Below are 55,558 nucleotides of genomic sequence, written 5' to 3' on the forward strand. Positions count from 1 at the left end.
CGCGATGCGATCGAGATCGATCGGATCGCTGTACGGGTCTTCGTCGAGCGCGCCGGCATGCTCGAGCAGTTGCTGCCAATGCCGAAGGGTGTCGGCATAGGCGGCGTTCGGCATGCGCATCAACGTGCCGTCGGGTAGCCGCTCGACATCAGCGAGGCCCATCTTCAGCCATTCGCCGGTGTGCCAGTCGGTCATGTCGACGGCGGGAAACAGGCAGATGCCGTGCAGATCGACGCCGCGGCGGATGGCGGCGAGCCCTTCGGATGCAATGTCGTTGAGCCAGTGCGAGCGGCCGGCGCCGCGGCCGGAGGTCTCGGCGATGATGCAGGGCCGCTGGTATTTGGCCCAGGCTTCCTCGACCAGATCGCAGACGGAGCGGATGCGGCCGTCGCCCGGCTCCAGCGGCGCGTGCGGTCCGCCCTCCCGATACTCCATCTGCCCGAAGCTGTAATTGTTGAAGCCGAGGATATCGATGATCTCCAGACTGCCGCCATATTCCGGGTGCTTGAGGCCTGAGATGATGTCCCAGGCGATATAGGCGTCGTCATAGCTCTCCCGGCGCGCCGCCTCGGCGAGGTCCGGCCGGTCGCGGGGCGGCACGACCCAGATCAAGGGATCGATATGGACCATGCGCGCGTCCGGAAAATCGGCGCGGATCGCCTTGACGGCGGCGATGTCGGCGCGGGCGAGTTGGCAGGTGAAGCGGCGGCGATCCTCCGCCGTCCTGCCGAACGGCGCGCACCAGGCCCATTCCCCGCCCATATAGCCCCAGAAGGTAGGCTCATTAATCGGCGTGAAGAAGAGCGGGCCGTGATGCGCCCGCTCCGCCACATGGCGTGCCGCCGCCTGCGCATAAGCGGCAAAGCGATCCACGAACGCATCGGAGAACGGGTCAAGATCGTCGGGATAGCCATAGTGGCAGAGATCCCAGATCGGGATGATGCCATGCCGCCGCTGCGCCTCGATCAGCGGGTCGATACAGGAGAAGTCATAGTCTCCGTCGCGGTCGGCCAGCGGCCATGGAATGCCTTCGCGCGTCACTGCAATCCCGAGTGGCCGCAGCATCCGGTAATCGCCGTCCGCGTGCCCGTAATGCTGCAGTTCGGCACTCAGATCGCGCCGCCCGACATCCTTCCAGTCGAAGGTCGAGCATTCGAAGCCTGACAGGAAGAAGCTGGGAAAGAGGCTCGGCCGCACGCGCGCATTACGCGTGAACGGGCGCGAGGTTCATCGCCCACACAAGCGCGCCGCGCCCTGTAAGCGCCAAGGTGACTTGTTCTTTCAAAGCGGCTTTGCAAAGGCGTGGGCATCAGTGGAGGGGCGGCATTGAGACAGGCGGATGTTATCATCGTGGGCGGCGGCCATGGCGGTGCCCAGGCGGCGTTGGCGCTGCGACAGAACGGCTTCGACGGGTCGGTCCTGATCGTCGGGCGCGAGCCGGAGCTGCCCTATGAACGCCCGCCGCTCTCCAAGGAGTATCTGGCGCGCGAAAAGCCGTTCGAGCGGTTGCATATCCGCCCCGCAAATGTGTGGAAAGACAAGGGCGTGGACATGCTGCTCGGCAAGTCCGTGGTCACCCTCGATCCGGCCGCGAAGACGCTGCGCTGTGATGACGGAACGACCCTCGCCTACGGACACCTTATCTGGGCGGCGGGAGGCGATCCGCGGCGCCTGTCGTGCCAGGGCGGCGATCTGAGCGGCGTGCATTCCGTCCGCACCCGCGCCGATGTCGACACGCTCATGGCCGAGATCGATGCCGGCGCGCGGCGCGTCGTCGTGATCGGCGGCGGCTATATCGGCCTCGAAGCCGCCGCCGTGCTGACCAAGCTGGGCCTGCACGTCACTCTGCTTGAGGCGCTGCCGCGCGTGCTGGCACGGGTCGCCGGCGAAGCCCTGTCGGCCTTTTACGAGACCGACCACCGCGCGCACGGCGTCGACCTACGCACCGGCGTGGCCGTCGAGTGTATCGAGGGTCAGGGCCGCGTCACCGGGGTCCGGCTGACGGGAGGAGACGTGCTGCCTGCCGATATCGTGATCGTCGGCATTGGTATCGCGCCGGCCGTCGGACCTCTCATCGACGCCGGCGCAGCAGGCGGCAATGGCGTCACGGTGGATGAATTCTGCCGCACCTCCCTGCCCGACGTCTACGCGATCGGCGACTGCGCGGCCCATGCCAGCGAGTTCGCGGATGGTGCGACGATCCGCCTCGAATCGGTGCAGAACGCGAACGACATGGCGAACACCGCCGCAAAGGCGATCTGTGGCAACCTCCAGCCCTACCGCGCCACGCCCTGGTTCTGGTCCAACCAGTACGACCTGCGCCTGCAGACGGTCGGCCTGTCGATCGGCCACGACGCGACCGTCATGCGCGGCGATCCGGCGCAGCGGAGCTTTTCCGTAATCTATCTGAGGGGCGGCACCGTCATCGCCCTCGATTGCGTCAACGCCGTCAAGGACTATGCCCAGGGCCGCAAGCTGGTTGAAGCCCACAGCACTCCCGAACCGGCGCGGCTGGCCGACACGGCCGTGCCGCTCAAGGAGCTAATCTGACAACCAAGGAGAAAATGGCGCGCCCGGAACGATTCGAACGTCCGACCCTCAGATTCGTAGTCTGATGCTCTATCCAGCTGAGCTACGGGCGCGTGGGAAGCGGCGACATAGGCGGGTCCGCTGAGGGATGCAAGACCATTGCGGGCGCTTTCTGCGCAGCTTAGTCGGGCGCCCATGACCAGGCTCCTTGCTTTCGCTCCGCTCCTCCTTGCCGGCTGCGTACAACCGGACGATGCGCCGTCCCTTGCGCGCCGGCCGATCGAGAGCCGTGACCTGAACGCCCCGCCGGCCGAACCTGCGCCCGTCCAGGCGGCGGACCCCGCGCTCCGGTCCGAGATCGGGAGCTTGGTCGACAAGGCCGAGGCCGGGCAGCGCAGCTTTGCGGCCCTGCTGCCGCGGGCGGAGACGGCGGCGAGCAACGCCGGCGCGGAAGGTAGCGAGAGCTGGGTCGCCGCGCAGCAGCTGCTGAGCGCGCTGGAGGCGGCGCGCACCGACACGACCTCGGCGCTCGCCCGCATCGACGCCCTTGTCGTCGAGAAAGTGGCCGCGAAGTCCGATATCGGCCTCGCCGAGCTGCAACAGGCGTCGGAACGCGTCGGCGCCCTGGCCGACGCGCAGCAGGCGTCGATCGATGCGGTGAAGGCGCGGATCAGCCGCTAATCGCGGCGCGGTGCGCGCGCCCGTTTTCGACATAATGGGCGACGCCGATCTGATTGCCAGCGATCTCCGCGTCGCCGAGCATCCGCATCATCTTCGCCGGACGCCCTCCCCAGAGCTCGCGCGCGCCGATCCGCTTGCCCGGCGTCAGCATGGCGCCGGCGGCGAGCATGCCGTCGCTGTCGACCGCGCAGCCGTCCATCACGATCGCACCGAGGCCAACGAAGGCGCGGTCCGCCAGCACGCAGCCATGCACCATCGCGAGATGGCCGATCAGCACATCCTCGCCGATGATCAGCGGATGGCCCTCTGGCGCGCCGGGCCTGGGCGAATCGACATGGCACACGCTGCCATCCTGAATGTTGGTGCGCGCGCCGATCTTCATGAAGTTGACGTCCGCCCTCAGCACGCAGTTGTACCAGATGCTGACGTCCGGTCCGATCTCGATGTCGCCGATCAGCCGGCAACCGGGCGCGATGAAGGCGCTGTCGTGGATGCGCGGGCGCTTGCCGTGAATCTCGATGAGGCTCACGCCATCCATTGGTCTCTCCCGATGCGATAGGTGACGTGCCCGCCATAACGGGGCATGTCGAAATCAAGGTCCGGCCGCGGCATCATCCCAAGACGGCGCATGAGGCCCCAGGAGGCGGCGTTGCCTTCCAGCGTGATCGCATAGACTTGATCCATGCCGAAGCGCGTAAAGGCGAGATCGAGCGTGGCCTGTGCCGCCTCGCGCGCATAGCCCTGGCCCCAGGCGTCCTCCCGCAGCCGCCATCCGATCTCCGGCTGGTCGTGCATCACTTCAGGCGCGCCGTCGGCCGTCAGCTGCTTCAGGCCGCAAAAGCCGAGAAACCGCCCATCTTCGCGGCGCTCCAACGCCCAGAAGCAATAGCCCAGCTCGGCTTCCGTCGCGCGGATGCGGGCCACGGCGGCTGCAAGCTCTTCTCGGGTCTGCAGTCCGCCCGTCCAACGCGTCACCGCCGGAGTATTGCATGCCTCCTCGAACGCCGCGACGTCCGCGTCGCACCAGCTGCGCAGGATCAGCCGCTCAGTCTCGTGGCGAAAATCGTTCAAATCTCGACCGCGATCGTAGCGGTCGCCGGATCTCCGGTGTTCGGCATGTCCCTGGGGTCGATCAGCAGCAGCTGCACTTCACCGTGGCGTGCGCAGGGGCGATGCTCGGTCCCGCGCGGCACCACCAGCAGTTCGCCGGGGTTCAGCGTCTGGGTACGGTCCCGAAACTCAATGTCGAGAATGCCGCCCAGCACCAGGAACAGCTCGTCGGTGTCGTCATGCTGATGCCATGTGAACTCACCCTCTACCTTCACCAGCCGCACTTCATGGTCATTGTAGCGCGCGACGATGCGCGGCGCCCAATGATTGCTGAAGGTGCCGAGCTTTTCGGCAAGGTTGACCTTGGCAGGCATCAGTACACAACCACGCTACGGATGCTTTCGCCCTTGTGCATCAGGTCGAAGCCCTGGTTGATCTCGTCGAGGCTCAGCACATGGGTGATCATCGGGTCGATCGCGATCTTGCCGTCCATATACCAGTCGACGATCTTCGGAACGTCGGTGCGGCCCTTGGCGCCGCCAAACGCGGTGCCACGCCAGTTGCGGCCGGTGACGAGCTGGAACGGGCGCGTCGCGATCTCCTTGCCCGCTTCCGCGACGCCGATGATGATCGACGTACCCCAGCCGCGGTGGCAGCATTCGAGCGCGGTGCGCATCACTTCGGTGTTGCCGGTCGCGTCGAAGCTATAGTCGGCGCCGCCGTCGGTCAGCTCGACCACCTTGGCGACGACCTCCTCCCGGCTCATGCTTTTGGTGTTGAGGAAATGGGTCATGCCGAACTGCCGGCCCCATTCCTCGCGGTCGGGATTGATGTCGATGCCGACGATCTTGCCGGCACCCGCCAGGCGCGCGCCCTGGATGACGTTCAGGCCGATGCCGCCCAGTCCGAACACGACCACGCTGTCGCCGACCTGCACCTTGGCGGTGTTGACGACCGCGCCGACGCCCGTCGTCACGCCGCAGCCGACATAGCAGCTGGTCTTGAACGGCGCGTCCTCGCGGATCTTCGCGACCGCGATCTCCGGCAGCACGGTGAAGTTCGAAAAGGTCGAGCAGCCCATATAATGGAAGATGGTCTGCCCCTTGTATGAAAAGCGGCTGGTGCCGTCCGGCATCAGCCCCTTGCCCTGGGTCGCGCGGATCGCGGTGCAGAGATTGGTCTTGCCGGACAGGCACGACTTACATTGCCGGCATTCGGGCGTGTAGAGCGGGATGACGTGATCGCCCGGCTTCACGCTGGTGACGCCGGGGCCGACCTCGCGCACCACGCCCGCCCCTTCATGACCGAGAATGGAGGGGAAGATCCCCTCGCTGTCGAACCCGTCGAGCGTATAGGCATCGGTGTGGCAGATGCCCGTCGCCATGATCTCGACCAGCACTTCGCCGGCCTTGGGACCTTCCAGGTCCAGCTCGACGATCTCCAGCGGTTGTTTGGCTTCAAAGGCGACGGCGGCCCGGGTCTTCATATCATCCTCTCTGGCTTGGTTGCCGTTCTATCGCGTCCACCGCGCGCTTTGACAATCAGCCGGCAGCCTCGACGATCGGCACGAAATCGGCGGCCGTCAGGCTGGCGCCGCCGACCAGCGCGCCATCGACATTGGGGACCGCCATCAGCTCGGCGGCGTTGGAGGGCTTGACCGAACCGCCATAGAGGATGCGCACCTCCTCGGCCGCAGCCCCGATCAGGGTCGCCAGCCTGGCGCGGATCGCCGCATGCATCTGGGCGACATCGTCCGTCGTCGGTGTCCGGCCGGTGCCGATCGCCCAGACCGGCTCATAGGCGATGACCAGGCTCGCCGCGGCCGCACCGGAGGGAACAGACCCCGCCAGCTGTTCATCCACCACCTCGACCGCGCGCCCGGCGAGCCGCTGCTCCTCGGTTTCGCCGACGCACACGATTGCTATGAGGCCAGCGACAATCGCCGCCTCCGCCTTGGCGCGAACCAACGCGCTCGTCTCGCCATGATCGGCGCGGCGCTCGCTATGCCCGACGATAACGACGCGCGCCCCGGCTTCCTTGAGCATTCCGGCGGAAACGTCCCCGGTATGCGCGCCCTTTTCGTTTGGGTGCACGTCCTGCGCGCCGATCGGCACCTTCCCCAGTTGCACGGCCGCCGCGATCAGCGTGAAAGGCGGGCAGATGGCCACATCGACAGCCGGATGCGCCTCTGCGGCCGCAGCGATGGCGTCCAGCTCCGCCAGCTGGGCGAGACTGCCGTTCATCTTCCAATTTCCAGCCACCAGCTTGCGTCGCGCCATCTTCATCGTCCTCGGTTTACAAGTCTCGCCGGTTAGGGGACCGGCACGGGCTCGCGCAAGCACCCGGCTTGTCCGTCACCCAAGCTCGCCCTAAAGCACGGCTTTCCCGTTCAGCCTGGACTCTCGATGCTCGATCTTTTCCGCCGCCTGTCGAAATCAAAGATCGGCGGCCTTGTCTTCATCCTGTTCATCGCGGCGCTGGCGCTCGGCTTCGTGGCCGCGGACATCAAGAGCCTCGGCGTCACGGGCGGCAGCGCGACCGGCGACACGGTCGCGAAGATCGGATCGGCCAAGATCGGCTATGCCGAGCTGCAGCAGCGCGTGCAGCGCGCCTTCGACAATGCGCGTCAGGAAAAGCCCGAACTGACCATCCAGCAATTCGTGCAGCAGGGCGGCGTCGACCAGGTGCTCGCGCAGCTGACCGACAGCATCGCGATCGAGCAATTCGCCCGCGAGCAGGGCATCGGCGTCAGCCGCAAGATGGAAGATGCGCAGATCGCCGCGGCTCCGGCATTCCGGAGCCTGAATGGCAGTTTCGACCAGAGCGCCTATGAAGCATTTCTTGCCCGCCAGCGCGTGTCAGAGAAGCAGCTGCGTGCCGATCTCGCCCGCGATCTCTATCTGAGCCAAGTGCTGGTGCCGACCACCGGCGCGGCGCTGGCACCGACGACGCTGGCGCTGCCCTATGCCTCGATGCTACTGGAACAGCGCACGGGACGGGCCCAGTTCGTCCCCATCGCGGCCTTTAGGGGCGCGGCGCCGAGCGATGCGGAACTGACCGACTTCTACCGTCGCAACGCTGCCCGCTATACCATTCCGGAGCGGCGGGTCGCCCGTTATGCACTGATCGACCGGACGACCTATGAAGCGTCTGCGCAACCGTCCGAGCAGGAAATCGCCGAGGCGTACAAGGCGAACCAGGCGCAATTTGCGGGCAAGGAAACGCGCACGATCAGCCAGGTGATCGTGCAGACCGAGGAGGCGGCGCGCGCCATGGCCGCGAAACTCGCTGCCGGCACGCCGATCGCGGAGGCAGCGCGGGCGATCGGGCTTGAGTCCGTCACGCTCAACGATCAGTCGCGCGACGATTACACCAAGGCGAGTTCGCCCGCAGTCGCTGCTGCAGTCTTCGCGACGGCGGAGGGCAAGGTGGCCGCGCCCGCCCGTTCCGGGCTGGGATGGCACGTCGTGCGTGTCGACCGGGTATCGAACACGGCCACGCGCACGCTGGACCAGGTGCGCGGCGAGCTCGTCGCGCAGTTGAAGACGAAGAAGGCCGAACAGGGCTGGGCCGACGCCATCGCCAAGGTCGAGGATGCGGTGAACGACGGCGCGACCTTCGACGAAGTCGTTGCCGCGAACAAGCTGCAGCCGGTCACCACCGCGCCGCTGCTGCGGTCGGGACAGGCAGCGGATACCGCCACCCAAGCCAGCCCCGAGCTGGTGGGCGTGGCGAAGTCGGTCTTTTCGATGGAAGCGGGCGACGATCCGGTGGTCGAACAGCTGGTGCCGGACCGCGTCGCCGCACTCATCAAGACCGAGCAGGTGATCGCCCCTGCCCCGCGGCCGCTCGCGCAAATTCGTGAGCAGGTGGTTGCCGATTTCCTTGCCGAGCGTGGCCGGGCCGGAGCGCAGCGCGCGGCGGCGGCGATCGCCTCCCGCATCAACAATGGCGCGCCGCTTGCTCAGGCCGTGGCCGCAGCCGGTGCACCGCTGCCGAGCGCGGCTGCGGTTAGCGGCCGTCGCGGTGAGACGCTGCAGCAGTCGCGCCCGGCGCCGCCGCAGCTCGCTGCCCTGTTCGGCACCCGCCGCGGCAAGGCGCGCATCGTGGCCGCGCCCGATGGGAGCGGATGGTATGTGGTGACGGTCGAAACCGTCGTTCCGGGCGACGCACGCAGTCAGCCGCCGCTGATCGAATCCACGCGCGCGCAATTCGCGCCGGTGCTGGGCCAGGAATATGCGCAGCAGCTCGCTGCCGCCGCCCGCCGCGCGGTCGGCATCGACGTCAATGCCGCGGCCGTGGCGCGCTTGAAGAGCGAGTTGATCGGCGGCAACGCGCCCGCGCAGTGAGCCGCGACCGCAGCGACGATGCGGCCTGCATCGCCGCACTGACAGCGGGCAAGCCATGCTTCGTCTGGCGCCGGCAGATCGCCGACACCGACACGCCCGTCTCCGCCGCGCTCGCCCTGATCGAGTCCGGCCGGGGCGATTTCCTTCTCGAATCCGTCGAAGGCGGACAGACGCGGGGACGACACAGCCTGATCGGCCTGGCGCCCGACCTCGTCTTCACCGCTCGCGGCGACAAGGCTGAAGTGAATGGTCGCACCGCCGCGGAGGGCCCGGTCGAAGCGCTGCGCAAGCTCGTTGCGGAGTGCCGCGCCGAGGTGCCGCCCGAGTTGCCCCGCGCCCTCGCCTGTCTGGTGGGGTATTTCGCCTATGAGACGATCGGCCTGATCGAAGCGCTGGCGCGTCCGCCCGAAAATCCGCTCGACCTGCCGGACATGATCTTCGTGCGGCCGACGCTGATCCTGGTGTTCGACCGTCTCGCCGACGAACTGTTCCTGATCGCGCCGCTTTGGCCGGGCGCTGGCGATCCGGCGGCACGGGTGGCGGATGCCTGGGACCGGATCGATGCGGCAGCGGCCAGACTCACTCGTCCCGAACGAAGTCGAGGGGCGGTTTCGCAAGGTTCGGGAGGTGCGCCCCTCGACTTCGTTCGGGACGAGCGGGCGGTGTTGACGCCTGTCGTTGAAGCAGAAACGTACCGCCAGATGGTCGCCCGCGCGCAGGACTATATCCGCGCCGGCGACATCTTTCAGGTCGTGCTAGCCCAGCGGTTCACCGCGCCCTTCCCGCTTCCGGCCTTCGACCTCTACCGTGCGCTCAGGCGGATCAACCCATCGCCCTTCCTCTATTTCCTCGACCTGCCGGGCTTTGCCCTGATCGGGTCGAGCCCAGAGATCCTAGTGCGCGCGCGCGATGGCGAAGTGACCATCCGTCCGATTGCCGGCACCCGGCCGCGCGGCAAGACGGCCGCGGAGGATGAGGAAAACCGCACCAGCCTGCTCGCCGACCCCAAGGAGCGGGCCGAGCATCTGATGCTCCTCGACCTTGGCCGCAACGATGTGGGGCGGGTGGCCGAAGCCGGCAGCGTACGCGTGACCGACAGCTACACGGTCGAGCTCTACAGCCATGTGATGCACATCGTGTCGAATGTGGTCGGGCGTCTGCCAGCGGGCAAAGACGCGCTCGATGCGCTCTTCGCAGGCTTTCCGGCCGGCACGGTTTCGGGGGCGCCGAAGGTCCGTGCCTGCCAAATCATCGCGGAGCTGGAGCCGGAAACGCGCGGCGCCTATGCGGGCGGGGTCGGCTATTTCTCGCCAGACGGCTCGATGGACAGCTGCATCGTGTTGCGGACGGCGGTGGTGAAGGACGGCACGATGCACGTCCAGGCCGGCGCGGGCATCGTGGCCGACAGCGACCCCGCCTCCGAACAGCGCGAGTGCGAAGCCAAGGCGGGGGCGCTTTTCGCCGCAGCCGGCGAGGCGCTGCGTCGCGCGGCGGAGCCCGGCTTCGGCCAGTAACAAAAAGGCCCGGCGAGTTTCCCCGCCGGGCCCGATTTCTTACCTGAGTTCGCGCTTAGTCGCGGCGGCCGCCGAACAGCTGGAGCAGGAACATGAACATGTTCACAAAGTCCAGATAGAGGTTCAGCGCACCCATGATGACGGTCTTGCCCATCATGTCGGTGCCGGCGACGTACGAATACATGCTCTTGATACGCTGCGTGTCATAGGCCGTGAGGCCGGCGAACAGCAGCACGCCGAGCACGCTGATCACGAACTGCATCGCGGACGACTGCAAGAAGATGTTGATCAGCGACGCGATCAGGATGCCGAACACGCCCATGATCAGGAACGTGCCGAATGGCGCCAAATCGCGCTTGGTCGTGTAGCCCCACAGGCTCAGGCCGGCGAAGGCCGCTGCAGTCGCGAAGAAGGTCTGGGCGATCGACGTGCCGGTATAGGTCAGGAAGATCGTCGACATCGACAGGCCCATGACCACGGCAAAGGCCCAGAACAGCGCCTGCGCAGTGCCGGTCGACAGCCGCTGGATGCCGAAGCTCAGCACCATCACGAAGCCGAGCGGCGCGAGCGCCACCAGCCAGCCGAGCCCGGTCATGCCGGTGCCCTGCGCGTTGATCAGAACGTCGCGCGCATAGGGCGCAAACAGCAAGGCGACGATGCCGGTCAGCAGTACGCCCGATGCCATATAGTTGTACACGGACAGCATGTAGCTCCGCAGGCCGGCGTCATAGGCGGCCTGGCGAGTTCCGACCGACGAAGGCGCCGAAACGGTCGCCCGGGGGTCAGTCCAGTTTGCCATCGAAGTAACTCTCCTTTGCCCGGCACAGTGCCGGATGAGCGGAATATCGTTTCTCCCGCGCCCCGATTCAAGCGAAACCGGCGAGCATTACACTTTGTTACAAAGGATGAACCACTTAGGTTTCGCTGCATATTGAGGGATCCGATGCACCGCCTCTTCGTCGCCATCCGCCCGCCCCTGGCCATCCGCGCGCGGCTGCTCGACCTGATGGAGGGTGTCGCCGGCGCGCGCTGGCAGGACGACGAGCAGTTGCACATCACCTTGCGGTTCATCGGCGAAGTGGACGGGCATCAGGCGGAGGACGTCGCTGCGGCCCTCGCGGGCGTGCGGCAGCCGCCCTTCGAGATCGCACTGAACGCCCTCGGCAAGTTCGGCAGCCGCGGTCGCGTCAATACGCTTTGGGCAGGCGTCGCCCCACGCGAACCACTCGCTGCCCTGCACCGCAAGATCGACCATGCGCTGGTCCGCACCGGGCTGGAGCCCGAGCGCCGCGCCTATCTGCCGCACATCACCCTGGCGCGGTTCGGGCGCGAGGCCGGCGGGCTGGACGGCTTCATGGCACGCCATGCGGGCTTGGCGAGCCCGCCGTTCACCATCTCCGGCTTTGGCCTCTACGAGAGCCACCTGACGCAGGCGGGGGCGCATTATGAACTGATCTCGGCCTACCCTCTCCGCTCGTCCTGAGCGAAGCGCGTCAGCGCGCAGTCGAAGGGCGCCTGCTCGGTTCCAGCGCCCTTCGACTTCGGCCTTCGGCCTCCGCTCAGGACGAGCGCGAAGCTCAATTTGCAAAAGACGCCGCGTCGCCGCTTTGCTAGGCAATGTTCATGACCGTCAGCACCGCCTCTTCGGCCCGCGAGATCCTGACGCGGCTCCATGACGTGATGGCCTCCCGCGCCAATGCGCAGACCAAGCTCAACCAGGTCGTGAACATCATCGGCGAGGCGACGTCGAGCGAAGTCTGTTCCCTCTATCTGCTGCGCGACGGCGCGCTGGAGCTGTTCGCGACCCGCGGCCTCAGCCAGGAAGCGGTGCATGTCACCAAGCTGGCGCTGGGTGAAGGCCTGGTCGGATCGATCGCCGAGCGGGTCGAGATCCTGAACCTGGACGAGGCGGCGGCCCACCCGGATTTCGCCTATAAGCCGGAGACGGGGGAAGAGCGGTTCCACAGCTTTGCCGGTGTGCCGATCATCCGGCGCGAGCGCGCCGTCGGCGTCCTCTGCGTCCAGCACACCGAACCGCGCCGGTACGAGGATCTCGAAATCGAGGCTCTGCAGACGGTCGGCATGGTCGTCTCGGAACTGATCGCCAATGCTGGCTTGGTGGACGGGCCGGAGTCTGCCGCCAATCGCCCCGCCTCCACTGCGGCGCTCCGCCTGGCGGGCCAGAAACTGGTGGACGGCATGGCGCGCGGCTTCGCGGTATTTCACCAGCCCAGGATCAACATCGAGCACACGGTCGCGGAGGACATCGAGGCCGAGCGGCGGCGCGTCTATTCCGCCTTCGCCAAGATGCGCGAGCAGATCGACACGATGGCCGCGCAGGCCGAGTTCGGAGTCGGCGGCGAGCATGAAGAAGTGCTCGAGACCTACAAGATGTTCGCCTATGACGAGGGCTGGTCGCGGCGGATCAACGAAGCGATCGACAGTGGGCTGACCGCCGAGGCGGCGATCGAGCGCGTGCAGCAGCGCACGCGCATGCGGATGCGGCAGATCGACGACCCGCTGCTCGCCGATCGCATGCACGATCTGGAGGATCTGGCGAACCGCCTGCTGCGCATCGTCTCGGGCCAGCTCGGCACCGCCGCGCAAATGGGTCTGCGCCAGGATGCCATCCTGATCGCCCGCAATCTCGGCCCGGCAGAACTGCTCGAATATGACCGGCGCCGGCTGAAGGGCGTCATCCTGGAGGAAGGGTCGCTCACCGCCCATGTCACCATCGTGGCGCGGGCGATGGGCGTGCCGGTGCTCGGCCGGGTCAAGGATGTGCGCCGGCTGATCGGCGAAGGCGACCTGCTGCTGCTCGACGCGAACCAGAGCGCCGTTTTCGTCCGGCCCAGTGCGTCGATGGAGGAGGCGTTCGAGGCAAAGCTGGCGCTGAGCCAGAAGCGCCGCGCCTCTTATGCCGCGCTGCGCGGCCTGCCGCCGGTGACCAGGGACGGACAGCGCATCACCCTCATGGTCAATGCCGGCCTGCGCGACGACGCGGCCGCGCTCGACCTGACCGGCGCGGACGGCATCGGCCTGTTCCGCACCGAGTTCCAATTCCTCGTCTCCGCAACGCTGCCGCAGCGGGAACGGCAGCAGCGCCTCTATCGCGACATTCTCGACGCGGCGCGCGACCGGCCTGTCGTCTTCCGCACGGTTGATATCGGCGGCGACAAGGCCCTGCCCTATATGCGGCCGGACGACATGGGCGAGGAAAACCCGGCCATGGGCTGGCGGGCGCTGCGCGTGGCGCTCGAACGCGACGGGCTGATGAAGGCGCAGGCGCGCGCGCTGCTGGAGGCGTCCGCGGGCCGCCCACTCCACGTCATGTTTCCGATGGTCTCGGAGCCGTGGGAGTTCGAAGCGGCCAAGGCCATTTTCGAGGCGCAGCGGACATGGATCGCCTCCCGCAACCGGCCGCTGCCGACCCAGATCCGCTATGGTGCGATGCTCGAAGTTCCGGCGCTGGCGGAGTGCCTGGACCTGTTGCTGCCGGAGCTCGACTTCCTGTCGATCGGCACCAACGACCTGACCCAGTTCCTGTTCGCGGCCGACCGCGCGCACCCGAAGCTGGCGGAGCGCTATGACTGGCTCTCACCGGCGATATTGCGGTTCCTCCGGCGCATCATCGTCCCGGCGCGAGACCATGGCGTGCCGGTCACCGTCTGCGGCGAAATGGGCGGGCGGACGCTCGAGGCCATGGCCTTGCTCGGGCTCGGCATCGAACGGCTGTCGATCACGCCGATCGGCATCGGTCCGGTCAAGGCGATGGTCCGCTCGCTCGACCTGGCGGCGCTGCGCCCGGTCATGGAAGGCTGGCTCGCCAATCCCCCGCGCAACCTGCGCCAGGAACTGAGCCGCTGGGCGGAGGATCATGGCGTCGAACTGGCGTGAGTTGACAAGGCGGGCGCGCTCTTGTGACAAGCGCTCCTGGGCGCACCCCGCGGAGAGGGTCAATGGACGGATTTGACGCAAACGAAGCCGGCGCCCCCAGTGCAGGCGGGCAGCTTCGCGACGCCCGCGAGCGCGCCGGTCTCAGCGTCGCCGAGGTGGCCGCCCGCACCCGCATCCCGCAGCGTCACCTCGAGGCGATCGAGCGCGACGATTTCAATGCCCTGCCTTCGACCACCTATAGCGTCGGCTTTGCCCGGGCATATGCGCGGACGGTGAACGCCGACGAAGTCGCGATCGCCGCGGCCGTCCGTGCGCAGCTGGAGCGGACCGGGCGCGAGCGGCACGAATATCAGGCGTTCGAGCCGGCGGACCCAGCGCGGGTCCCGCCGCGCCCGCTCGCCTGGACGGCAGCGATCGTGGCAATCCTGATCCTTGTCGGCTACGGCATCTGGCGCGCAGCGTGGCAAGGCGGTGACACTGCGCCCGTGGCGGTGGCGTCACCGGCCGCATCCCCGACCCCGCAGCCAGTGCGCGGCCCCACCCCTGCGGCCGCGCCGACATCGGGGCCGGTCGTGCTCACCGCGACCGACGAGGTCTGGATCAAGATCACCGATGCAAGCGGCAAGGCGCTCGTGCAAAAGGCGCTGGCGGCTGGGGAAACCTATCAGGTGCCTGCCGATGTGCAGGAGCCCAAGCTCACCTTCAGCCGGCCGGAAGCGTTGAACGTGACCGTTGGCGGCGTCGCCGTCCCGCCGCTCGGCCCGCCGGCCAAGCTGGTCAAGAACGCCGTGCTGACCCCAGACGCCCTGCGCGCGCGAGCGGCCGGCTCCACGCCCGCTTCGGCGGCAACCCCGACGGCGGCGCCCACGCCCTGACCGCAACGTGCATGGCTGGATCATTCTCGACAAGCCGCTGGGACTTGGTTCAACCCAGGCGGTCAGCGCGGTCAAACGCGCGCTGCGGACCGGCGGCTATCCCAAGCTGAAGGTCGGCCATGGCGGCACGCTCGATCCGCTGGCGAGCGGCGTATTGCCCGTCGCAATCGGCGAAGCGACCAAGCTCGCCGGCCGCCTGCTCGACAGCGACAAGGTGTATGAATTTACCATCGGCTTCGGCGAGGAAACGGATACGCTCGACGCCGAGGGCAAGGTGATCGCGACCTCGGACGTGCGGCCCCCCATGGAGCAGGTCGAAGCGTTGCTGCCGCGCTTCACCGGAGAGATCGAGCAGGTGCCACCGGCCTATTCCGCGCTGAAGGTGAATGGCGAGCGTGCCTATGATCTCGCCCGCGCCGGAGCGGATGTCGCGCTCGGTTCGCGGTCGGTGATCGTGCATTCTCTCTCTCGTCATTCCCGCGAAAGCGGGAACCCAGAAGGAGCAGAGAAGGGGCTGGGCCCCTGCTTTCGCGGGGATGACGAAGAGAGTAGTGGAATTGGAGAGATCACCTTCACCGCGCACGTCTCCAAGGGCACTTATATCCGCTCGCTGGCGCGCGACATCGCGCACGCGCTTGGCACCGTGGGTCACGTCACCTATCTCAGGCGCATCAAGGCCGGCCCCTTCACCCTCGCCCACGCGATTTCGGTGGACAAACTGGACGAACTCGCTAAGGGGCACGCGCTTGAACAGGTTCTCCTGCCGTTGAGGGCGGGGCTGGACGACATCCCGGCTCTTTCCCTCACCCCCGACCAGGCAGGGCTGCTCCGCAAGGGTCAGCAATTGGTCGGGATCGCCGCTCCCGATGGCCAATGCTTTGCGATGCTGGACGATGTGCCGGTGGCGCTGGCGGAGGTCCAATCCGGCATCGTCCGGGTGGTGCGCGGCTTCAACCTCTGACGTGAAAGGAAGACGATGTCGATTACCGCAGAGCGCAAGCAGGCGCTGATCAACGACAATGCCCGCAACTCGGGCGACACCGGTTCCCCCGAAGTGCAGGTCGCCATCCTGACCGAGCGCATCCAGAACCTGACCGAACATTTCAAGACGCACGCGAAGGACAACCATTCCCGCCGCGGCCTGCTGATGCTCGTCAACAAGCGCCGTTCGCTGCTGGATTATCTCCGCAAGTCGGACGCGCAGCGTTATACTGATCTCATCGCGAAGCTCGGCCTTCGCAAATAACCCGGAGCGGCCGCCCTTCTGGCGGCCGTTTCTCTATCCGCGAGGCGCAATACGGCGTCTCCGGCCGAGCCGTATCGGCTCACCCAAAGGACCCAGGAAGGGTCCAACACAGGCCCCGGCCGCATCGGGCGGCCGGACGTAAGGAAAATACATGTTCGACGCAAAGAAAGTGACGATCGAGTGGGGCGGAAAGACCCTTTCACTCGAAACGGGCAAGGTTGCCCGCCAGGCCGACGGCGCGGTGATCGCGACCCTCGGCGAAACCGTGGTGCTGTGCGCGGTGACCGCCGCCAAGTCGGTCAAGGAAGGGCAGGACTTCTTCCCGCTGACCGTCCACTACCAGGAAAAATTCTCTTCGGCCGGCCGCATCCCGGGCGGCTTCTTCAAGCGCGAGCGGGGCGCCACCGAGCGCGAAACGCTGATTTCGCGCCTGATCGACCGCCCGGTCCGCCCGCTGTTCCCCGAAGGCTTCTACAACGAGATCAACTGCATCGCGCAGGTGATGTCCTATGATGGCGAGAACGAGCCGGACGTGCTGGCGATGATCGCGGCGTCGGCCGCGCTCACCCTCTCCGGCGTGCCGTTCATGGGCCCGATCGGCGCTGCCCGCGTCGGCTACCAGAATGGCGAGTACATCCTCAATCCGTCCGACGCGCAGGTGAAGGAAGGCGAGCTCGACCTCGTCGTCGCCGCAACTCAGGACGCGGTGATGATGGTCGAATCCGAAGCCAAGGAGCTGTCGGAAGACGTGATGCTGGGCGCGGTCATGTTCGCGCACAAGGCGTCGCAGCAGGTGATCGACGCGATCATCGACTTGGCCGAGCAGGGCGCCAAGGAGCCCTGGGACCTGACGCTTGCCGACGACACGGAGCTGAAGGCCAAGGTCAAGGAGCTGATCGGCGACGGCATCGCCAAGGCCTATAAGATCACCAAGAAGTCGGAGCGCCAGCAGGCGATCATCGACGCGAAGAAGGCGATGCACGAGCATTTCGCCGATGCCGAGCCGGAAGTCCGCCTGAAGGCGAACAAGCTCGGCAAGAAGGTCGAAGCCGACATCGTCCGCACCGCCATCCTGAAGGAAGGCCGCCGCATCGACGGCCGCGACACGAAGACCGTCCGCCCGATCGAGGCGGAAGTGCACTTCCTGCCCCGCGCCCACGGCTCGGCGCTGTTCACCCGCGGCGAGACCCAGACCATCGCCACCTGCACGCTCGGCACCAAGGACGCCGAGCAGATGATCGATGGGCTGAACGGGCTCTCCTACGAGCATTTCATGCTGCACTATAACTTCCCGCCCTATTCGGTCGGCGAAGTGGGCCGCTTCGGGGCGCCGTCGCGCCGCGACATCGGCCATGGCAAGCTCGCCTGGCGGGCGCTGCACGCGGTGCTGCCGACCAAGGACGAGTTCCCCTACACGATCCGCGTCACCTCCGACATCACCGAGTCCAACGGCTCGTCGTCGATGGCGACGGTGTGCGGCGGCAGCCTCGCGCTGATGGATGCCGGCGTGCCGATCAAGCGCCCGGTCTCTGGCATCGCGATGGGCCTAATCCTGGAAGGCAAGGACTTCGCGGTCCTGTCCGACATTCTAGGCGACGAAGACCATCTGGGCGACATGGACTTCAAGGTCGCCGGCACCAGCGAGGGCATCACCTCGCTGCAGATGGACATCAAGATCGCAGGCATCACCGAGGAGATCATGCGCGTCGCTTTGGCCCAGGCCAAGGACGGCCGCGCGCACATCCTCGGCGAAATGGCCAAGGCGCTCGACCACACCCGTGAAGAGCTGTCGGCGCACGCACCGCGTATCGAGACGATGCAGATCGACAAGTCCAAGATCCGCGACGTGATCGGTACCGGCGGCAAGGTGATCCGCGAGATCGTCGCACAGACGGGCGCCAAGGTCGACATCGACGACGAAGGCCTGATCAAGATCAGCTCGTCCGACCTGTCGCAGATCGAAGCGGCCCGCAACTGGATCCGCGGCATCGTCGAGGAACCGGAAGTCGGCAAGATCTACACCGGCAAGGTCGTCAACATCGTCGATTTCGGCGCGTTCGTGAACTTCATGGGCGGCAAGGACGGCCTGGTCCACGTCTCGGAAATCAAGAACGAGCGCGTGGCGAATGTCGGCGAAGTCCTGTCCGAAGGCCAGGAAGTGAAGGTCAAGGTCCTCGAGATCGACGGCCGCGGCAAGGTGCGCCTGTCGATGCGCGTCGTCGATCAGGAAACCGGCGCCGAGCTGGAAGACACGCGTCCCGCGCGAGAGCCGCGCGAAGGCGGCGACCGTGATCGTGGTCCGCGTGGTGATCGCGGCGATCGCGGCCCGCGCCGTGACGGTGACCGCCGTCGCGACGGCGGCCGTGGCGGCGACCGTGACCGTGGTCCGCGTGGTGACCGCGGCGATCGTGGCCCGCGCCGCGAGCGCAGCGAAGGCGGCACCCGCGACGAGGGTCCCGAGCCCGAATTCGCCCCCGCCTTCCTGAAGGGCGACGACGAATAAGCTTGAGGCAAATCCTCAAACGATAAGGAAAGGCCCCGCAGCGATGCGGGGCCTTTTCTGTCTCGCTCTGGGTCGCGCTCGTCATTCAATCCATTTCGGATGAGACTGGCCGAGTTCGTGGCTTCCAAGCAGGTTAGCCTCCCCCGGTATCGATTCGGGGGGAATAATGAACGGAGTAGACGCCTACTCGGCGCTCGATCTGAGCGACGGGTCCGCCGCCGTCCGCGCGCTGCTCGACAGCAGCTCGACCGAGGCAGGACAGACCAGCATCGTCGTTTCAGGAGCAACGCAGAGCTACAATGCGCGGCAGCCTGCCGGCCTGACCCCGGCAATGCAGGCCTGGTATGCCCGCTTCGTTGCAACTGCGCGGCTGGCAGCGATTGCGGAAGTGCGCAGCGCCTTCCAATCCGACGCCGGCGGAGCGGCAAAGGGCGTCTATCTCGAAGCCGAGCGCGACATGGCCATGCGCCGCCAGGTGCTGGCTGCGATCGATCAGGCTGCCAGATTTGCCGACGCGCATGGCGAGCTACTGAACAACCATGAGCGGATCGTCGCCGAGTTCGAGACCAAGCGCGCCCAGCTGAACCGGCAGCCGACGCGCTTCCCGACATGGGGCTATGTGCTGCTGCTGATCGGCATCGTGATGCTCGAAGCGGCCATCAACTTCGAGAGCTTTCTCCGCGTACCCTATATCACCAGCCCCTTCCTTGCGACGGGGGCTACCCTGGCGGTCGGTCTCGCGATCGGCTTCGCCTCGCATTTTCATGGCGTCGTGTTTCGCCAGATGCACTATCTGTTCTCGCCGCAGGAGGCTGCCGAGGTCGGGCATGAAGAACGGCGCAAGGATGCCATCCGGCGCCTGATCTTCGGCACGCTGCTGCTGGCCGTGGCGCTGCTGATGGTCGGGGGAGCGCGCTTCTACTATCTGCGCGACTACATCGTTCAGGCGCGCATCCTCGGCGTGTCCCCGCCCTCCATGTTCGGTGGCATCATCTTCATGCTGCTCGGCAATGTGGTGGCATATTGCGTCGGCGCACTGGTGGCGTATCTGACGCACGACTCGCATCCGCGCTACGCAGAGCTGGACCGCGAACTCAGGACATCGACGAAAAAGGTCGAAGAGCTGAAGCGACAACGCAGCAAGGCGTTGCGCGCCCTGCGCGAAGGCGCGGACAACAAGGTGCAAGGGCAGGTCAACCAAGACGCGTTGACCCGTGGGCCGCGCTATAACGAGTTGCGGGAAGCAGCCGCGCGGATCGTGACCAAGGACCAGGAAGTCATCGGCGCGCTGATGACCTACCGCAACGCTCTGCTCGGCGCGATGAACGGCGCGGCGGGTCAGGCACGCTTCCGCTATCCCGACGGCAGCTATGAAGCGCTTCTTCCCATGTCCGGCGACATCTATCTCACGGCCGATGAATATGCCGCCAAAGAGCTGTCCCTTGGCTTCACCACGGGAGAGAATTGATGCGTCGGCTGATCTTCGCATCCTCGGTAGTGGCGTTGCTTGCCGGTTGCGGGGGCGACCCGGTGCTCGACAAGCAGGACGGCAAGGGTCTGGTCAAGCTGGAGGCGGCCTGCTCGCTCGCGGGGCTGCCGTCGGCCCTGCGCGAAACGCTGGTCGTCATCGACAAGACCATGGTGAAACCCGCCGATCCGGAAACCTTCAGGGTGGAGAATCCGGAGCTGTGGGCGTTGGTCACCGGACTAGCGGATGGCCAGCGCGCATCCGATACCGGAGCAATGGCGCCTCGTGAGCGGCTGACCATCGCGCTTGCGGATCCCCAAAGCGGCGGCCTCGAACAGCTCTTCACCGGCTGCCTTCCGGGTTTGTCCGCGGATGAGATGGCGGGCCGCACCGGCAAGGGTGAAGATGGTCTCTCCAGCAAGTTCTTCGGCTCGGACATGGCGTCGCAGATCAGCCGTCAGCGCGAGGAATTCCTGAAGCAGGTGGTGATCTCCATCGCGACGGCAAAGTTCGGAGGCCAGGCGAGACCGGCTGACAACTTCGGTGATTCTGGCTTCGCACGCACGCTGAAGACTGTCGGACCAGGGCGAGGCACGCCAGGACTGGTCCGGCGCGTCTTCCTGTTCGCCGATCCCGCCAAGGCGCTGACGACCGTCCCCGCCGAATACGTCGCCGCGCGAAAGCAAGGCTTCGACGCATCGGATGGCTTTCAGGCCAATTTCGGTCAGTCCGACATCTATGTGGTGCCGGCCGGTCGGCCGCTGGGCGAGAATCAGCGCGCTTTCCTGGACGCCTTTCTTCTGGCATCTCGCGGCGACCTAAAGTCGGTTGCGCCCTTCTCACCGGACGGCCTGTCCAAGCCGCCCGTCAGGCTGATCAGCTATAGCGGCGAACTCCCGCTCGGCGGCGGCATCAAGACTCCGATGGAACTGCGTCTCGCCAGCGCCGCAGACGGCACGATCGTCAACTCCTGGATCTCTTACACAGGCTCGAAGGGCGTGCGCGCGACTCCGCTTGCGGGGCAGTTCGTGTGCGGCGCCGAGGGCGTCTGCGATCTGCGAGGCGATCCCAATCTCTCACTCGGCCAGCGCTGGCGAACGGAGCCAGGCAAGGCGCCCCAGCCCCTGCCTGAGGGACCGTTCGGCGGCATGCGCCTCATCGAAGGGAAGGATGACGGCCAGCGACTGACCGGCCGCATCTACGATCCCGTCATTTACGTCGGCGACACGGGAGACATCCCGCTGGTTGCACGTCGCACCGAATAGAGGGGGAGCATCATGTTCAAGCGTATCGTGCTGGTTTCAACGGCCCTCAGTCTCGTCGCCGTGCCCGTCTCGGCGCAGACCTATGGCGGGCGCAGCCTTTCCGGCAAGACGCATGTCGAACGCGCCATCGGCAAATGCGCGGCCAGTCTGCTGATCGGCGGACTCCTGGGCGCCGGCATCGGCGCGGCGGCTGGCGATACGAGACGCGGTGCCTTGATCGGCCTCGGCGCCGGGGCGGTGGTCTGTGCCGTATTGGTGAGCGCTGCGAGCAGCAAGGATAAGGCGGCATTGCGTGCGGCGCAGCTCGAAGCGCTGAACAGCGGCGCAGAGCAGACCGTCGCGTGGCAGACCGAACAGGGGCAACTCGCCCGCACCGTCGTATCCCCATCCGCGCCAGGCTCCGTGCTGCTGTCTCAGGCCGGATCGCTGCAATGCCGGCAGGACGATATGTGCCGGGTGGGCGACAGCTGGTATCCCAAGGCCGACATCCTGGCCGGCAATGCGGCGCCCAATGCGCCCAAGCTCGTCAAGGCCAGCTTCACGAACGCCCAACAGCTCGTCTGTCGCCGGGCGCACGTCAGCATGTCCATCGATGGCAGCGCGGCAACGGATGGAACGGACGTTTCCTGCCTGGTGGGGGATACTTGGATCACCGGCGATGAATTGAAGAAGCACAAGATCAACGAAGCGCATGTAACGGCATGAGCCGCTACGGCGCTCTTGCATTCGCCTGCACACTGCTTTTGCCGGGCTGTTCCTCGTTCAACATGGTGGCGGATTGCGATCAGACGGGGCTGACGCTGATGCGCACCATGGTCGTGCCCGATGGCGAGCGGCCCGACGACGCCAGGCTGGCCGAACTGATGAGCGTCTCCACACCGCGTGAGGTGGCGGCGGGCTATAACGAGCGCAGGTGCAGCGCCGATCTGACTGCCTTGGGCGCCACGCAGGCGATCACCTACACGATCCGTCAGTCCGAAGGCGTGAAAGGCTGGGTGGAAGTCGATCTGCCGACGGACGCGCAGACAATGGCTCTGCGCGAGGCCTTGAGGAGCGCCTATGTCGGTTAGGGCGGCACTGGCGCTGCTCGCCGCGATCGTGCCGGTGGCTGGCGGCCTGGCGCAAGATGTCCGTTACCTCTCGACGGACGAGGCACTGTCGCTCGAACATCAAACGCGCTTCGCCCGCATGCGGAGGATCGCCCAGGAGTTTGGCGTTTTCCCGCCACCCGAGTTTCACGACTATCAGGTGCCATCGTCGGCTCTCCCGCCAAGCTTTCCGCACGATGTGCCAGTCCTGCGCATCGTCTTTCCGGAGAATGTCTTCTTCGACACCGCCTCGGCGACGTTGAAGCCGCAGGCCCAGGCGATCGTGCGGGCTATGGCCGCCATGCTCGATGGGGACGTACCCGACGTGACCGTCTTTGTCGCGGGCCATGCCGACGCGCGGGGCAGCGACGTGTACAATCACAATCTTTCGGTCGAGCGCGCCCGCGCGGTGGCGCGCCTGCTGAACGACCTGCGCCAGCGTCCGGGCGCGGTCTGGAGCATCGGCTTCGGCAAGAGCGTCCCGCTGTTTCCGAACACGTCGGACGTGAACATGGGCTATAACCGCCGAGTGGAATTGCTGCTGTCCGCTCGCATCGAAGCAGTCGCAACCTGGCTTCAGGACCAGGCGGGCGACATCTGCCGCACGAGCGATGCAGTCGAACGGGTCCGCTGCATGACGGACTTCAAGCGCGAGCGGAAAATCTTCGAGGCCGAAGAGGTGCTGCCGGCACGCAAAGTGCGCTTGGCGGAGCGCAACATCAAGGTGAGCGGGGCGACGAGAGAGCGCGCGCGATCCTCCATCGAAGGCAATGTGCAGCGAGTAGAACCACAAGGCTCCACTCGCCTGAAAATTCATCTCAATGAACGGCGCATCTACGTCAAAACAATCGAACACTGAGGCTTTGCTCTAAGCCCCCGAACAAAACGCCCGGCGTCTCCTTTGCGGAAGCGCCGGGCGGTGCGACCCGAATTCGGGTTATTCTATGCCGTCAGTCGAGTGACGCAGGATCAACGCACGTCTTTGGCCGGTGTTCCCGTGTCGCCGGTCACGAGCGCTTGCTTCTGCGCGGGGGTGAGCGCATCGGCGTCGAGATCGGACTTGCGGATCGCCTCGGCCCGCTCCTCGCCTGCCTGGCGCACGGTGCGGGCCTGCTGCTCGGCGATATTAGCCTGAAGGGCGTTGGTCATCTGGCGGCCCGCCTCTTCCATCGCCTCGGCGCGACTCTCGGCCCGGTCCTCGACTTGGTCGGCAATCTCTTCCTTCTCGCTGCACCCGGCGCAAAGCGCGAGAGCGAGGATAGGGGTGATGGCGCGCATGGGCTGTGCTCTCGGCGGGTTCGGGCGGGGATAGCGCGCGAGACCGACGAGCGTTCCCGCGGCTTCGACCAAAACCGGAGCTAACGCGATGAAAGTGGGGAGCTTCTGTTGCTCGGTGCTCCCCGTACCGCCGGAATCCGCTTCTGTTGCCCGGTGCGGCCCGAACCGCGCTTTTGGCCTACTTAATCTTACCCGTGAGGGTTGGGATTAAGCAGCAATCGCGAGCGCCTCGTTATCGTTGGCACTTGTGTGATGGGCCGTTGCGGTGGTCCCATTCCGGGCGAAAACAGCGCTTTTCAACACACGTCGATCCTGGTTCGGCCCCATTAGCTGAGCCGCTCGGCCGGCACGCTTCATGCGTGTCGGCCAACCGGCTCACCTGGTGGAGCCGCCGGGTACTGCCCCCGGGTCCGCTGCGCCTATTATACGCCGCAGTTTATCGCCATAGCCGGGCGAACCCGGCACCGACCGATATAGGCGCTTGGGTGCGAGACGCCAAGGGCGGATGCTGCTATGGGCGCTCTCGATCATGCTCAATCTGAACAACATCACCGTCCGTCTCGGCGGCGCGACGATCCTGAACGGCGCCAGCGCCGCCCTGCCCCCGCGCGGCCGCGTCGGCCTGATCGGCCGCAACGGCGCGGGCAAGACGACGCTGATGCGGGTCGTCGCGGGAATGCTGGAGCCCGATGAAGGTGGGGCGGAAATGCCACGCGGCGCCCGGCTCGGCTATATCGCGCAGGAGGCGCCGGCGGGCAGCGCGACGCCACTCGAGACGGTGCTCTCCGCCGACACCGAACGCGCGGCCTTGCTCGCCGAAGCCGACGTCGCGCACGGCGACCGGCTGGGCGAGATCCACGAGCGGTTGATGGCGATCGACGCCCACTCGGCGCCGGCGCGGGCGGCGCGCATCCTGGTCGGGCTCGGCTTCGACGAAGAAGCGCAAGGGCGGCCGCTCGACAGCTTTTCGGGCGGCTGGCGAATGCGCGTGGCGCTGGCGTCCCTGCTCTTTTCCCAGCCCGACCTGCTGCTGCTCGACGAGCCGTCCAACCACCTCGACTTGGAAGCGGTGCTGTGGCTGGAGGACTTCCTGCAGAGCTATCCGGCGACGATCCTGGTGGTCAGCCACGAGCGCGACTTCCTGAACAAGATCGTCACCCACATCCTGCACCTCGATCGCGGCAAGCTGACGCTCTATCCTGGCGGCTATGACGCGTTCGAGCGGCAACGGGCCGAGCGGCAGGCGCAGCTTGCCTCGGCGCGGGCGAAGCAACAGGCGGAGCGCGAGAAGCTCCAGGACTATATCGCCCGCAACAGCGCGCGCGCCTCGACCGCAAAACAGGCCCAGTCGCGTGCGAAGGCGCTCGCGCGGATGCAGCCGATCGCGGAGCTGATGGACGATCCGACGCTCTGCTTCGATTTCCCCAGCCCTGATGCGCTCCGGCCGCCACTGATCACGCTCGACATGGCGGAGGTCGGCTATGCGGAGACGCCGGTGTTGAAGCGGCTGAACCTGCGCATCGACCCGGATGACCGCGTCGCCCTGCTCGGCCGCAACGGCAATGGCAAGACGACGCTCGCCCGACTGCTGGCGGCGCAACTGACGCCCATGGCGGGGGCGATCAACGCCTCGGGCAAGATGCGCGTCGGCTATTTCACGCAGTATCAGGTCGAGGAACTCGATCGCGCCGATACGCCGCTCGAGCATATGACACGCGCGATGCAGGGCGCCTCCCCGTCGGCCGTGCGCGCGCAGCTGGGACGGTTCGGCTTCTCGGGCAGCAAGGCGACCACGCAGGTCGGCAAGCTGTCCGGCGGCGAGCGGGCGCGGCTGGCGCTGGCGCTGATCACCCGCGACGCGCCGCACCTCCTCATCCTCGACGAGCCGACCAACCATTTGGACGTCGATGCGCGCGAGGCGCTGATCCAGGCGCTGAACGGATATCAGGGAGCGGTGCTGATCGTCAGTCACGATCGGCACATGGTGGAGACCACGGCCGACCGGCTGGTGCTGGTCGACCAGGGTACCGCGCGCGAGTTCGACGGATCGCTCGACGATTATGTCCGCTTCATCCTGGTAGGCGATGGCGCGACCGAGCCTAAACAGGACAAGGCGGCGCGCAAGGACCAGCGGCGCGCCGCGGCCGAAGCGCGGGAGCAGTCCAAGCAGCTGCGTTCGCGGGTGCGGACGATCGAAACCGAGCTGGCGAAGCTAACGGCAGAGCGCAGCGCGATCGACCTCGCGCTGTTCGATCCGTCATCGGCCGAAGCGAGCCTCGCCAAGCTGTCGATGACCGAGCTGATGCAGCGCCGCGCCAACCTGGAAAGCGCGATCGAGGCGCGCGAAGCGCTGTGGCTCGAAGCGAGCGAAGCGGTCGAAGCGATCGCCGCCTAGCCGCGCCGCGCGCGCAGCTCGTCCCGAATCTCGCGCAGCAGCAACACGTCCTCCGGCGTCGCGGCGGGCTCGGCATCCTTGCGCAGCTGGGCGCGGGTGGCGGCCTTTACCAGCTGATAGATGATGAAGGCGAGGATCAGGAAGTTGATGACGACGGTCACGAACCGGCCCCACCCCAGCATCACCGCGCCCGCTTTCTTCAGCGCCTCATAGTCGGTGAGCGAACCCGTATAGCCCTCCGGCACCGACCCCAGCAGCACGAACTTGCTGGAAAAATCGAGACCACCGGTCAGCGTGCTGATCACCGGCATGATGATGTCTTCGGTGAGCGACGTGGTGATCGTCGCGAAGGCGGCGCCGATGATCACGGCGACGGCGAGATCGAGGACATTGCCCCGGGCGATGAAGTCGCGGAAACCCCTAAACATTCTCAACTCCCCAGCTGGAACGCCGTCCTAGCCTCTCTCGTTACACAGACGAAAGCAATGGCGATTGCTTGGGGAGCAGGCGCAGTGTATTTCCCCGGCAACACACCTGGAGGAAATCGCATGTCGTCTCGTCTGTTCGCTGCCCTGGCTGCTCCGACGCTGGCCTTGTCGGTCACCGCATGCGGGATCAACACGGTGCCGGCCTCCGAGGAAGTGGCGAAGGCGCGCTGGGCCGATGTGCAGGCCGCCTATCAGCGCCGCGCCAGCCTGATCCCCAACCTCGTGGCGACGGTAAAGGGAGCGGCCGCGTCCGAAGAGCGCATCCTGACCAACGTCACCGAAGCACGCGCGAACGCCACCCGGATCACGGTCAGCGGTGAGCAGCTGAGCGATCCGGCGGCGATGGCGCGGTTCAACGAAGCGCAGGCGCGACTGTCCGCATCCATCATCCCGCTGCAGCGGCTGCAGGAACAATATCCGCAGCTGCAGAGCCAGGCCAACTTCCAGACGCTGATGAGCCAGCTGGAAGGAACCGAGAACCGGATCAACATCACCATCCGCGACTATAATGAGGCAGTGCGCGAGTATAACACGCGCATCCGCACGTTCCCCGACATGATCGGCGCCAAGCTGGTCCACGGCGCCAAACCGCTGGTGCCGTTCCAGGCCACCACGCCGAACGCGGACCAGGCGCCGACGGTCGATTTCGGCAAGTAAGTGCATGGTGCAACCCAGCGTGCTCCGGCGAAGGCCGGAGCCCTAATCAGCGCTCCGGCCTTCGTCGGAGCACTATGGCAAGCGGTCTTGGCAATCTCGCTGTGCCTGCTGGCCCTCGCCTCGCCCTCCCCAGCCCAGACCTTCCCGCCGCTCTCTGGCCGTGTGGTGGACGCCGCCAACCTGCTCAGCCCCGAGCAGGAGGCGGCGCTCAGCGCCAAGTCGGAGGCGCTGGAGAAGGCAACGACCCGGCAGTTCGTCGTCGCCACTATTCCCGACCTGCAGGGCTATCCGATCGAAGATTATGGATACCGGCTGCTCCGAAGCTGGGGGATCGGGCAAAAAGGTGTGAACAATGGCGTGATCCTCATTGTCGCTCCCAGCGACCGCAAGATGCGGATTGAAGTCGGCTATGGTTTGGAGCCTTATCTGACGGATGCGCTATCCTCGGTGATCATCCGCGAGCAGATGCGGCCGCGCTTTCAACAGGGCGACTTCGCCGGCGGGATCGAAGCGGGCGCCGACGCGATTGTCGCGCAGTTGCAGCTCCCGCAAGATCAGGCGCAGGCCCGGCAGGACCAGATTCTCAATCAAGAGCGCGCCGGGAGCAGGCGCAGCTCCGGCGGCGGCATTCCACTTGGCCTGATCTTCTGGGGCATGGTCGCGCTGTTCGTCGTCCTGTCGATGCGGCGTGGACGCAAGCAGCGCGGGGTATTCGGGTCCCGGCGCTATCGCCGCGACAGCAACTGGCCGGTGTGGCTGTGGGTCGCGAGCGAGATCGCGGAGAATGCCTCGCGTGGACGCGGCGGCGGCTGGGGCGGAGGCGGTGGCTGGGGCGGCGGCGGCGGCGGCTTCAGCGGCGGCGGCGGGTCTGGTGGGGGCGGTGGCGCCTCGGGGAGTTGGTGATGCTGACCGCAGCCGATCATGAGCTCGTCGCCGGGGCGATTCGTGAGGCAGAGACACGGACCGACGGCGAAATCTCCGTCGTCGTGGCACCCGACTCGGATACTTATGCTGATGCGGTGCTGCACTGGTCGCTGCTCGTCGCGTTGCTGCCATTGGCGCTGTTCGCCACCTTCCCCGGCCTGCTGCATTGGGCGATAGAGGTGATCCATGGGCCATGGAGCGCGGAAGAGACGCCGCTGCGCCTGATCGTTCTCTACCTGCTGCTGAAGACGGCCGGCGCCTTCGTGGTCGCCTGGGCGATCTTCCGGCTGCCACGCGTACGGCTCGCGATCACGCCTCATGCGACCAAGGAGCGCCGCGTGCGGCGGCGTGCGATCATGCTCTTCCAGGTCGGAACCGAGCGGCGCACCGCCAGCCGCAGCGGCGTGCTGCTGTATCTTAGCCTGGCCGAGCACCGTGCCGAGATCGTCGCCGACGAGCTGATCCAATTCAGGATCGGCGGCGAGGAATGGGGCGAGGCGATGATCGCCCTGCTCGAAGGCGTGAAGGCGGGCCAGCCGGGCCAAGGTATCGCCGATGCGGTTAAGCGGATCGGCAACGTGCTGGCGACGCACTTCCCCTATACCGGCACGGACCCGAACGAGATGCCCGATCGTCTGATCCAGCTATGAGTGAAGAGCAGATCGAGACCGTCTGGGCGGGCAAGTATATCGAGGCGCGACGCAAGGGCCGCTGGGAGTTCGTCGGCCGCGCCAACAACATCCATGCCGCGGTGATCCTGGCGATCGACGACGGCCATGTCCTGCTCGTCGAGCAGCATCGTGTGCCGCTGGGCGGCCCCTGCCTGGAGCTACCCGCGGGGCTGGTCGGCGACAAGGACGAGGGTGAGACGGTCGAGGAGTCGGCCGCGCGCGAACTGGAGGAGGAGACCGGCTACCGGCCCGAGCGCATCCAAGTGATCGGCCGCTTCGCCTCTTCGCCCGGGATGGTCTCGGAGACGTTCACGCTGGTGAGGGCGCATGGGCTGACCAAGGTCGGCGAAGGCGGGGGCGAGGCGAATGAGGGGATCACCGTCCATCGGGTCCGATTGGAGGATGTGCCGGCATTCGTGGCGGACAAGCGGGTAGCGGGCATGTTCATCGACGTGAAGATGCTGCTGGTGCTGGCCCACAGCATCCTGGAATAGCCGTCATCCCGAACTTGTTTCGGGACAAGGGTGGGACGGCGTGATCTTGGGCGGTCAAACGACCACATCTCGCAACTGACGGCTTGTCCCGAAACAAGTTCGGGATGACGTCAGATGCTACCGGAAATTATCTGCGTAAGCCTGCAGCTTCAGCTTCGGTTGCGGCGCCGGCACGACATGGTAGGTCACGCCCTTCCTGTCGGCATAGGCCTTGGCAGCCTCCAGCGTCGGAAAGTGCAACTTCACCTGCGCCTGGGTGTCGGCGAGGCCGTTCCAGCCGGTCAGCGGATCGACCGGCGTCGCTTCCCGCGCGATATATTCCAGCACCCAGCGATCGGTCCCGGCACGGCCGGACTGGGTGGAGTTCTTCGGGCGCTGGAAGATGCGGGCGTCAGGCATGAAGCGCCTTTAACGTGCACAGCGCTACGTTTGAAGAAAGTTTGTTCTGACAAAGGGCACAAACGACATGAAGGCCTCTCTTCGTGATCTTTGTGCCCTTTGTGAGAACATCACTGGCTGCGCCGGGCGTCCGCCGCCTTGGTGCGGAGCGTGGGGGCAGCGGCGGCCGGGTCGTCGGGCCAGGGATGTTTCGGGTAGCGGCCGCGCATCTCCTTCGCCACCGCCGCCCAGCTGCCGCGCCAGAAACTTGGCAGGTCGCGCGTGGTCTGGATGGGGCGGCCCGCGGGGGAGGTCAGGCTCAGCACCAGCGGCACGCGGTTGCGCCCGACGACCGGGTGCTCGGCAAGGCCGAACAGCGCCTGGACACGAAGCTCCACCGTCGGCCCAGCCTCGGCGCCATAGTCGATGACGTGGATGCTGCCCGCCGGCGACGTAAAGTGCGCGGGCGCGAGTTGGTCGATCTGGCGCTTGGCGTCCCAGCCGACCAGCATTTCCAACGCCTGCAGGAACGCGCCGGGCTCGATTGCGTCGAAGCGGCGCTTGCCGGCGAGCAGCGGTGGGAGCCAATCATCGAGGTGCTCCTGCAAGGCTTCATCGCCAAGGTCGAGGCCGGCAAATGCGGCGCGGGTGCGGAATGCCGCGGCTGCTTCGGGCCAGGGCAGCAGGTGCACGCCATGGGCGCGGACGCCCTCCAATAGCGCGGCAGCAATGGCGTCAGGTTCGGCATCCGGATCGGGTCCACTCGACAAGCGGATCGCGCCCAAGCGACGCTCGCGCGTCGCGGTCACGCCTCCACTGGCGGGATCGAAGCGAAGGTCTCGCACGGTCTCGATCCAATCAACGAAGAGCGGCTCCACCTCCTGCGCCTCCAGCGGCGCCGCGGAAAGGATGCGGGCGCCCGACGCCGCACCCTGCACCTCGGCAACCGCCAGCCACTCGGCACGCGCGAGGGATGAGGTAGGATCGAGGCGAAAGCCCCTGCCCCCAGCGCTGATCCAGTCCGCGCCGTCGGCAGAGCGGCGCTTCGCCACGCGATCGGGATAGGCAAGCGCCACAGTCCGCCCAAGCTCGCTCGTCCCGAGCGAAGTCGAGGGGCGCTTCTCCGAGATAGAGCCACGCCCCTCGACTTCGCTCGGGACGGGCGCATTGGACTCCTGCAACACCAGCTTCGCCCAACGCCTCGCGAGCCCCCTGCCCGCTTCGGCGCGCCTGCCGCGCTCGCTGCGCCAGCGACGGAGGCGTTGTTCCAGATCGGCGTCGCTCCCGCCCAGCCCCCGTTCCTGGAGCAGCACCGCCACTTCGGCGGCGCGTTCAAGCAGGCCAAGCGGCTCGGCTGCGACCAGCATGTGCGCGAGGCGCGGCGGCAGCGGTAGAGTGGCGATGCGGCGGCCGTGCGGGGTCGGGCGGCCGTCCCCGTCGATCGCGCCAAGCAACGTCAGACGGGAGCGTGCTTCCGCGACCGCAGCTTCGGGCGGCGGATCCAGCCAGCGCAGGCCGCGCGGATCGGTGACGCCCCAGATCGCGCAGGCGAGGAGCAGCGGCGACAGGTCGGCTTCCAGGATCTCGGGCGGATCGAAGCGGGGCAGGCCAGCCGTCGCGGCTTCCTCCCAAAGGCGGTAGGCGACGCCGTCGGTCTGGCGCGCAGCGCGGCCCGCGCGCTGGGTCACCGCAGCCTGGCTGGCCCGCTCGGTGACGAGGCGAGTCATGCCTGCCTGGCGATCATAGCGTGGGCGCCGAGCCAGGCCGGAGTCAATCACGACGCGGATGCCGTCGAGCGTCAGGCTGGTCTCGGCGATCGAGGTGGCGAGCACGAGCTTGCGCTGGCACGGTCCAGCCGGCGCGATGGCGAGGCGCTGGGCGGCGGGATCGACCTGGCCGTGCAGTTTGTGCAGGATCACGCTGTCGGCAAGCGGGCCGAGCCGCTCGGCGGTGCGCTCGATCTCGACGACGCCGGGCAGGAAGGCGAGCACGCCGCCATCCTCTTCCCGCAGCGCGCGGCGGATGGCGGAAGCCATGGCGTCCTCGATGCGTAGAGAGGTGTCGCGTCCGAGGTGACGCAGCTCCAGCGGGTGGGAGCGGCCTTTGCTTTCGATGACCGGCGCGTCGCCGAGCAGGGCCGCATAACGCGCGCCGTCGAGCGTCGCTGACATAGCCAAGATGCGAAGATCGGGTCGGAGCGCAGCCTGGGCGTCGAGCGCCAGCGCGAGGCCGAAATCGCTATCGAGGCTGCGTTCGTGCACCTCGTCGAACAGCAGGGCAGAGATGCCGGAGAGCTCGGGATCGGCCTGGATGCGGTTAAGGAAAATGCCTTCCGTCAGCACGGTAACTCGTGTGGCGGCAGAGCGCTTGCTGTCCATGCGCGTGGCATAGCCGAAGGTGCGGCCGACCGGTTCGCCTGCCAGTTCCGCCATGCGCTCGGCGGCCGCGCGCGCGGCGATGCGGCGGGGCGAAAGGAGCAGCACTTCGCCGGCGCACCAGGGCTGATCCAGCAGGGCCGGCGCGATCGCCGTGGTCTTGCCGGCGCCCGGTGGGGCGACCACCACAGCGTTCGGCCCGGCGCAAAGAGCGGCAAGCAGCTCGGGCAGGACAGCGTCGATGGGAAGATTGTTGGTCAAGGAAGCAGCGTCTAGCCGAAAACTGAAAAGGGCGGCACCTTTCGGCACCGCCCTCTTCAACGTTCGAACCCTAGGTCGTCAGAACGCGCGATATTGCTCGTTGCCAACAAAGCCCATCTTGGTCACGCCCGACCGCTTGATCACGGCCAGCACGTTGTCGACCACATTGTAGCGCGCCTGGGGATCGGGCTGCACGTGCAGTTCCGGTTCCGGGCTCATCGCGCGGGTGCGGTCGAGATAGAGGCGCAGCGTCACGATATCGATCGGCGAGCCGTTCCAGGTGATGGTGCCGCTGGGATCGACCGAGACCTTGTTCTTGATCGGGTCGATCGGCGGCGGTTCGTTGTTGTCGCTGTTCACCGGCAGGTCGATCTTCACCGCATGGGTCTGGATCGGAATGGTGATGATGAACATGATGAGCAGCACGAGCATGACGTCGATCAACGGCGTCGTGTTCATCTCGCCCATCGGTTCGCCGTCTTCGCGGCCACCTGAGATTGCCATCGGGTACTCCTAACTCAGAGGCGGACGACGTTGCCACCCGGAGGCGGCTCGGAGATGAAGCCGACCCGGCTGAAGCCGGCCAGCTGCATCGTGTAGATCGCGCCGCCGATGCACCGGTAAGGCGTGTTCACGTCGCCGCGGATATGCGCTTCGGGCAGTTCAAGCCCGGGCGCATTGGGACCGCCCTGCCGATCGATCTCGCGCCGCAGCTTGGCGACGGCGCGATCGAGCAGTTCCTGGGCGCTTACCTTGGTCAGCCCCCAATAGACGCCGCACGATCCGTCCGGCTCCGCCCGCACGGTCAGCGAGACATTCTCCGGCTTGGTCGTGGTCGGGTCGAAGCGGACGTTCGGCAGCTTGACCTGAACCGTCTGGATCACGACCGGAACCGCGATCAGGAAGATGATGAGGAGCACCAGCATGACGTCCACGAGAGGCGTCGTGTTGATGTCCGACATGGGGACGTCGTCTTCACCCCCAACTGCAAATGCCATAGGATCCTGTCCTGTCTTAAGCCGCAGGCGAACCGGCGGCTTGGAAGCGGCGGACGCGCGAGGTACGCGCCCGCCTATCCGTCACTTAGGCCTTGGTCTGCACGCCGCCGGTCTGGCCCGCCGCGGTGCCGGTCGGCTTTGCGGTGGTCACGCCCGGCTTGGTCGAGGCAGCAGCCGGAGCGGCCGAGGGACGCAGATTGGCCGGCTTCACCGTACCACCCGACATCATGTAGCCGAGCACGTCGTTCGAGAAGGCCGACAGGTCTTCCGCGATCGCCTTGTTGCGGCGCTGCAGCCAGTTATAGGCAAGCACCGCCGGCACGGCCACGGCCAGACCCAGCGCGGTCATGATCAGCGCCTCACCGACCGGACCCGCGACCGCGTCGATCGACGCCTGGCCGGCGAGACCGATCTTGATCAGCGCGCGATAGATGCCGATGACGGTGCCGAACAGGCCGATGAACGGCGCGGTCGCACCCACGGTCGCCAAGAAGGCGAGACCGCCGCCCAGCTTCGAGTTGATCAGGCCCTGCGAGCGGTTGATCGAACCATGCATCCAGTCATGTGCCTCGACCGGATCGGTCAGCTTGCCATGCTGTTCCTGGGCGATCAGCGCGTCGTCGACGATCTGGCGATAGGCCGAGTTCTTCTCGAGCTTGTTCGCGCCTTCGCGCAGGTTGGTCATGTTCCAGAAGCCCGAACGCATCTTGCGGCCCTGGTTGATGATCTTCTGCTGCTCGAACAGCTTGGTGAACAGGATGTAGAAGGAGAAGATCGACATGAAAACGAGGATCAGGAACACCGACCAGGCGATGACGCCGCCCTGTTCCAGCGCGGCCCACAGGCCATAGGGGTTTTCGCCGGCCTTGGCCGCTGCTTCCTGCATGAAAGCGATTTGGGTGATCATTGCTTATATTCCTCTGAATAGGTTCGAACGTTCGACGCGCGGCAGCACCGCCATTACTTCGGGATGACCCACTTCACGTTCCGCGACTGGGAACTCTTCATCGGGTTACCGCTCTGGTCGAGCGCCGGCGAGAACCGTCCCTTGCGGGTCATGGCTCGGCAGGCGGCATCGTCGAGATCGGCGTTTCCGCTCGAAGACGTGACGCGGCAATTCTCGACCCGGCCCTCGGGATTGATGTCCCAGGTGATGCGGGTCGTCCCCTCGGCGCCCTCACGCAACGCACGCGGCGGATAGTCATCCTGCGTGATGAAGCGCGCGGGATCGCCCTTGGCAGACGCAGCCTTCGAAACCTGCGGCACAGGTGGAGGCGGCGGGGGCGGCGGCGCAGGCGGAGCCGGCGTCGGCACGAACACCGGAGGCTGCGGAACCGACACGATCGTCGGGGCCTGCTGCGTATTTACCGAAACGATCGGCGGCGGAGTCACCACCGGCGGCGGCTCGACCTTCTGGTCGGGCGGCGGCGGGGGCGGCGGCTCTTCGGGGGGCGGCGGCTCTTCCTCCACGTCGAACGTCTTGAGGTCCGTTGCGACCTTCTTGATGACGTTGAACGCAAGGCCGGTCACGAACGCATAGCCAAGCAACGCGTGGATCAGGATCACAATCACAATCGACGCGAGCTTGCTACCGTTCAAGCCCTGTTTGTCAGCGTAGGCCATTCAGTAACGAGACTCCCTCTCTCGGCAGCGGGCGGTGCGAAGGGAGCGCCGGCCTGTTGCCGCAACTAAATCCAATCCACCCGGCTTAGGTTCTGTTCTGGGCAGAAGTCCGGTTCTCTATCTCCGAGCATTAACCGACGCAAACGCTTTGTCGGACGCAGGAAACCTACGGTCCCACCATGACAGTTTTGTGCTAGGCGGACGCCGCACGAAAGTCTTAACGCATGAGGAATGATGCGTATCCCGAGCCTGATTTCCGTTACGGCAGCGTTGCTTATGACAGCGGTGGACAGTTTGGCCCAGACGAGCAGCCCGGCGCCCACCTACAGCTATGCCGATCTCGCCGACCGCGCACTGGCTGCTCCGGTGGCTCTTGTGGTCACTGTTACGGACGCGATTCGAGTGGAACCCGAACGCGCTCCGGGCCTCAAAACGGGGCATGCGCGCCTGTTCATTGAAGCCACGGCGAACCGCCTGATTCGCGGCCCGAACGATATTCCGCCGCTGATCCGCTACTTGGTCGACGTTCCGCTCGATGCCAGGGGCAAGGTGCCCAAGCTCAAAAAGGGAACCATGCTGTTGCTGGCGCGCACCGTGCCAGGGCGTCCCGGCGAGTTGCAGCTGATCGCGCAGGACGCGCAGCTTCCCCTGACTCCCGAGACGGAGCAGCGCGTGCGCGCGATCCTGACCGAAGCCCTGCGCGCCGATGCGCCGCCGCCGGTCACGGGCATCACCAGTGCCTTCCATGTCGCGGGAGCCATCCCCGGCGAAGGCGAGACCCAGATATTCCTGTCGACGCGCGACAATCGGCCCATCTCGCTCAACGTGCTGCGGCGCCCGGGCCAGGAGCCGAGCTGGTCCGTGGCCTTGACCGAAGTGGTCGACGAGGCTGCGCAGCCGCCCGAGCGCGACACCCTGCTCTGGTACCGCCTCGCTTGCGGGCTGCCGCGTTCCTTGCCCGACGCTGCTGTGGCGGACCTCGATCCGAGCGCAGCCGAAGCGGCGCGCGCCGATTACGGGTTCGTGCTCGAGCGCCTGGGCCAGTGCAGCCGCAGCCGGCCGGTCAGAAGGAGCTGATCTCCACCCCGACGCCCGCGCAGTCCGGGTAGATGTCGGGCTTGCGGGTGGACACGCGCAGGCCGGTGACCCCCTTGCGGGCGGCGATCAGCTCATAGATTTCGCGGGCCAGTGTTTCCTGCAGGTTGAAACGCCGCCCTTCCGTCATGCGCCGGATCTCGGTGCGCAGAAAGTCATAGTTCCAGGCGACCGCGGCGCTGTCTTCGCTGGCGAACGCTTCGGCTGTCACCCACACCTCCACGCTCACCAGCAGCCGCTGCGGCGTGCCGACCTCGAAATCATGGAAGCCGATATCCACCGGCAGGTCGAAGTCGTTGAGGAAGATCCGGAAGCTCTTGGGCGCCAGCTCCGATGGCACGAGCCCCTCGATGCGCGGCGGAGTGGTCATTTCGCTTCACCCAGCTGGCGGTCGAGGAAGGTGGCGATGGTGCGCCAGACATGGACGCTGACGCCCGGACCCGCCACCCGATGACCGAACCCTGGATAGACCATCGTTTCGAACGGGATCGCCGCCGCCTGCAGCTTCGCCATCAGCGCGGTCGAATTGTCGAACACGACATTGTCGTCGGACATGCCATGGATCAGCAACAGCGGATCCCTGATTGCAGTCGCGTTGGCCAGCGCATCCGAGCTTTCATAGGGCTTCGGATCGATCGCCGGGTTGCCGAGAAAGCGCTCGGTATAATGCGTGTCGTACAATTCCCACCGGGTGACCGGAGCGCCGGCGACGCCGGCGGCGAAAGCGCCGGGCGCGGCCTCGAGCAGCTTCAGTGTCATATAGCCGCCATAGGACCAGCCATAGACCGCGACCCGCTTCGGATCGACGAAGGGCTGGCGCTTCAGCCAAGCGAGGCCGGCGAGTTGGTCTTCCACCTCGACGGCACCCATGGCGTGATAGATCGCATCTTCGAACCGCTTGCCGCGATCGGCCGTGCCGCGATTGTCGATCGAAAAAACCGTCCACCCCTTATCGACCAGATATTGGTAGAACGGGTCGTTCCATTGGTTGACGACCTGACGGCCGCCATGAGGACCGCCATAGACGACCTGCAGCACCGGCCCGGGCCTAACGGCGCCGCGCGGACGATACAGCTTATAGTGCAGCACCTGCCCGTCGACGGCTTTCAGCGTGCCGAACTCGGCCGCGACATGGCTCTTCAGGAATGGCGCATAGGGGTGATCGCCCGCGACCTTATTCTCGTTGATCCAGAGCAGCCGCTTCCCGCCGTCATCCGCGAGATAGTCTTGCGGGGGCTGGGTCGTGCTGGAACGGCTGAGGATCAGCCGCGTCGCCGCCTCGTCCATCTTGGCGCCGTAGGAATAGCCGGGCTCCGTCAGGCGCTGCGGCTCGCCCGGGGCGTCGAGTGGCGTGGAATAGACGTGCCATTCCAGCGGCGTATCCCTGTTGGCCGTGAACCAGACACGGTTCCTTGTCCCATCGACGCCAAGCAGTTGCTGCACTTGCCAGGGTCCGCGGGTCAACTGGGTCCATTGCCCGTCCCGCCACCGATAGAGGTGGCTGAAGCCGTCTCGTTCCGACGTCCACAGGATGCTGCCATCGGCAAGGGCACGGAGATTGTCGTGCAGGTTGATCCAGGTCTGCGCCGTTTCGGTGAACAGGACGGACGACTTACCCGTCACGGGATCGACGCTGAGCAGATCGAGCCGCTTCTGGTCGCGGCTTTCGCGCTGGACGAGCAATGCCGATCCGTCCGCGGTCCAATTCACCCGGGCGAGATAGATGTCCGGATCGGGGCCGAGATCGACCTTGACCGGCTTGCCGCCGCGGACGCCGAACACATACAGCTCCACCCGCGCGTTCGGCGTGCCGGCCTTCGGATAGCGTTGCGCATAGACCCGCGTCCCGTCCGCGCCGATGGCAGAGCGGGTGACGATCGCGACCGGGCTCTCGTCGACGCGCGCGACGGCGATGCGCTTGTCGTCCGGCGACCACCAATGGCCGCGACGCCGGTCCATTTCCTCCTGCGCGATGAACTCGGCGACGCCCCAGCTGAGCGTGTCTCTGCCGTCGCGGGTGAGCGCGCGCTCCTTGCCCGTGGCGAGGTCCAGCACGACGAGGTTCTGGTCGCGCACGAAGGAGACGTACTTGCCCCGCGGGCTGACCGTGCCGTCGAGCTCGCTGGTCGGCGTCGCGGTGAGGCGGCGGACCTGGCCGTCTAGCGTCGCCAGATAGAGATCGCCGTCGAGCGGCACGAGCAGGCTGCGCGCATCCGCGCTCCAGTCATACGCGACGATGCCGGTCTGGTCGGCGATACGCGCGCGCTCGCGCCGCATCCGCTCGGCCTCGGACAGTTCGGCGCCGGTCGCGAACTTCCGGGAATCGACCAGCATCCGCTCGGCACCGGTCGACGTGTCCACCGCCCACAGATCGAACCGCTCCTTCTCGTCCGGGCGATTGCGCAGCGATGTTAGCCAGCGGCCATCGGGCGACAGCTTCACCAGCCGCGGCGTGGGACCCGACAGCGGCGGGTTGCCGTAGATGCGTTCGAGAGTGAGCTTTTGCGTCTGGGCCATGGCGGAGGGTGCAAGCGAAAGCGCCGCGAGCGCGGCCAGGATGCGGATCATGGCGCGCTCGCTAGCACATTATTTCGCGGAGCAGAGCCTAGAAGCGATACCCTGCCCGGATCCCGATCGTACGCGGGGTCTGCACCACGGCGTAGGTTCGGCCATTGTTGACCGGCAGACACTGGCCGCACTGCACGTAGCGCGTGATCTGCGCCCGCTCGTCGAACGCATTCTGGATGAACAGTTCGGCGGTGAACTTCCGCCAGGCCGTGCCCAGCATGAAGTCCGCCGTCGTCCAGGGCGGCAGCCGCCCGATGCCGAGGCGCGGACTATTGCCGCTGCTGTCGACGAACCGGATGTCCGATGCGGCGGAACTGGCGTGCGAAACGACCCCCTGGACATAGGGCTTCAGGTCGCTGCCGGTTTCGAACTGGTAGCGCACATTGCCGCTGAACTTAAACCGGGGCGTGATGGGCAGCCGGGTGCCGCGTGGCGAAGATATATTGTCCGCCGTTCCGCAGTTGGTCGAACCGGTGTCCGCGATGCAAAGGTCTTGGCGAGTCTTGGCGTCGATATAGGCGGCGCTGCCGGATAGCGTCAGCCCCACAACGGGGTTCCAGGTGAAATCCGTTTCGATGCCGCGGATGCGGGCATTGGGTCCGTTGTGGATTTCGGTGAAGCTGTTTTCGCCGAGGAAGCTGAACTGGAACTGCTTCCACTTCTGCTGGAAGATGGCGCCGTTCCAGCGCAGCGTGTTGCCCCAGGTGGTCTTCCAGCCAAGCTCGTAATTGATCAGGAAGTCGGGATCATAGGGCGCGACCGTGCCGCGCCGATTGATGCCGCCGGGGCGGAAACCCTTGGACCAGGTGGCGTAGAGCAATTTGCCCTCTGCCGGCTTCCAGTTGAGGTTCAGGCGGTAGAGGACGCCATCGTCCTTGGTCCGCTTGGGCACCAATTTGCCGTTCTTGAAGTCCGCAAGGTTGGTGCACGGGCTGCCGTTCACCGCCGCCGGCAACAGGCTGACGGTGTTGTTGCTGCCGTTGATCACCTCGCGAAGCGTCCGCCCGTCAGTCGTGTAGCATCCCGCGACGCCGGTCCGGGAAGATCCCGCCGCGTTGAACGGGCCGGCCGTGAAGGGGCGGCCATCGTCGGGGTCGATGCCTGGGTTCCTGCCGAAGCCGAAGAAGCCGATCAGCGTGTTGTCGAATTTATACCCGCGCAGGCCGCCGGTCAGCGTCAGCGTCGGCGTGATGTCGTAGCTCGCCTCGCCGAAGATCGCATAGTCGCGATCGACGCGCCTCTGCTGCGTCAGCCACAGCGTGCCCGGGAAGCCGTTCACCGAAACCGCGGAGCCGAGATTGTCGACCTTGTAGTCCTGATGGATCAGGTTCGACTGGCGCTGGTAGAAGAGGCCGCCGACGATGCGGAACGGCTCTTCCGAAGGCGAGGCGATGCGGAGTTCCTGGCTGACCCGCTTGAAATGGTCGCTGCCTTCGATGCGCTGGACCGGCACCACGTTGTTCCCGGCATTGTCCTGGTAATAGAAATAGCCGGCAAGGCCCCCGTAATCGGCGTAGAGCGCGTCATAGACCTCCGCATAGTCGGTATAGTCGGACGAGCTGTTGCGCTTGCGGTCGAGATAGGCGCCGGCATAGGTCAGGTCCCAATTGCCGATCTTGCCCTGCACCGTCAGCGCCGCCTGATACCAGCGGTCGTGGTTATTCTCGGGGAAGAAGCGGTTGACCTTCAGGTCGCCGAGCCGCTCCTCATAGCCGAAGGAGCCTTTCGATTTCTGGTCCTGGCCGAACAAGGACGCGGTCGCGGTCCAGTCGTCGGACAGGTCGATGCCGAGTGCCAGGCGCCCGCCATAGGTATCGACCTCGTTGAAGTCCTTCTTGGCGATCGCATTGTTGTTGATCGACAGGCCGCCGAGGAAGTTGCGAGTTGCCGGCACATTGTCGATAAAGCCGGCGTCGTGCTGGTAAAAGCCGACCGCCCGCAGCGCGATCATGTCGTTGAGCGGCACGTTGACGAAGCCTTCGACCTTGCCGCCCTGCCCGCCCTTGCGGACCGTGTTCGCCTCGACGTCGAACCCACCCTCGAACCCAGCCGTGTTCGGCTTGTTGGTGATGATGCGGATTGTTCCAGCCTCGGACGAGGCGCCGTAGAGCGTGCCCTGGGGGCCGGACAGTGCCTCGATGCGGGCAATGTCGTAGATATGGATGTCGAGCGTGCCGCCGATGGTCGTGATCGGCTGTTCGTCGAGATAGAAGCCGACCGACGGCAGCGAACCGGAGTGATTGCCGTCGCCGCCGGACGCAACACCGCGGATGTAGACGGTCGAGGTGCCCGGCGTTGCCGTCTGGAAGGCCACGCTCGGCAGCAGCCGCGTATAGTCGTTGAAGTCGGAGACGTTCAGCTGCTCGAGCTTTTGCGTGCCCAGCGCCTGCACGCTGATCGGCACGTTCTGCAGGCTCTCCTCGCGCTTCTGCGCGGTGACGATTATGTCGCCGATTGCCTCGTTGCCGGACGCCTCCGCCTGTTCCTTCTGCTGCTGATCCTGCGCAAGCGCGGTGCCCGCCAGTGCCGAGCTGCCGAGCAGCGCCACCATCACCGGAGTCCAAGTCTTTCGGCGCACAAGCGTCTCCCCAATCCCGTACCCGGGGCAGAGGCTCGTCCGCTTTGCCGCTCCCGTCAAAGGGGAACGGCGGAAAAGCGTCAGTTTCGGAAGAACCTGTTGCGCTTATGCAACGGTCAAAAGGGCCGGCACCTCGGGATAGGTGTCCAGCACATCGCCAAGCGCCTGCTTCAGCGGGTCGAGCCACGGTTCGAAGGGCTTCCATGGCTCCAGCCCTTCGCGATTGATGGGGCGGCGCACCTGTTCTGAGCTCGCGGTGCGAACGGCGCGCTCGGTTTCCCAGAAGCGCAGGCAGGGCTCTTCGAACGGCAGGCGCATGGCGGCGAGCAGCGCGCGGATCTCCGCTTCCGTGTCGTCGACCAGGCGTTCGTAGATGATGCGGTGGACATGGCCGGGCAGCACCCGGTCGAAATGCGCCATCAGCGCGACATAGCTGGCATAGTAATGACCCACATCGGCCAGGCCGTAGGTGAAGCTCTGCCCCCGCGCGAAATGCTGCTTGAAGTTGGAGAAGCAGCTGGCGAGCGGGTGGCGGCGCGCATCGACGATTCTGGCATGAGGCAGGATCAGCCGGATCAGTCCGACATGCGCCCAATTGTTCGGCAGTTTGTCGATGAAGAAGGGCCGGTCGGTCTTCCGCTGAACGCGCGTGCGGTCGAGATACTCCTCGCCCAGCGCGCGCACCTGATCGCGGGTGAGCTCGGCGACCGAAGTCTCGCCGGCCCCGATCCGTGCGGCAATGGCCGGAATGTCCGGCAGCTCCATCGTCCCTTCGACCTGGCTGTGGCTCGCGAGAATCTGCTCGACGAGCGTCGATCCCGCGCGCGGCATGCCGAGAATGAAGATCGGATCGGGCGCCGGGCAGCCCCAGCCTGTCCGTGCGGCGAAGAAGTCGGGCGTGTAGATCGCCTTGGCCCGCGCCACCTGCTCCGCCGTGTCGGCCGAATCATAGGGTAGCTGGCGGCGACGAATGGCATTGCCTTCGGCATAGTGACGGAAGGCCGGCTCCGCGTCGCGCCGATCCTCATGTGCCTTGCCGAGAGCGAAATGCAGGTGCAGCCGATCGTCGTCGGACAGGCCGGGCCGGTCGAGCGCCGCCGTCATGGCGTTCACATCTTCATCCGAGAAGCGTACCGTCTTCAGATTGGCGAGGCTCCACCAGACCTCGCCCATTTCCGGCCGGATCGCTGTCGCGCGACGATAGGCGGTGATCGCCTCTTCCGTCCGGCCGACGGTCTTCAGCACATGGCCATAGCTCATCCAGACCTTTGGCTGATCGGGCGCCTGGGCCAGCACCGCTTCATAGAGGGTGATCGCTTCGTCGAACTCCCCGATCCTGCCGAGCGCCGCAGCGCGCAGATTGGCGTGGCTGAGGTTGTCGGGATCGTCGCCGACCAGCCGGTCGAGCTCGGCCAGCGCCTCGACCGAGCGGTTCTGGCGGTGAAGCACGGTGGCGAGGTTGGCGCGCGCGGGACGGAATGCGGGAGCCAGTTCGAGCGCGCGGCGGAGCAACGCCTCGGCATCGCGGTAACGGCCGAGCCGGCCGGCAAGTTCTGCCATCATGCGGATCGCGGCGACGTCGAACGGGTCGTCGCGCAGCCGGGGCCGAAGCAGTTGCTCCGCGGCCCGCAAATCCCCCTCGACCAGCGCCGCCGCTGCCTCGATCAGCACCGGGTCGGTGACCGATGCGTCGATCGCAGCCAGTTCGAACCGCTCGCCCTCCTCGTGCCGCCCCGCCTTGCGGGCCGCCAAGGCGGCCCGGCGCAGGGCACGGGGATCAGGTGCGGCAGGGGCGAAGGCAGGCATCGTCACCGATGTGCCGGGAACCGCCGGAGACCGCAACGGCAAGCGGGCTTCGCAGCCCGCCTGTCGCGTCAGGCCATCACTGCCTTCACGACGCCGCGACGCCGGGCCGCGAAGCCGGTGGCGCCAAAGCCGACGATCATTAGCGCCCAGCTCGCCGGTTCCGGCACCGCCGCGATGGTAACGCGGTAATTGTCGAACGGGCGCACCGGGTTCGAGTTGCGCGGCGTCGTCGAGAGGTCGAAGGTGCCGAGCTGGAAGATGGCCTTGTTCTGCGCGCGCGGCAGCGACGTGTTGAACGACGTATTCGTGATCAGCACCGTGTTCTTCAGCTCCACCACACCGGCCGGGCCGGTGAAGCTGAGGCCACCCTGCTGGGTCGAGGTGAAGAAGGTGATGGGCGTGTTGACCGTCCCCGAGCCGACATTCGGCACGCCACTATAGGTGACTGCGATGCGCGGCGAGAGGGTGCCGTTGCCATAGGTCACCTGGGCCGGCAGCACGATGTCGGGCACCCGGTCTTCGTCGATCTGGAAGCTGAAATCGCCCTTGTCGTTGACATCGCCGACATTGGTGATGGTGAACTGCAGGACCCGGGCCGAAGCCGGGGCTCCGGCGAGAGCGAGGGCGGCGACCGCCCCGAGAAGAATGGCTTTCATGATGATGTCCTCGTGAGATGGGGCCGGATCAGGCGATCGCGAACCACTGGTCGGAATAGATGAACTGCCGCGCCATGATCGGCGCTTCGGCATAGGCGGCGTCGAACGCGACCGTTTGGAAGGCCGGCACCGCCGACCCGCCGAGCTGGAAGACGGCGAGCAGCGGATCGTGATCAGTCGACAGCTGGAGGTCCGGCGTTTGCTCGGCGTTCAGGTGCACCGGCTGGAACTCGGCGACCTGATACAGATTATTGGTCGCCACGATGTGGTCGATCTGCTGCAGATTGCCGTCGAAGATGTAGGAGTAGCGCTCTTCGGGTGCGATCAGGTTGTTCAGGTCCTTGAGCTGGCCGCTCGCGGTGAGCGCGGTGACGCCCCCTTCCCAGCTGAAGCCGTTGAAATCGCCCAGTACCGCGATCTTGGCCGACGGATCGGCCGCAAGCTCACCATTGATCCAGATCTTCACCGCCTGCGACTGCGCGGTGCGTGCGGCATCGCCCGCATCCGACGGCGGCTGGGTGGCGCCGCACAGCCCATCGGATCCGAGGCGCGAGGTTGAGTGCACATTCACCAACGTGACCTCCTCGCCGTTAAACGAGAAGGTCGCCGCCAGCGGCTTGCGCGTGCCGTTGAAGATCGGATCGTTGATCAGCTGAAGGGATCCATCGACCAGAGACACGCGGCTCGGATCGTAGAAATAGCCGTTGCGGATGTTGCCATTGGGCTCGCCGCCGGTCGAGTTGTTCGCGGTCGGCGCGATCTCGACATAGGCATATTGCGGGCCGCCAAACTCCATCATCGCATCGATCAGCGACTGGGCGGTGGCCACGCCCGAGAGGCTGCCGCCGGCCTCGGCGCCATTGGCATCCTGGATTTCCTGCGCGGCGATGATGTCGGGCGCGTTCAAGTTGAAAAGGATATCGCTCGCCAGCGAGTAGATCTTGGCCGGATCGTCGGAGGCGGAGAAGTTCTCCATATTGTAGGTGGCGACCGACAATTTGTCGTCGGCCTCGTAGATCGAGGCATAGTCGCGCCACAACGTCACATCCTCGGTGACCGAGACAGGCGCGGTGACGAGCAATTCGTAGGACTGGAAGGCGTAGCTCATCACGCCGCTGACGTCGCTCAGGCGGTCGCCGATCGTGTAGTTCGCCTGGAAGCCGGTGAAGAGACCGGTGTCGTCGTCGATCTGCAGCCGCTCGGGATTATAGTCGCCGGCAGACAGGGTCAGGCCGCCGCGCGCGCTCTGGCCTGTCGAGCCGACCCCGCCGCTCGCGACCACATAAGTCTCGCCGAACTCGTTGGTGTTCGAAATCGCGATTGGCGCGTCGATGGTGACGAACATGCCTTCGAGCGATTCATAGAAGTCGATGCCGTCGGTGGCCGGGTCGTACGATGTGAAGCCGTCATTCTCGATCACCGAGGTCGGCGGATGGATGCCGCCCTCGCCGATCACCGTCGCCTCGATCGTGCCCTGGCCGAGCTTCGCGATCACCGGCGAGGTCAGTTCGGTAATCGTCAGGTTGCGGTTGTCGTTGCCGGCGAGGAACTCCGTCACCCGCGCATCGACCTCGAGCAGGTCGCCGACCGCGATCCCGCTGGGCGCCGCACCTGTGAAGACGAGGATGCCGTCCGACGTGCGCGCGTCGCCATCAGTCTGGCCGGCGGCGCTCTGCAGGTAGAAGCCGTTCGAATCGATCGCGGTGACCACGCCGCGGGTCAGCACATGAGCGCCGACATAGGTGCTTGTGTGGCCCAGCCCCTGGATGTCGCCGATCTTGAGCGTCAGCAGCCCCTCGGTCGTGAAGTCGAGCGCACCTTCGGGCAGGCCGGCGAAGCTGTTGCCGGCCGCATCCTTCACGATGCCGGCGGGTGCCGTCAGGGTGTATTTGGTGGCGGCGAGCAGATTCGTCGCCGGGTCAATGGTCACCGTGTTGCCGCTGATCGTCACCTGGGGATTGGTGATGTCGAACACACGGATGTCGCTGCCGCCGTTCGACAGGGTGAAGCTACCGCTGCCCGCCTGCACGGCTTCCGAAAAGCGCAGCACGATGTTGCCGGCCGGATCGACCGCCACTGCGTTGTCGTCCGGATCGCTGGGGTTGAAGGCAGCAAGCGTCGGCGCCGTGGTGTCGGCCGCCAGGGTCTGGCTGGAAACGACGATGTCGTCGATGCCGATCGTCTCGTCATTGCCGGCGGCGTTCGTGGTGATCACGCGAACCTGCACGTCGGATGCATTATTGGCGAGCGCCGGCAGGATCAGGTCGACGGCGGTGACCTGAGTCGCGCTACCCGCGGTGGTCACGTCGCCGAAATAGCCGATATTGGTCCAGGCGCCGCCGCCGACGCGGCACTGGATGGCGACCTGCTGCACCGCATTGTCGGCCGAGGAGTCGAGATCGCGGATGTTGCACTGGAAACGGATATTCTCGACGCCGGTCGCGTCGAAATAGGCGACGATCGACGGCGCATCGGCGGTGCCGGAGCCGTTGAGGCCAATCGTGCGATCGGCCAGCGTGTCGAACTCGATCACCCCGCCCGACAGGTTCGAAGCGCTCGGATTCGTCTGATTGGCGACGACGTTGAGCACCACTTCCGACGTGTTGGCGCCGATAATCGTGCGGGGATCTACCCCGGTCGAGGTCACCACATCGTCGCCGCGATAGCCCATGATGCTCGCCACCTGCGACCAGTCATTGTTCGCGGTGATCAGATTCGCGTTGCTCCAATCCTGCCGGAACGTCCCGTCCGACAGCCGATACCGTGCGCTCGTCATTGGCTACCCCTTTGTGAGTCGAGGGCTTGCCTAGCCCAGCTCAAATGACGGCGTCATGACAGCAAGGTCGCGAAAACTGGGGATAAAGGCGATTGTGCCGAAAAGGGACGCTGGCTCAGTCGTCGGCGCCGGACGCCGCCGGATCACGCCAGCATGCACTGCCGGCAAGCAGGCCGGCGCGACGCTTCACGCCCCGGCTCTCCAGCCCCGCAAGCGTGGCCAGGAAGCCGAGATACAGGCCGACTGCAACACCGTGGATCAAACCGCACCTCTCTATAGATGGAGCTGCTTTACCTGTGCGTCTTCAGCGGCAGAAACGATCAGTGCCCGTCAGTTTGATCGGCTTCAGCGATCAGAACATGCCTGTTAGGAGAGGCTCGCGTCAGCCGGTCAGAGCGAAGGTCGATCCGGGCGCGAGCGGAGCGGTAACGATGCCGTGAGCGGAATAGCCCACGACGGCCGCCGAGCCTTGGGCTGCCTTTCGCAAGGCTTCGACCTTGATCGGGTCCACGCCACGGCGGCTCGGATCGACCGCCGCGTTACGGTCGAACGGACCGGATTGCGGGTGAGCGGGGTCGATGTGCCGGCTTGCGAGCGTCACTTCCGCGCAGTTCATGCACGCATAGCCGTTCACGCGCACGGGAGAGGAATAATTCACGCCGCCGACGGCCATTGCACGCCTCCTGCTCGAGCCGTGGAGCGTAGGGCCAAAACCTTGCCGAAACGAAAAGAGCCGGCGGATGCCCCGCCGGCTCGTGTCGCAACGCCGTTGCCCCGTTTATTCGGCGGCTTCGGCAGTCTTGGCCGGACGCGTGTCGCGGCGTTCGGCGATGCGGGCCGACTTGCCGGTGCGGCCGCGCAGATAATAGAGCTTCGCGCGGCGGACGACGCCCTTGCGCACCACATCGATCGACTCGATGTTCGGCGAATAGAGCGGGAAGACGCGCTCGACACCCTCGCCGAAGCTGATCTTGCGAACGGTGAAGCTGGAGCCCATGCCCTTGTTGGCGCGGGCGATGCACACGCCTTCATAGGCCTGGACGCGGGTGCGGTCGCCTTCGACCACGCGCACGCCGACGCGCAGCGTGTCGCCGGGACGAAATTCGGGAATCTTCTTCGCTTCGTTGAACTTGGCGATCTGCTCGGCTTCGAGCGTCTGGATCAGGTTCATGGCTCTTGGTCCTGTTGTCGTCGCCGCGCGCCAGAGGGCGACCCGACCCGAGCGCCCTCGTGGCGCTCCCAAAGGTCCGGCCGCCTTAGCCGTGTATCTGCCTCCGCCTGGTGTTTCCGCCAGGCGGCGATCTTCGCATGATCCCCCGATCGCAGCACTTCGGGGATCGTGCGCCCTTCCCAGTCGACTGGTCGGGTATAATGCGGATATTCGAGCAAGCCGCTTTCGAAGCTTTCCTCGATACCGCTGGAAGCGGCGCCCATTACGCCCGGAAGCAGCCGAATGCAAGCATCCAGCAGCACCATCGCCCCGAGCTCGCCGCCCGACAGGATATAGTCGCCGATCGACACGGGCTCCACGTCCCGGCCATCGAAGATGCGCTCGTCAAAGCCTTCGAACCGCCCGCACAGGATCGTGATGCCGCGCCCCCCGGCGAGCTGCCGCACTCGCGCCTGGGTGAGCGGGCGCCCACGCGGGCTCATTGCCAGCACCGGCGCCTCCGGCGACCGGCCCCTTGCGTGATCAACCGCGGCGGCGAGCACGTCGGCGCGCAGCACCATCCCCGCGCCCCCACCGGCAGGCGTGTCGTCGACGGTGCGGTGCTTGTCGGCCGCGAAGTCGCGGATGTGGACCGTCTCCAGCGACCACAGGCCCTCGCCCAGCGCGCGCCCGGCCAGGCTGACGCCGAGCGGTCCCGGAAACATGTCGGGGTAGAGCGTGAGGACGGTGGCGGCAAAGGGCATCAGGGCTGCGCTCCTGAAGGAACTTCGCGGGCGCCGCAACTTTGTGGAACGATGAGCGACTTCGACCATGACTGTTTGATCGTCGGCGGCGGCCCCGCCGGCCTGACCGCCGCCATTTACTTGACCCGCTTTCACCTGCGCATTCGCCTGATCGATGCCGGCAACAGCCGCGCGAGCCTGATCCCCTGCTCCCACAACCATGCCGGCTATCCGGAGGGCGTCAACGGCAAGGAGCTGATCCGGCTAATGACCGAACAGGCGCAGAGATATGGCGCCAAGATCGAGTGCGCCCGCGTGACGAGGCTCGACCGGGTCGACGGCGGCTTCGAGGCGGAATGGGGCTCGGGTCGCGAGACCACGCGGACGGTACTACTCGCAACCGGCGTCACCAACCGTCGGCCGCCAATGGACGAGCAAGTGCATGACGAGGCATTGGCGCGCGGTCTGATCCGCTACTGCCCAGTGTGCGACGGCTATGAAGTGACAGACAAGCGCGTCGGCATCATCGGCGACGATAGTCACGGGGTGGCCGAGGCCATCTTCCTGCGCAGCTTCACGCCGCATGTGACTTTGGTCGCGCCCGACACCGAGCACCGCAAGCTTGGCACACAGGAATGGGATCGGCTCGATCAGTTCGGCATCGCCGCGAAAGATGGGCCGGTCACAGATGTGAGACTGGAGGGCGACGAGATCGTGCTCGTCACGCCGTCAGGCGAACAGCGGTTCGACAGCGTCTATCCGGCGCTCGGATCGGACGTGCATTCCGCATTGGCGAAGATGATCGGCGTGGATCTCGCGCCCGATGGCTGCATCAAGGTGGACGATCATCAGCGCACGTCGGTGCCGGGCGTCTACGGGGCCGGCGACGTGGTCAAAGGCCTCGACCAGATCAGCCATGCGATGGGCGAAGGCGGCGTCGCGGCCACGACGATCCGCAACGACCTGGCAAAGCAGAGCCCGCTGCTACGTTAGGTCAGTGCGTGCCGCTCAGGGCGGCCACTTCGCGAGTGGCGGCAAGCACGCGGCGCGCGGTCTCGACCGGTGCCGCAAAGGATGTGCCTGTGCCCGTCACCTGCGCCCCGGCCGCCGTCACCGTCGGCACGTCCACGCCGCGCCGCCACACATAGAGATAGTCGTCCGCGTCGGGCCGATTGGTGCCGCGCCAGGGATTGCCGGCCAGATCGGTCGCCCCGACCAGCACCGCGCGCGGAAAGCCGGCGCGGGCCATGGCGGTGTTGTCCGGATGGTCACGGCCATTGTTGCCGGCCGCCATGACGACGATGATCCCCTTGGCTGCGGCGCGCCGCACGGCTTCGGTGATGTCCGGCGCGTCGGCGAGCGCGAGCGACAGGTTGATCGCGGTGACGCCCAGCTCCGCGGCTTTGTCGATCGCTGCCGCCACGGGGCGGGACGAAGGCTGGCAGGGCGGCGAACGGTCGGCCGGACAGCCGGCCGGGTCGTCGATGCGGATCGAGACGATGTCGACTGCACCTTGCGCCTCGCGATCAAGGATCGTCGCGACCATGGTGCCATGGTCATAGCGCGGCTGGAACGCCGGCCGGTCGCCAGCGACGTCATATTCGCCGACCAAGACGTTCGCCAGCTGCGGCGTGCGCGCCACGCCGCTGTCGATCACGGCGACGAGCGGGCGGGCAGTGGCGGAAACCGAGCCCATCAGGCCGATCAGGAACAGCAACAAACGCAAAGCCATCGGCCCCCCGACCGAACTGAACTCCACGAATCCCCCCGGACTCGCGACATCAATATGTGTTGCCCTGCTACTTCACGGAAGTGAAAATCACGCTAATCGCGACGAATGGTTGACCGCCAAGGAGCCCGGAGTTGAACGCCATCGAAACGATCATGCGGGCGGCCCCCGTCATTCCGGTACTCGTGCTCGACGATCCAAGCGAAGCGGTTGCGATCGGCGCCGCGCTGGTGAAGGGCGGCCTACCGGTGCTGGAGGTGACGCTGCGTACGCCTCGCGCGCTCGAAGTGCTCGCCGCCATGACCGCGATTGATGGCGCGATCGTCGGCGCGGGCACGGTGCTCGACGCAGCGCAGCTCGACCAGGCGCTTGACGCCGGCGCGCGGTTCATCGTCAGCCCGGGTCTGACCGACAGGCTCGCCAAGGCGGCGGCCGCGCGGCGGGCCTGCTTCCTGCCGGGCGTCGCCAACGCCTCCGACATCATGCGCGGCCTCGACCTCGGCCTGAACCGGTTCAAATTCTTTCCGGCCGAGGCGAGCGGGGGGCTGAGGGCGCTGAAGGCACTCGCCGGACCCTTCGGCGACGTCCGCTTCTGCCCAACTGGGGGGATCACGCTCGAAACCGCTCCTGCTTGGCTGGCGGAGGAAGCAGTGCTGTGCGTCGGCGGGTCCTGGCTGGTGAAGCCGGGCTTGAGCACCGCAGAGATCGAGGCGGCAGCTAGCCGGGCATCGTCACTCCCGCGCTGACCAGCCACACCGGCCAGGCAGCCACCGCGAGCAACGCGCCGAACGGCAGTCGCGTCGTCGGCGAGATGTCCGCGCCACGCGCGCGGGCGAGCAGCACCCCGCCGAGCCCCGCCAGGGCCGCGAGCAGCAGCACATAGGGCAGCGCCGCCCAGCCGAGCCAGGCGCCGATCGCCCCAAAGAGCTTCGGATCGCCGCCGCCCAGCCCTTCCCGATTCCGCACGAGGCGATAGGTCCAGCCGATCAGCCAGAGGCTCAGGAAGCCCGCCGCCATGCCGATGAGCCGATCGTTTGGGAATGGCGGTGCTCCGGCGGCTCCGAATGCAATGCCGAGCAGGGCGAGCAGCCCCGTCGCCCGGTCCGGCAACCAGAAATGCTCGACATCGAGCACGGCCAGCAGCAACAGGCCCCAGCCGAAAACCCCGCCCGACACGCCGCTCAATCCCGGCACGATGGCAAAGGAAACGGCGCCGATCAGCGCCGCTGCAATCTCGATCTGCAAATGCCGACGGTCGATGGCCCCGCCGCAGGCGCGACACCGGCCGCGCCGGATCAGGAACGAGAGGATTGGCACCAGCTCGAGGGAACCCAGCCTCTGGCCACAGCGGTCACAGCGCGAGCGGCCAGTCATCGCCTGCTCGCCTGCGGGCCAGCGGATCGCCACCGTCGCCAGAAAGCTGCCGACGATCGCGCCTAGTATCAGACCAGCCAATGCCCACATGACACCCCCCTGCCGTTCGCTTCGAGCGAAGTCGAGAAGCGCGTATCTCGACTTCGCTCGATACGAACGGATAAGGGGGTGAGAACCTGCCTCAGGAGTCCACATGACCGCCGATCCGATCGTCCTCCTTTCCTATGCCCGCACCCCGATGGGCGGCTTCCAGGGCGCGCTGAGCGGCGCGAGCGCGACCGAACTCGGCGCGACGGCGGTCGGTGCCGCGGTCGAGCGCGCCGGTGTCGCCAAGGAGGCGGTCGAGCGCATCTATATGGGCTGCGTGCTCCCGGGCGGCCTGGGCCAGGCACCGGCGCGGCAGGCCGCGATCAAGGGCGGACTGCCCGATTCAGTCGAGGCGACCACGGTCAACAAGATGTGTGGCTCCGGCATGCAGGCGGCGATCATGGGCGCCGAGGCGCTGGGGGCGGGTTCGGTCGATCTGCTCGTCGCGGGCGGCATGGAGAGCATGACCAACGCGCCTTATCTGATGACCAAGCATCGCGGCGGCGCCCGCATCGGCCACGACCGCATGTTCGACTCCATGTATCTGGACGGCCTCGAGGATGCCTATGATCCCGGCAAGCTGATGGGCGCCTTCGCCGAAGACACGGCACGCGAGTATCAGTTCACGCGCGAACAGCAGGATGATTACGCCGTCACCTCCCTCACTCGCGCGCAACAGGCGCAGCGGGACGGCAGCTTCGCGCGCGAGATCGTCCCCGTCACTGTCACCGGCCGCAAAGGCGACGTGACGGTCGGCGAGGACGAGCAGCCGGCCAAGGGGGACGTGTCGAAGATCCCCTCGCTCCGGCCCGCCTTTGCCAAGGACGGCACGATCACCGCCGCGAATGCCTCGTCCATCTCAGACGGCGCGGCCGCGCTGGTGATGACGCGCGCAAGCGTCGCCGAACGGCTCGGCGCGACGCCTGTGGCGCGGATCGTCAGCCACGCCGCCCACGCGCATCTGCCAGCCAAGTTCACGACCGCGCCGGTGTTCGCGATGCAGAAGGCGCTCGACAAGGCCGGCTGGGCGATCGGCGATGTCGACCTGTTCGAAGTCAACGAGGCCTTCGCCGTGGTGGCGATGATCGCGATGCGCGACCTGTCGATCCCGCACGACGTGCTCAACATCCATGGCGGCGCCACCGCGCTCGGTCATCCGATCGGCGCGAGCGGTGCGCGGATCATGGCGACCTTGCTGTCTGCGCTGGAGAAGAACGGGCAGAAGCGCGGGCTTGCCTCGCTCTGCATCGGCGGCGGCGAGGCCACGGCAGTCGCGGTCGAGCTGATGCACTGATGGCGGGCGCCGAGACGCTCAGCGGCGGGGTCCCGGAGGATGTCGAAGCGCTTGCGATCGAGCTGCTCAAGGCGGCATGCGACCGCGACCTCAAGCTTGCCACCGCGGAGAGCTGCACCGGCGGCCTGATCAGTTCGCTGCTGACCGACGTCGATGGCATGGGTCACGCATTCGAGCGCGGCTTCACCGTCTATACCGAGGAAGCCAAGGCCGGCATGCTCGGCGTCCCTCGCGGCCTGATCGACACGCACGGGGCGGTCAGCAAGGAAGTCGCGCTCGCCATGGCGAACGGCGCTCTCGCCCATAGCCGCGCGGACATTGCCGTCTCCGTTACCGGCTTTGCCGGTCGTGGCGCTCCGGAGGACGAGCCGGGCCTGGTCCACTTCGCCTGCATCCGCCGCGGCCGCACCACCCACCACCGCGAAGAACATTTCGGCGACATCGGCCGCGGCGCCGTCCGCTGCGCTGCCACCCGCGCGGCGCTGGAGATGATGCTGGACGCCGTGGATTGAGCGAGCGCTGAAGCCCTATCCCTCCAGGGGAGAGGGGCTCGGTATGTCACTCCTCCACCGCCTCGCCCGGCGCCACGCCCCATAGGCTGCGTGCTTCGATCCAGCCGCGGCGGCCCTTGACGTCGAAGTCGCACCAGCCGTCGCGGCAGCTGCGGAGCTTGCCGACCACGCCAGGGGAGGCGCGCCAGACGATCGCGGCACCGCCCTCTGGCCGGGCGCGCATCGGTGCGACATCGCCGCGGACCATGCCGGTGCGCTGGTCCGACAGCATGTTGGCCTGCATCCACCCCTGCGCCCCGTCCGGATCCTCCACCTTCCGCCACGCCGGAAAGATCGCGACGACCTTGACCGGCAGTCCGGCGCGGCGGAACTGCCAGATGGCGGGGAAATTGCGGCCAGGGCCGGTGCGGATATTGGCTTCGTTCGGCACCACCGACGCCCAATAAGGCGGCTTCTTGTCCTGCGCGGCAACGGGCGCGGCGAGGCAGAACAGCATCAGAGCGGCGATCGGCAACGGCTTCAGCATGACCGGCTTGTTGCCGCAGTCGGACTCGTGCTTCAAGCCGCGCTTGACGGCTTCCGTCGCCCCTGCCTAGCTCATCCTCATGGCCAGCCGCCCGCGCATCCTCGTCACCCGCACCCTGCCCGAAGCGATCGAGGCGCGGATGCGCGAGCTGTTCGATTTCACCGACGATTTGACCGCAGCCGAGGTGCTGGTGCCGACGATCGTGGACACCGTCGATGAGGCGCTGATCGATCGGGCCGGCCCGCGGCTGAAGCTGATCGCCAACTATGGCAACGGCGTCGATCACATCGACCTGAAGGCCGCCCGAGCCCGAGGCATTATCGTCACCAACACGCCCGGTGTGCTGACCGAAGACGCGGCCGACATGGCGATGGCGCTGATACTGGCAGTGCCCCGGCGCCTGTCGGAGGGCGAGCGGCTGGTCCGGTCCGGCAACTGGGGGGGCTGGGGCCCGACCACCATGCTCGGCCACCGCGTCAACGGCAAGGCGCTCGGCATTCTCGGCATGGGCCGGATCGGCCAGGCCATCGCGATGCGGGCGCGGGGCTTCGGCCTTTCAATCCATTATCACAACCGTCGCCGGCTGCCCGACGTGGTCGAGCGCGCGGTCGGCGCCGTCTGGCATCCCGAGTTGGACGATATGTTGACCGAGATCGACATCCTCTCGATCAACTGCCCGCACAACGCCTCGACCCACCACCTGATCGACGCCGGCCGGCTCGAGCTGCTTGGCCGCCAAGGCTATCTGATCAACATCGCGCGCGGCGAGATCGTCGACGAACCCGCGCTGATCGACGCGCTCGCCAACCGCACCATCGCCGGTGCGGGTCTCGACGTGTTCGAGCATGAACCCGCGGTCGACCCGCGCCTGCTCGCGCTCGATAATGTCGTCATGCTACCGCACATGGCGTCGGCCACGATCGAGGCGCGGCATGCGACGGGCGAAAAGGTGATCGCCAATATCCGCATGTGGGCCGACGGTCACCGCCCGCCCGATCAGGTTCTTGAGGGCTGGGCCTAGTTTTGGAGCCGGCACCGCTCGCCGCTGCCGTCCAGCGAATGCTCGGCCCCGGTGGAGCGGTGAAAAAGCTGACGCGGCTGACCGGCGGCGCCAATATGGAAAGCTGGTCGTTCGACCGCGACGGCCGGGGCTATGTGCTCCGCCGCGGGCCGCGCGCCGAGCTGATGGCAGGGCGGACCTACGGACACGACACCGAAGCGGCACTGATCCGCCTCGCTCGCAGCCACGGCGTGAAGGCGCCGGAAGTGGTCGGCGAACTTGCGCCAGAGGACGGGCTCGGCAGCGGCTATCTGATGCGCCGGGTGGAGGGGACGGCCGATCCGCGCCAGCTGCTTGCCGATCCCGCACGCGGCCTCCTCGACGACTTCGCGCGCGAACTCGCCCGCATCCACTCGATCGGGCTGGACGAGGTGCCGGACGGTGTCTCTCGCACTGAGACGGCGGAGATGGTCGACGCTCTCGCGGCTCACTTCGAAAGCCATGGCGGAGACCGGCCGGTCATGGCGCTCGCGCTTAGCTGGCTGCGCGACCACCTGCCCCCGCCCGCACCGCCGGTGCTGCTCCACGGCGACTTCCGGATCGGCAATCTCATGGCCGCCGCGAGCGGCCTCACTGCCGTGCTCGACTGGGAGCTCG

General features: G+C 66.5%; 55 protein-coding genes, 1 tRNA gene and 1 other RNA gene (2 of these 57 only partly in view). 27 read left to right on the forward strand and 30 right to left on the reverse strand.

The genetic code is table 11. The features are described from left to right. Positions 1-1,197: the 5' portion of a hypothetical protein gene (locus tag HJG53_RS02495; protein WP_217352565.1), read on the reverse strand. Its footprint begins 48 nt before the window's first position; the window shows 1,197 of its 1,245 coding nt (coding positions 1-1,197); its start codon is at positions 1,195-1,197; its stop codon lies beyond the left edge, outside the window. Between the two features lie 129 nt (positions 1,198-1,326). On the opposite strand from HJG53_RS02495, the gene HJG53_RS02500 reads away from it, so the two are divergent. Further along, positions 1,327-2,550, forward strand: a complete 1,224-nt coding sequence (locus HJG53_RS02500; protein ID WP_171127597.1) for an NAD(P)/FAD-dependent oxidoreductase — start codon at positions 1,327-1,329, stop codon at positions 2,548-2,550. A 15-nt stretch (positions 2,551-2,565) separates the two neighbouring features. Here HJG53_RS02500 and HJG53_RS02505 read toward each other — a convergent pair. Further along, a tRNA-Arg gene (locus HJG53_RS02505) sits at positions 2,566-2,642 on the reverse strand. Positions 2,643-2,724: 82 nt separating this feature from the next. On the opposite strand from HJG53_RS02505, the gene HJG53_RS02510 reads away from it, so the two are divergent. Next, entirely contained in the window at positions 2,725-3,210 is a 486-nt protein-coding gene (locus HJG53_RS02510; RefSeq protein WP_171127598.1) for a hypothetical protein, read from the forward strand. On the opposite strand, the gene HJG53_RS02515 is transcribed toward HJG53_RS02510, so the two are convergent. Genes HJG53_RS02515 through tpiA form a run of 5 tightly spaced genes read right to left on the reverse strand, consistent with a single transcriptional unit; the run spans position 3,200 to position 6,539 of the window. After that, on the reverse strand, positions 3,200-3,748 hold the full coding sequence (locus tag HJG53_RS02515; protein WP_171127599.1) for a gamma carbonic anhydrase family protein: 549 nt from the start codon (positions 3,746-3,748) through the stop codon (positions 3,200-3,202). The two genes, HJG53_RS02510 and HJG53_RS02515, sit on opposite strands and share 11 nt — an antisense overlap. Then, a complete protein-coding gene (locus tag HJG53_RS02520; RefSeq protein ID WP_171127600.1) occupies positions 3,736-4,281 on the reverse strand; it encodes a GNAT family N-acetyltransferase in 546 nt (181 codons plus the stop codon). Before HJG53_RS02520 ends, HJG53_RS02515 begins: the two co-directional genes overlap by 13 nt. After that, entirely contained in the window at positions 4,278-4,634 is a 357-nt protein-coding gene (locus HJG53_RS02525; protein WP_171127601.1) for a cupin domain-containing protein, read from the reverse strand. The genes HJG53_RS02520 and HJG53_RS02525 overlap by 4 nt, the downstream gene beginning before the upstream one ends. Further along, positions 4,634-5,746 (reverse strand): S-(hydroxymethyl)glutathione dehydrogenase/class III alcohol dehydrogenase, encoded by a 1,113-nt coding sequence (locus HJG53_RS02530; RefSeq protein WP_171127602.1) that lies wholly within the window; start codon positions 5,744-5,746, stop codon positions 4,634-4,636. Before HJG53_RS02530 ends, HJG53_RS02525 begins: the two co-directional genes overlap by 1 nt. A 55-nt stretch (positions 5,747-5,801) precedes the next feature. After that, positions 5,802-6,539: a triose-phosphate isomerase gene (tpiA, locus tag HJG53_RS02535; protein ID WP_217352566.1), complete on the reverse strand. Its 738-nt coding sequence runs from the start codon at positions 6,537-6,539 to the stop codon at positions 5,802-5,804. A 126-nt stretch (positions 6,540-6,665) separates the two neighbouring features. Between tpiA and HJG53_RS02540 the strand changes: the two genes are divergently transcribed. Both HJG53_RS02540 and trpE read left to right on the forward strand, forming a co-directional pair. Beyond that, the gene (locus HJG53_RS02540) at positions 6,666-8,609 is read left to right on the forward strand and encodes a peptidylprolyl isomerase (protein ID WP_171127604.1); all 1,944 of its coding nucleotides are present in this window, start codon (positions 6,666-6,668) and stop codon (positions 8,607-8,609) included. Further along, positions 8,606-10,123, forward strand: coding sequence for an anthranilate synthase component I (trpE, locus tag HJG53_RS02545; RefSeq protein WP_171127206.1), 1,518 nt, complete (start codon positions 8,606-8,608; stop codon positions 10,121-10,123). Before HJG53_RS02540 ends, trpE begins: the two co-directional genes overlap by 4 nt. Positions 10,124-10,178: 55 nt before the next feature. Here trpE and HJG53_RS02550 read toward each other — a convergent pair whose 3' ends face one another. Further along, positions 10,179-10,922 carry a Bax inhibitor-1/YccA family protein gene (locus HJG53_RS02550; RefSeq protein WP_171127605.1) on the reverse strand — a complete coding sequence of 248 codons (744 nt, stop codon included), beginning with the start codon at positions 10,920-10,922 and terminating at the stop codon, positions 10,179-10,181. Positions 10,923-11,066: 144 nt separating this feature from the next. Here HJG53_RS02550 and thpR point away from each other — a divergent pair, with 144 nt between their 5' ends. From thpR to HJG53_RS02605, 11 genes are all read left to right on the forward strand, one after another. Further along, a complete protein-coding gene (gene thpR / locus HJG53_RS02555) occupies positions 11,067-11,606 on the forward strand; it encodes an RNA 2',3'-cyclic phosphodiesterase (RefSeq protein WP_171127606.1) in 540 nt (179 codons plus the stop codon). 140 nt (positions 11,607-11,746) lie between these two features. Further along, the gene (gene ptsP / locus HJG53_RS02560) at positions 11,747-14,020 is read left to right on the forward strand and encodes a phosphoenolpyruvate--protein phosphotransferase (protein WP_171127607.1); all 2,274 of its coding nucleotides are present in this window, start codon (positions 11,747-11,749) and stop codon (positions 14,018-14,020) included. A 62-nt stretch (positions 14,021-14,082) separates the two neighbouring features. Continuing rightward, a complete protein-coding gene (locus HJG53_RS02565) occupies positions 14,083-14,895 on the forward strand; it encodes a helix-turn-helix domain-containing protein (RefSeq protein WP_171127608.1) in 813 nt (270 codons plus the stop codon). A gap of 7 nt (positions 14,896-14,902) precedes the next feature. Continuing rightward, complete coding sequence (gene truB, locus HJG53_RS02570; protein ID WP_171127609.1) at positions 14,903-15,856, forward strand: tRNA pseudouridine(55) synthase TruB; 954 nt, start codon at positions 14,903-14,905, stop codon at positions 15,854-15,856. A 15-nt stretch (positions 15,857-15,871) separates the two neighbouring features. After that, positions 15,872-16,141 (forward strand): 30S ribosomal protein S15, encoded by a 270-nt coding sequence (gene rpsO / locus HJG53_RS02575; RefSeq protein WP_171127610.1) that lies wholly within the window; start codon positions 15,872-15,874, stop codon positions 16,139-16,141. Between the two features lie 151 nt (positions 16,142-16,292). Next, positions 16,293-18,644 carry a polyribonucleotide nucleotidyltransferase gene (gene pnp / locus HJG53_RS02580; RefSeq protein WP_171127611.1) on the forward strand — a complete coding sequence of 784 codons (2,352 nt, stop codon included), beginning with the start codon at positions 16,293-16,295 and terminating at the stop codon, positions 18,642-18,644. Between the two features lie 166 nt (positions 18,645-18,810). Beyond that, on the forward strand, positions 18,811-20,112 hold the full coding sequence (locus HJG53_RS02585) for a hypothetical protein (protein ID WP_171127612.1): 1,302 nt from the start codon (positions 18,811-18,813) through the stop codon (positions 20,110-20,112). Next, positions 20,112-21,377, forward strand: coding sequence for a hypothetical protein (locus HJG53_RS02590; RefSeq protein ID WP_171127613.1), 1,266 nt, complete (start codon positions 20,112-20,114; stop codon positions 21,375-21,377). The genes HJG53_RS02585 and HJG53_RS02590 overlap by 1 nt, the downstream gene beginning before the upstream one ends. A 12-nt stretch (positions 21,378-21,389) precedes the next feature. Next, on the forward strand, positions 21,390-22,082 hold the full coding sequence (locus HJG53_RS02595) for a hypothetical protein (protein WP_171127614.1): 693 nt from the start codon (positions 21,390-21,392) through the stop codon (positions 22,080-22,082). Then, entirely contained in the window at positions 22,079-22,447 is a 369-nt protein-coding gene (locus HJG53_RS02600; protein ID WP_171127615.1) for a hypothetical protein, read from the forward strand. The genes HJG53_RS02595 and HJG53_RS02600 overlap by 4 nt, the downstream gene beginning before the upstream one ends. Then, on the forward strand, positions 22,437-23,324 hold the full coding sequence (locus HJG53_RS02605; RefSeq protein ID WP_171127616.1) for an OmpA family protein: 888 nt from the start codon (positions 22,437-22,439) through the stop codon (positions 23,322-23,324). Before HJG53_RS02600 ends, HJG53_RS02605 begins: the two co-directional genes overlap by 11 nt. A 110-nt stretch (positions 23,325-23,434) precedes the next feature. Here the strand turns inward: HJG53_RS02605 and HJG53_RS02610 are convergent, their stop codons facing one another. Continuing rightward, positions 23,435-23,743: a hypothetical protein gene (locus tag HJG53_RS02610; RefSeq protein ID WP_171127617.1), complete on the reverse strand. Its 309-nt coding sequence runs from the start codon at positions 23,741-23,743 to the stop codon at positions 23,435-23,437. Positions 23,744-23,874: 131 nt separating this feature from the next. After that, positions 23,875-24,246, reverse strand: a transfer-messenger RNA (tmRNA) gene (gene ssrA, locus HJG53_RS02615). 26 nt (positions 24,247-24,272) lie between these two features. Between ssrA and HJG53_RS02620 the strand changes: the two genes are divergently transcribed. Next, entirely contained in the window at positions 24,273-26,138 is a 1,866-nt protein-coding gene (locus HJG53_RS02620) for an ABC-F family ATP-binding cassette domain-containing protein (protein WP_171128122.1), read from the forward strand. On the opposite strand, the gene mscL is transcribed toward HJG53_RS02620, so the two are convergent. After that, positions 26,135-26,566: a large conductance mechanosensitive channel protein MscL gene (gene mscL / locus HJG53_RS02625; protein WP_171127618.1), complete on the reverse strand. Its 432-nt coding sequence runs from the start codon at positions 26,564-26,566 to the stop codon at positions 26,135-26,137. The genes HJG53_RS02620 and mscL overlap by 4 nt on opposite strands. A 120-nt stretch (positions 26,567-26,686) precedes the next feature. On the opposite strand from mscL, the gene HJG53_RS02630 reads away from it, so the two are divergent. The 4 genes from HJG53_RS02630 to HJG53_RS02645 all read left to right on the forward strand — a co-directional run bounded on the left by HJG53_RS02630 (position 26,687) and on the right by HJG53_RS02645 (position 29,372). Continuing rightward, the gene (locus tag HJG53_RS02630; protein WP_171127619.1) at positions 26,687-27,283 is read left to right on the forward strand and encodes a LemA family protein; all 597 of its coding nucleotides are present in this window, start codon (positions 26,687-26,689) and stop codon (positions 27,281-27,283) included. Positions 27,284-27,370: 87 nt separating this feature from the next. Then, a complete protein-coding gene (locus HJG53_RS02635; RefSeq protein ID WP_217352567.1) occupies positions 27,371-28,186 on the forward strand; it encodes a YgcG family protein in 816 nt (271 codons plus the stop codon). Continuing rightward, complete coding sequence (locus HJG53_RS02640; protein WP_171127620.1) at positions 28,186-28,857, forward strand: TPM domain-containing protein; 672 nt, start codon at positions 28,186-28,188, stop codon at positions 28,855-28,857. Before HJG53_RS02635 ends, HJG53_RS02640 begins: the two co-directional genes overlap by 1 nt. Further along, positions 28,854-29,372 carry an NUDIX hydrolase gene (locus tag HJG53_RS02645; RefSeq protein WP_171127621.1) on the forward strand — a complete coding sequence of 173 codons (519 nt, stop codon included), beginning with the start codon at positions 28,854-28,856 and terminating at the stop codon, positions 29,370-29,372. Before HJG53_RS02640 ends, HJG53_RS02645 begins: the two co-directional genes overlap by 4 nt. A 117-nt stretch (positions 29,373-29,489) precedes the next feature. Here HJG53_RS02645 and HJG53_RS02650 read toward each other — a convergent pair whose 3' ends face one another. The 6 genes from HJG53_RS02650 to HJG53_RS02675 form a co-directional block, all read right to left on the reverse strand. Then, on the reverse strand, positions 29,490-29,771 hold the full coding sequence (locus tag HJG53_RS02650) for an NADH dehydrogenase ubiquinone Fe-S protein 4 (RefSeq protein WP_171127622.1): 282 nt from the start codon (positions 29,769-29,771) through the stop codon (positions 29,490-29,492). Positions 29,772-29,881: 110 nt separating this feature from the next. Beyond that, positions 29,882-32,386: an ATP-dependent helicase HrpB gene (gene hrpB / locus HJG53_RS02655; RefSeq protein ID WP_171127623.1), complete on the reverse strand. Its 2,505-nt coding sequence runs from the start codon at positions 32,384-32,386 to the stop codon at positions 29,882-29,884. Between the two features lie 78 nt (positions 32,387-32,464). Then, positions 32,465-32,890, reverse strand: coding sequence for a biopolymer transporter ExbD (locus HJG53_RS02660; protein ID WP_171127624.1), 426 nt, complete (start codon positions 32,888-32,890; stop codon positions 32,465-32,467). A gap of 14 nt (positions 32,891-32,904) precedes the next feature. Then, positions 32,905-33,384 carry a biopolymer transporter ExbD gene (locus HJG53_RS02665; RefSeq protein WP_171127625.1) on the reverse strand — a complete coding sequence of 160 codons (480 nt, stop codon included), beginning with the start codon at positions 33,382-33,384 and terminating at the stop codon, positions 32,905-32,907. An 85-nt stretch (positions 33,385-33,469) separates the two neighbouring features. After that, on the reverse strand, positions 33,470-34,291 hold the full coding sequence (locus tag HJG53_RS02670; RefSeq protein ID WP_171127626.1) for a MotA/TolQ/ExbB proton channel family protein: 822 nt from the start codon (positions 34,289-34,291) through the stop codon (positions 33,470-33,472). Positions 34,292-34,344: 53 nt separating this feature from the next. Further along, complete coding sequence (locus HJG53_RS02675) at positions 34,345-35,007, reverse strand: energy transducer TonB (RefSeq protein WP_171127627.1); 663 nt, start codon at positions 35,005-35,007, stop codon at positions 34,345-34,347. Between the two features lie 276 nt (positions 35,008-35,283). On the opposite strand from HJG53_RS02675, the gene HJG53_RS02680 reads away from it, so the two are divergent. Next, entirely contained in the window at positions 35,284-36,084 is an 801-nt protein-coding gene (locus HJG53_RS02680) for a hypothetical protein (RefSeq protein ID WP_171128126.1), read from the forward strand. On the opposite strand, the gene HJG53_RS02685 is transcribed toward HJG53_RS02680, so the two are convergent. The 10 genes from HJG53_RS02685 to trmD form a co-directional block, all read right to left on the reverse strand. Beyond that, positions 36,071-36,472, reverse strand: a complete 402-nt coding sequence (locus HJG53_RS02685) for a dihydroneopterin aldolase (RefSeq protein ID WP_171127628.1) — start codon at positions 36,470-36,472, stop codon at positions 36,071-36,073. The two genes, HJG53_RS02680 and HJG53_RS02685, sit on opposite strands and share 14 nt — an antisense overlap. Further along, positions 36,469-38,670 carry an alpha/beta fold hydrolase gene (locus tag HJG53_RS02690; RefSeq protein WP_171127629.1) on the reverse strand — a complete coding sequence of 734 codons (2,202 nt, stop codon included), beginning with the start codon at positions 38,668-38,670 and terminating at the stop codon, positions 36,469-36,471. The genes HJG53_RS02685 and HJG53_RS02690 overlap by 4 nt, the downstream gene beginning before the upstream one ends. A gap of 37 nt (positions 38,671-38,707) precedes the next feature. Beyond that, positions 38,708-41,248, reverse strand: a complete 2,541-nt coding sequence (locus tag HJG53_RS02695) for a TonB-dependent receptor (RefSeq protein WP_368039485.1) — start codon at positions 41,246-41,248, stop codon at positions 38,708-38,710. A 105-nt stretch (positions 41,249-41,353) separates the two neighbouring features. After that, on the reverse strand, positions 41,354-43,054 hold the full coding sequence (locus HJG53_RS02700; protein ID WP_171128131.1) for a sulfotransferase: 1,701 nt from the start codon (positions 43,052-43,054) through the stop codon (positions 41,354-41,356). Between the two features lie 68 nt (positions 43,055-43,122). Continuing rightward, the gene (locus HJG53_RS02705; RefSeq protein ID WP_171127630.1) at positions 43,123-43,710 is read right to left on the reverse strand and encodes a PEPxxWA-CTERM sorting domain-containing protein; all 588 of its coding nucleotides are present in this window, start codon (positions 43,708-43,710) and stop codon (positions 43,123-43,125) included. Positions 43,711-43,738: 28 nt separating this feature from the next. Beyond that, positions 43,739-46,486, reverse strand: coding sequence for an Ig-like domain-containing protein (locus HJG53_RS02710; RefSeq protein ID WP_171127631.1), 2,748 nt, complete (start codon positions 46,484-46,486; stop codon positions 43,739-43,741). A 115-nt stretch (positions 46,487-46,601) separates the two neighbouring features. Then, on the reverse strand, positions 46,602-46,748 hold the full coding sequence (locus HJG53_RS02715; protein ID WP_171127632.1) for a hypothetical protein: 147 nt from the start codon (positions 46,746-46,748) through the stop codon (positions 46,602-46,604). Positions 46,749-46,868: 120 nt separating this feature from the next. Then, positions 46,869-47,159: a hypothetical protein gene (locus HJG53_RS02720; RefSeq protein WP_171127633.1), complete on the reverse strand. Its 291-nt coding sequence runs from the start codon at positions 47,157-47,159 to the stop codon at positions 46,869-46,871. A gap of 105 nt (positions 47,160-47,264) precedes the next feature. Then, complete coding sequence (rplS, locus tag HJG53_RS02725) at positions 47,265-47,657, reverse strand: 50S ribosomal protein L19 (RefSeq protein WP_171127634.1); 393 nt, start codon at positions 47,655-47,657, stop codon at positions 47,265-47,267. Next, positions 47,654-48,400, reverse strand: coding sequence for a tRNA (guanosine(37)-N1)-methyltransferase TrmD (trmD, locus tag HJG53_RS02730; protein ID WP_171127635.1), 747 nt, complete (start codon positions 48,398-48,400; stop codon positions 47,654-47,656). Before trmD ends, rplS begins: the two co-directional genes overlap by 4 nt. A gap of 51 nt (positions 48,401-48,451) precedes the next feature. On the opposite strand from trmD, the gene HJG53_RS02735 reads away from it, so the two are divergent. Further along, positions 48,452-49,372: an NAD(P)/FAD-dependent oxidoreductase gene (locus HJG53_RS02735; protein WP_171127636.1), complete on the forward strand. Its 921-nt coding sequence runs from the start codon at positions 48,452-48,454 to the stop codon at positions 49,370-49,372. A gap of 1 nt (position 49,373) precedes the next feature. On the opposite strand, the gene HJG53_RS02740 is transcribed toward HJG53_RS02735, so the two are convergent. Next, positions 49,374-50,111, reverse strand: coding sequence for a S8/S53 family peptidase (locus HJG53_RS02740; protein ID WP_171127637.1), 738 nt, complete (start codon positions 50,109-50,111; stop codon positions 49,374-49,376). A gap of 152 nt (positions 50,112-50,263) precedes the next feature. Here HJG53_RS02740 and eda point away from each other — a divergent pair, with 152 nt between their 5' ends. Continuing rightward, complete coding sequence (eda, locus tag HJG53_RS02745) at positions 50,264-50,854, forward strand: bifunctional 4-hydroxy-2-oxoglutarate aldolase/2-dehydro-3-deoxy-phosphogluconate aldolase (protein WP_171128133.1); 591 nt, start codon at positions 50,264-50,266, stop codon at positions 50,852-50,854. On the opposite strand, the gene HJG53_RS02750 is transcribed toward eda, so the two are convergent. Further along, positions 50,826-51,572, reverse strand: a complete 747-nt coding sequence (locus tag HJG53_RS02750; RefSeq protein WP_171127638.1) for an A24 family peptidase — start codon at positions 51,570-51,572, stop codon at positions 50,826-50,828. The two genes, eda and HJG53_RS02750, sit on opposite strands and share 29 nt — an antisense overlap. Positions 51,573-51,675: 103 nt before the next feature. Between HJG53_RS02750 and HJG53_RS02755 the strand changes: the two genes are divergently transcribed. Next, the gene (locus HJG53_RS02755; RefSeq protein ID WP_171127639.1) at positions 51,676-52,863 is read left to right on the forward strand and encodes an acetyl-CoA C-acyltransferase; all 1,188 of its coding nucleotides are present in this window, start codon (positions 51,676-51,678) and stop codon (positions 52,861-52,863) included. Next, positions 52,863-53,375, forward strand: a complete 513-nt coding sequence (locus HJG53_RS02760) for a CinA family protein (RefSeq protein ID WP_171127640.1) — start codon at positions 52,863-52,865, stop codon at positions 53,373-53,375. The genes HJG53_RS02755 and HJG53_RS02760 overlap by 1 nt, the downstream gene beginning before the upstream one ends. Positions 53,376-53,421: 46 nt before the next feature. On the opposite strand, the gene HJG53_RS02765 is transcribed toward HJG53_RS02760, so the two are convergent. After that, entirely contained in the window at positions 53,422-53,937 is a 516-nt protein-coding gene (locus tag HJG53_RS02765) for an SH3 domain-containing protein (protein ID WP_254447477.1), read from the reverse strand. A gap of 43 nt (positions 53,938-53,980) precedes the next feature. Between HJG53_RS02765 and HJG53_RS02770 the strand changes: the two genes are divergently transcribed. Both HJG53_RS02770 and HJG53_RS02775 read left to right on the forward strand, forming a co-directional pair. After that, positions 53,981-54,922 (forward strand): D-glycerate dehydrogenase, encoded by a 942-nt coding sequence (locus tag HJG53_RS02770; protein WP_171127641.1) that lies wholly within the window; start codon positions 53,981-53,983, stop codon positions 54,920-54,922. A gap of 59 nt (positions 54,923-54,981) precedes the next feature. Further along, positions 54,982-55,558, forward strand: partial view of a phosphotransferase family protein gene (locus HJG53_RS02775; protein WP_368039486.1) — the start only. It continues 683 nt past the right edge of the window; the window shows 577 of its 1,260 coding nt (coding positions 1-577); the start codon lies at positions 54,982-54,984; its stop codon lies beyond the right edge, outside the window.

It is taken from the genome of Sphingomonas sp. ID1715, assembly GCF_013044515.1.
Lineage (GTDB): Bacteria > Pseudomonadota > Alphaproteobacteria > Sphingomonadales > Sphingomonadaceae > Sphingomonas_B.

Excerpts from the sequence above, each read along its gene's own strand:
- HJG53_RS02740 (WP_171127637.1), bottom strand. The coding sequence starts at position 50,111 with ATGGCTTTGCGTTTGTTGCTGTTCCTGATCGGCCTGATGGGCTCGGTT.
- HJG53_RS02530 (WP_171127602.1), bottom strand. The coding sequence starts at position 5,746 with ATGAAGACCCGGGCCGCCGTCGCCTTTGAAGCCAAACAACCGCTGGAG.
- HJG53_RS02600 (WP_171127615.1), top strand. The coding sequence starts at position 22,079 with ATGAGCCGCTACGGCGCTCTTGCATTCGCCTGCACACTGCTTTTGCCG.
- pnp (WP_171127611.1), top strand. The coding sequence starts at position 16,293 with ATGTTCGACGCAAAGAAAGTGACGATCGAGTGGGGCGGAAAGACCCTT.
- HJG53_RS02760 (WP_171127640.1), top strand. The coding sequence starts at position 52,863 with ATGGCGGGCGCCGAGACGCTCAGCGGCGGGGTCCCGGAGGATGTCGAA.
- HJG53_RS02610 (WP_171127617.1), bottom strand. The coding sequence starts at position 23,743 with ATGCGCGCCATCACCCCTATCCTCGCTCTCGCGCTTTGCGCCGGGTGC.
- HJG53_RS02735 (WP_171127636.1), top strand. The coding sequence starts at position 48,452 with ATGAGCGACTTCGACCATGACTGTTTGATCGTCGGCGGCGGCCCCGCC.
- HJG53_RS02720 (WP_171127633.1), bottom strand. The coding sequence starts at position 47,159 with ATGGCCGTCGGCGGCGTGAATTATTCCTCTCCCGTGCGCGTGAACGGC.
- thpR (WP_171127606.1), top strand. The coding sequence starts at position 11,067 with ATGCACCGCCTCTTCGTCGCCATCCGCCCGCCCCTGGCCATCCGCGCG.
- HJG53_RS02660 (WP_171127624.1), bottom strand. The coding sequence starts at position 32,890 with ATGGCAATCTCAGGTGGCCGCGAAGACGGCGAACCGATGGGCGAGATG.
- HJG53_RS02590 (WP_171127613.1), top strand. The coding sequence starts at position 20,112 with ATGCGTCGGCTGATCTTCGCATCCTCGGTAGTGGCGTTGCTTGCCGGT.
- tpiA (WP_217352566.1), bottom strand. The coding sequence starts at position 6,539 with ATGGCGCGACGCAAGCTGGTGGCTGGAAATTGGAAGATGAACGGCAGT.
- HJG53_RS02700 (WP_171128131.1), bottom strand. The coding sequence starts at position 43,054 with ATGCCTGCCTTCGCCCCTGCCGCACCTGATCCCCGTGCCCTGCGCCGG.
- rpsO (WP_171127610.1), top strand. The coding sequence starts at position 15,872 with ATGTCGATTACCGCAGAGCGCAAGCAGGCGCTGATCAACGACAATGCC.
- HJG53_RS02690 (WP_171127629.1), bottom strand. The coding sequence starts at position 38,670 with ATGATCCGCATCCTGGCCGCGCTCGCGGCGCTTTCGCTTGCACCCTCC.
- HJG53_RS02645 (WP_171127621.1), top strand. The coding sequence starts at position 28,854 with ATGAGTGAAGAGCAGATCGAGACCGTCTGGGCGGGCAAGTATATCGAG.
- HJG53_RS02510 (WP_171127598.1), top strand. The coding sequence starts at position 2,725 with ATGACCAGGCTCCTTGCTTTCGCTCCGCTCCTCCTTGCCGGCTGCGTA.
- HJG53_RS02630 (WP_171127619.1), top strand. The coding sequence starts at position 26,687 with ATGTCGTCTCGTCTGTTCGCTGCCCTGGCTGCTCCGACGCTGGCCTTG.
- HJG53_RS02650 (WP_171127622.1), bottom strand. The coding sequence starts at position 29,771 with ATGCCTGACGCCCGCATCTTCCAGCGCCCGAAGAACTCCACCCAGTCC.
- eda (WP_171128133.1), top strand. The coding sequence starts at position 50,264 with ATGCGGGCGGCCCCCGTCATTCCGGTACTCGTGCTCGACGATCCAAGC.
- HJG53_RS02515 (WP_171127599.1), bottom strand. The coding sequence starts at position 3,748 with ATGGATGGCGTGAGCCTCATCGAGATTCACGGCAAGCGCCCGCGCATC.
- HJG53_RS02640 (WP_171127620.1), top strand. The coding sequence starts at position 28,186 with ATGCTGACCGCAGCCGATCATGAGCTCGTCGCCGGGGCGATTCGTGAG.
- HJG53_RS02680 (WP_171128126.1), top strand. The coding sequence starts at position 35,284 with ATGACAGCGGTGGACAGTTTGGCCCAGACGAGCAGCCCGGCGCCCACC.
- HJG53_RS02675 (WP_171127627.1), bottom strand. The coding sequence starts at position 35,007 with ATGGCCTACGCTGACAAACAGGGCTTGAACGGTAGCAAGCTCGCGTCG.
- HJG53_RS02620 (WP_171128122.1), top strand. The coding sequence starts at position 24,273 with ATGCTCAATCTGAACAACATCACCGTCCGTCTCGGCGGCGCGACGATC.
- HJG53_RS02585 (WP_171127612.1), top strand. The coding sequence starts at position 18,811 with ATGAACGGAGTAGACGCCTACTCGGCGCTCGATCTGAGCGACGGGTCC.
- HJG53_RS02550 (WP_171127605.1), bottom strand. The coding sequence starts at position 10,922 with ATGGCAAACTGGACTGACCCCCGGGCGACCGTTTCGGCGCCTTCGTCG.
- HJG53_RS02525 (WP_171127601.1), bottom strand. The coding sequence starts at position 4,634 with ATGCCTGCCAAGGTCAACCTTGCCGAAAAGCTCGGCACCTTCAGCAAT.
- HJG53_RS02750 (WP_171127638.1), bottom strand. The coding sequence starts at position 51,572 with ATGTGGGCATTGGCTGGTCTGATACTAGGCGCGATCGTCGGCAGCTTT.
- HJG53_RS02770 (WP_171127641.1), top strand. The coding sequence starts at position 53,981 with ATGGCCAGCCGCCCGCGCATCCTCGTCACCCGCACCCTGCCCGAAGCG.
- trmD (WP_171127635.1), bottom strand. The coding sequence starts at position 48,400 with ATGCCCTTTGCCGCCACCGTCCTCACGCTCTACCCCGACATGTTTCCG.
- mscL (WP_171127618.1), bottom strand. The coding sequence starts at position 26,566 with ATGTTTAGGGGTTTCCGCGACTTCATCGCCCGGGGCAATGTCCTCGAT.
- HJG53_RS02565 (WP_171127608.1), top strand. The coding sequence starts at position 14,083 with ATGGACGGATTTGACGCAAACGAAGCCGGCGCCCCCAGTGCAGGCGGG.
- HJG53_RS02595 (WP_171127614.1), top strand. The coding sequence starts at position 21,390 with ATGTTCAAGCGTATCGTGCTGGTTTCAACGGCCCTCAGTCTCGTCGCC.
- HJG53_RS02685 (WP_171127628.1), bottom strand. The coding sequence starts at position 36,472 with ATGACCACTCCGCCGCGCATCGAGGGGCTCGTGCCATCGGAGCTGGCG.
- HJG53_RS02670 (WP_171127626.1), bottom strand. The coding sequence starts at position 34,291 with ATGATCACCCAAATCGCTTTCATGCAGGAAGCAGCGGCCAAGGCCGGC.
- HJG53_RS02665 (WP_171127625.1), bottom strand. The coding sequence starts at position 33,384 with ATGGCATTTGCAGTTGGGGGTGAAGACGACGTCCCCATGTCGGACATC.
- HJG53_RS02705 (WP_171127630.1), bottom strand. The coding sequence starts at position 43,710 with ATGAAAGCCATTCTTCTCGGGGCGGTCGCCGCCCTCGCTCTCGCCGGA.
- HJG53_RS02605 (WP_171127616.1), top strand. The coding sequence starts at position 22,437 with ATGTCGGTTAGGGCGGCACTGGCGCTGCTCGCCGCGATCGTGCCGGTG.
- rplS (WP_171127634.1), bottom strand. The coding sequence starts at position 47,657 with ATGAACCTGATCCAGACGCTCGAAGCCGAGCAGATCGCCAAGTTCAAC.
- ptsP (WP_171127607.1), top strand. The coding sequence starts at position 11,747 with ATGACCGTCAGCACCGCCTCTTCGGCCCGCGAGATCCTGACGCGGCTC.
- HJG53_RS02540 (WP_171127604.1), top strand. The coding sequence starts at position 6,666 with ATGCTCGATCTTTTCCGCCGCCTGTCGAAATCAAAGATCGGCGGCCTT.
- HJG53_RS02755 (WP_171127639.1), top strand. The coding sequence starts at position 51,676 with ATGACCGCCGATCCGATCGTCCTCCTTTCCTATGCCCGCACCCCGATG.
- HJG53_RS02710 (WP_171127631.1), bottom strand. The coding sequence starts at position 46,486 with ATGACGAGCGCACGGTATCGGCTGTCGGACGGGACGTTCCGGCAGGAT.